The 56,423-nt window shown below is 70.3% G+C and carries 50 protein-coding genes, 1 tRNA gene and 2 pseudogenes (1 of these 53 running past the window's edge); 23 read left to right on the top strand and 30 right to left on the bottom strand.

All coding sequences use genetic code 11. The features are described 5' to 3' along the window. The 6 genes from ACFSCV_RS09955 to ACFSCV_RS09930 all read left to right on the top strand — a co-directional run. Positions 1 to 108 carry the 3' portion of an RNA polymerase sigma factor gene (locus ACFSCV_RS09955; RefSeq protein WP_378799430.1) on the top strand. Its footprint begins 411 nt before the window's first position, so 108 of the gene's 519 nt are visible here — the last part of the coding sequence; its start codon lies beyond the left edge, outside the window; its stop codon occupies positions 106 to 108. 115 nt (positions 109 to 223) lie between these two features. Then, positions 224 to 1,150 (top strand): FecR family protein, encoded by a 927-nt coding sequence (locus ACFSCV_RS09950; RefSeq protein ID WP_378799428.1) that lies wholly within the window; start codon positions 224 to 226, stop codon positions 1,148 to 1,150. A gap of 117 nt (positions 1,151 to 1,267) precedes the next feature. Then, entirely contained in the window at positions 1,268 to 3,916 is a 2,649-nt protein-coding gene (locus tag ACFSCV_RS09945; RefSeq protein ID WP_378799426.1) for a TonB-dependent receptor, read from the top strand. Positions 3,917 to 3,939: 23 nt separating this feature from the next. Next, the gene (locus ACFSCV_RS09940; protein ID WP_378799424.1) at positions 3,940 to 4,539 is read left to right on the top strand and encodes a biliverdin-producing heme oxygenase; all 600 of its coding nucleotides are present in this window, start codon (positions 3,940 to 3,942) and stop codon (positions 4,537 to 4,539) included. 3 nt (positions 4,540 to 4,542) lie between these two features. Continuing rightward, positions 4,543 to 5,397: an energy transducer TonB family protein gene (locus tag ACFSCV_RS09935; RefSeq protein ID WP_378799422.1), complete on the top strand. Its 855-nt coding sequence runs from the start codon at positions 4,543 to 4,545 to the stop codon at positions 5,395 to 5,397. Positions 5,398 to 5,703: 306 nt separating this feature from the next. Then, complete coding sequence (locus ACFSCV_RS09930; protein ID WP_378799421.1) at positions 5,704 to 8,256, top strand: HWE histidine kinase domain-containing protein; 2,553 nt, start codon at positions 5,704 to 5,706, stop codon at positions 8,254 to 8,256. A 31-nt stretch (positions 8,257 to 8,287) separates the two neighbouring features. Here the strand turns inward: ACFSCV_RS09930 and ACFSCV_RS09925 are convergent, their stop codons facing one another. The 3 genes from ACFSCV_RS09925 to ACFSCV_RS09915 all read right to left on the bottom strand — a co-directional run bounded on the left by ACFSCV_RS09925 (position 8,288) and on the right by ACFSCV_RS09915 (position 10,985). Continuing rightward, on the bottom strand, positions 8,288 to 8,932 hold the full coding sequence (locus ACFSCV_RS09925) for an alpha/beta hydrolase (protein ID WP_378799420.1): 645 nt from the start codon (positions 8,930 to 8,932) through the stop codon (positions 8,288 to 8,290). A 76-nt stretch (positions 8,933 to 9,008) separates the two neighbouring features. Next, positions 9,009 to 9,941: a ring-cleaving dioxygenase gene (locus ACFSCV_RS09920; RefSeq protein ID WP_378799418.1), complete on the bottom strand. Its 933-nt coding sequence runs from the start codon at positions 9,939 to 9,941 to the stop codon at positions 9,009 to 9,011. A gap of 99 nt (positions 9,942 to 10,040) precedes the next feature. Beyond that, on the bottom strand, positions 10,041 to 10,985 hold the full coding sequence (locus tag ACFSCV_RS09915; RefSeq protein WP_378799416.1) for a LysR family transcriptional regulator: 945 nt from the start codon (positions 10,983 to 10,985) through the stop codon (positions 10,041 to 10,043). A 101-nt stretch (positions 10,986 to 11,086) separates the two neighbouring features. Here ACFSCV_RS09915 and ACFSCV_RS09910 point away from each other — a divergent pair, with 101 nt between their 5' ends. The 3 genes from ACFSCV_RS09910 to ACFSCV_RS09900 all read left to right on the top strand — a co-directional run bounded on the left by ACFSCV_RS09910 (position 11,087) and on the right by ACFSCV_RS09900 (position 14,556). Next, a complete protein-coding gene (locus tag ACFSCV_RS09910) occupies positions 11,087 to 12,121 on the top strand; it encodes an aldo/keto reductase (protein ID WP_378799414.1) in 1,035 nt (344 codons plus the stop codon). 13 nt (positions 12,122 to 12,134) lie between these two features. Next, positions 12,135 to 13,313 carry an MFS transporter gene (locus ACFSCV_RS09905; RefSeq protein WP_378799412.1) on the top strand — a complete coding sequence of 393 codons (1,179 nt, stop codon included), beginning with the start codon at positions 12,135 to 12,137 and terminating at the stop codon, positions 13,311 to 13,313. A 100-nt stretch (positions 13,314 to 13,413) separates the two neighbouring features. Continuing rightward, the gene (locus tag ACFSCV_RS09900) at positions 13,414 to 14,556 is read left to right on the top strand and encodes a DNA cytosine methyltransferase (RefSeq protein WP_378799410.1); all 1,143 of its coding nucleotides are present in this window, start codon (positions 13,414 to 13,416) and stop codon (positions 14,554 to 14,556) included. Between the two features lie 16 nt (positions 14,557 to 14,572). On the opposite strand, the gene ACFSCV_RS09895 is transcribed toward ACFSCV_RS09900, so the two are convergent. The 9 genes from ACFSCV_RS09895 to ACFSCV_RS09855 form a co-directional block, all read right to left on the bottom strand. After that, positions 14,573 to 15,364, bottom strand: a complete 792-nt coding sequence (locus tag ACFSCV_RS09895) for an ABC transporter permease (RefSeq protein WP_378799408.1) — start codon at positions 15,362 to 15,364, stop codon at positions 14,573 to 14,575. Beyond that, positions 15,361 to 16,188, bottom strand: a complete 828-nt coding sequence (locus ACFSCV_RS09890; protein ID WP_378799406.1) for an ABC transporter ATP-binding protein — start codon at positions 16,186 to 16,188, stop codon at positions 15,361 to 15,363. Before ACFSCV_RS09890 ends, ACFSCV_RS09895 begins: the two co-directional genes overlap by 4 nt. Next, on the bottom strand, positions 16,185 to 17,216 hold the full coding sequence (locus ACFSCV_RS09885) for a taurine ABC transporter substrate-binding protein (protein ID WP_378799404.1): 1,032 nt from the start codon (positions 17,214 to 17,216) through the stop codon (positions 16,185 to 16,187). The genes ACFSCV_RS09890 and ACFSCV_RS09885 overlap by 4 nt, the downstream gene beginning before the upstream one ends. A 34-nt stretch (positions 17,217 to 17,250) precedes the next feature. Further along, positions 17,251 to 18,555, bottom strand: coding sequence for a M20 family metallopeptidase (locus ACFSCV_RS09880; RefSeq protein WP_378799402.1), 1,305 nt, complete (start codon positions 18,553 to 18,555; stop codon positions 17,251 to 17,253). Positions 18,556 to 18,808: 253 nt separating this feature from the next. Next, positions 18,809 to 19,558, bottom strand: coding sequence for a Crp/Fnr family transcriptional regulator (locus ACFSCV_RS09875; RefSeq protein WP_378799401.1), 750 nt, complete (start codon positions 19,556 to 19,558; stop codon positions 18,809 to 18,811). 23 nt (positions 19,559 to 19,581) lie between these two features. Then, on the bottom strand, positions 19,582 to 19,959 hold the full coding sequence (gene crcB / locus ACFSCV_RS09870; protein ID WP_378799399.1) for a fluoride efflux transporter CrcB: 378 nt from the start codon (positions 19,957 to 19,959) through the stop codon (positions 19,582 to 19,584). Between the two features lie 72 nt (positions 19,960 to 20,031). Continuing rightward, a complete protein-coding gene (gene fhuB / locus ACFSCV_RS09865) occupies positions 20,032 to 21,966 on the bottom strand; it encodes a Fe(3+)-hydroxamate ABC transporter permease FhuB (protein WP_378799397.1) in 1,935 nt (644 codons plus the stop codon). Next, entirely contained in the window at positions 21,959 to 22,876 is a 918-nt protein-coding gene (locus ACFSCV_RS09860; RefSeq protein WP_378799395.1) for an ABC transporter substrate-binding protein, read from the bottom strand. The genes fhuB and ACFSCV_RS09860 overlap by 8 nt, the downstream gene beginning before the upstream one ends. Beyond that, a complete protein-coding gene (locus tag ACFSCV_RS09855) occupies positions 22,870 to 25,158 on the bottom strand; it encodes a TonB-dependent siderophore receptor (RefSeq protein ID WP_378799393.1) in 2,289 nt (762 codons plus the stop codon). The genes ACFSCV_RS09860 and ACFSCV_RS09855 overlap by 7 nt, the downstream gene beginning before the upstream one ends. A gap of 226 nt (positions 25,159 to 25,384) precedes the next feature. Here ACFSCV_RS09855 and ACFSCV_RS09850 point away from each other — a divergent pair, with 226 nt between their 5' ends. Continuing rightward, positions 25,385 to 26,248 (top strand): helix-turn-helix domain-containing protein, encoded by an 864-nt coding sequence (locus ACFSCV_RS09850; RefSeq protein ID WP_378799391.1) that lies wholly within the window; start codon positions 25,385 to 25,387, stop codon positions 26,246 to 26,248. Between the two features lie 73 nt (positions 26,249 to 26,321). After that, positions 26,322 to 27,266, top strand: a complete 945-nt coding sequence (locus tag ACFSCV_RS09845; RefSeq protein ID WP_378799389.1) for a LysR family transcriptional regulator — start codon at positions 26,322 to 26,324, stop codon at positions 27,264 to 27,266. 10 nt (positions 27,267 to 27,276) lie between these two features. On the opposite strand, the gene ACFSCV_RS09840 is transcribed toward ACFSCV_RS09845, so the two are convergent. The 4 genes from ACFSCV_RS09840 to ACFSCV_RS09825 all read right to left on the bottom strand — a co-directional run bounded on the left by ACFSCV_RS09840 (position 27,277) and on the right by ACFSCV_RS09825 (position 29,955). Continuing rightward, on the bottom strand, positions 27,277 to 27,921 hold the full coding sequence (locus tag ACFSCV_RS09840; protein ID WP_378799387.1) for a nitrile hydratase subunit alpha: 645 nt from the start codon (positions 27,919 to 27,921) through the stop codon (positions 27,277 to 27,279). 83 nt (positions 27,922 to 28,004) lie between these two features. Further along, the gene (locus ACFSCV_RS09835) at positions 28,005 to 28,310 is read right to left on the bottom strand and encodes an SH3-like domain-containing protein (protein ID WP_378799385.1); all 306 of its coding nucleotides are present in this window, start codon (positions 28,308 to 28,310) and stop codon (positions 28,005 to 28,007) included. Beyond that, complete coding sequence (locus tag ACFSCV_RS09830) at positions 28,307 to 28,636, bottom strand: nitrile hydratase (RefSeq protein ID WP_378799383.1); 330 nt, start codon at positions 28,634 to 28,636, stop codon at positions 28,307 to 28,309. Before ACFSCV_RS09830 ends, ACFSCV_RS09835 begins: the two co-directional genes overlap by 4 nt. 11 nt (positions 28,637 to 28,647) lie before the next feature. After that, positions 28,648 to 29,955, bottom strand: coding sequence for a CmpA/NrtA family ABC transporter substrate-binding protein (locus tag ACFSCV_RS09825; protein ID WP_378799381.1), 1,308 nt, complete (start codon positions 29,953 to 29,955; stop codon positions 28,648 to 28,650). A gap of 324 nt (positions 29,956 to 30,279) precedes the next feature. On the opposite strand from ACFSCV_RS09825, the gene ACFSCV_RS09820 reads away from it, so the two are divergent. After that, entirely contained in the window at positions 30,280 to 31,296 is a 1,017-nt protein-coding gene (locus ACFSCV_RS09820) for a formamidase (protein WP_378799379.1), read from the top strand. A gap of 94 nt (positions 31,297 to 31,390) precedes the next feature. Here ACFSCV_RS09820 and ACFSCV_RS09815 read toward each other — a convergent pair. After that, positions 31,391 to 31,466: transfer RNA gene (locus ACFSCV_RS09815), tRNA-Ala, on the bottom strand. Positions 31,467 to 31,622: 156 nt separating this feature from the next. Here ACFSCV_RS09815 and ACFSCV_RS09810 point away from each other — a divergent pair. Next, entirely contained in the window at positions 31,623 to 31,913 is a 291-nt protein-coding gene (locus ACFSCV_RS09810; protein WP_378799377.1) for a YggT family protein, read from the top strand. 15 nt (positions 31,914 to 31,928) lie between these two features. Beyond that, positions 31,929 to 32,225, top strand: a pseudogene (locus ACFSCV_RS09805) (DUF167 family protein); the annotation flags it as partial. 43 nt (positions 32,226 to 32,268) lie between these two features. Here the strand turns inward: ACFSCV_RS09805 and ppa are convergent. After that, complete coding sequence (gene ppa / locus ACFSCV_RS09800) at positions 32,269 to 32,805, bottom strand: inorganic diphosphatase (protein WP_271202141.1); 537 nt, start codon at positions 32,803 to 32,805, stop codon at positions 32,269 to 32,271. Positions 32,806 to 32,931: 126 nt separating this feature from the next. Beyond that, complete coding sequence (locus ACFSCV_RS09795; RefSeq protein WP_378799374.1) at positions 32,932 to 33,438, bottom strand: GNAT family N-acetyltransferase; 507 nt, start codon at positions 33,436 to 33,438, stop codon at positions 32,932 to 32,934. A gap of 149 nt (positions 33,439 to 33,587) precedes the next feature. Between ACFSCV_RS09795 and trmD the strand changes: the two genes are divergently transcribed. Continuing rightward, on the top strand, positions 33,588 to 34,307 hold the full coding sequence (gene trmD, locus ACFSCV_RS09790) for a tRNA (guanosine(37)-N1)-methyltransferase TrmD (protein WP_378799372.1): 720 nt from the start codon (positions 33,588 to 33,590) through the stop codon (positions 34,305 to 34,307). Between the two features lie 76 nt (positions 34,308 to 34,383). Further along, a complete protein-coding gene (rplS, locus tag ACFSCV_RS09785) occupies positions 34,384 to 34,794 on the top strand; it encodes a 50S ribosomal protein L19 (protein ID WP_378799370.1) in 411 nt (136 codons plus the stop codon). A 70-nt stretch (positions 34,795 to 34,864) separates the two neighbouring features. On the opposite strand, the gene ACFSCV_RS09780 is transcribed toward rplS, so the two are convergent. The 5 genes from ACFSCV_RS09780 to ACFSCV_RS09760 form a co-directional block, all read right to left on the bottom strand. After that, positions 34,865 to 36,334 (bottom strand): M15 family metallopeptidase, encoded by a 1,470-nt coding sequence (locus ACFSCV_RS09780; RefSeq protein WP_378799368.1) that lies wholly within the window; start codon positions 36,332 to 36,334, stop codon positions 34,865 to 34,867. A 217-nt stretch (positions 36,335 to 36,551) separates the two neighbouring features. Next, positions 36,552 to 37,013: a hypothetical protein gene (locus tag ACFSCV_RS09775; protein ID WP_378799366.1), complete on the bottom strand. Its 462-nt coding sequence runs from the start codon at positions 37,011 to 37,013 to the stop codon at positions 36,552 to 36,554. Between the two features lie 44 nt (positions 37,014 to 37,057). Then, positions 37,058 to 38,281, bottom strand: coding sequence for a dual-specificity RNA methyltransferase RlmN (rlmN, locus tag ACFSCV_RS09770; protein ID WP_378799364.1), 1,224 nt, complete (start codon positions 38,279 to 38,281; stop codon positions 37,058 to 37,060). A 57-nt stretch (positions 38,282 to 38,338) separates the two neighbouring features. Next, positions 38,339 to 39,346 carry an AbrB family transcriptional regulator gene (locus tag ACFSCV_RS09765; RefSeq protein WP_378799362.1) on the bottom strand — a complete coding sequence of 336 codons (1,008 nt, stop codon included), beginning with the start codon at positions 39,344 to 39,346 and terminating at the stop codon, positions 38,339 to 38,341. Between the two features lie 77 nt (positions 39,347 to 39,423). Then, positions 39,424 to 40,065 (bottom strand): TetR/AcrR family transcriptional regulator, encoded by a 642-nt coding sequence (locus ACFSCV_RS09760; RefSeq protein WP_378799360.1) that lies wholly within the window; start codon positions 40,063 to 40,065, stop codon positions 39,424 to 39,426. Positions 40,066 to 40,793: 728 nt separating this feature from the next. Between ACFSCV_RS09760 and ACFSCV_RS09755 the strand changes: the two genes are divergently transcribed. Then, on the top strand, positions 40,794 to 42,023 hold the full coding sequence (locus ACFSCV_RS09755; protein ID WP_378799358.1) for an HlyD family secretion protein: 1,230 nt from the start codon (positions 40,794 to 40,796) through the stop codon (positions 42,021 to 42,023). 29 nt (positions 42,024 to 42,052) lie between these two features. Then, complete coding sequence (locus tag ACFSCV_RS09750) at positions 42,053 to 43,702, top strand: DHA2 family efflux MFS transporter permease subunit (RefSeq protein ID WP_378799356.1); 1,650 nt, start codon at positions 42,053 to 42,055, stop codon at positions 43,700 to 43,702. A 1-nt stretch (position 43,703) separates the two neighbouring features. Here the strand turns inward: ACFSCV_RS09750 and ACFSCV_RS09745 are convergent, their stop codons facing one another. The 3 genes from ACFSCV_RS09745 to ACFSCV_RS09735 form a co-directional block, all read right to left on the bottom strand. Then, positions 43,704 to 44,990: an NAD(P)/FAD-dependent oxidoreductase gene (locus tag ACFSCV_RS09745; RefSeq protein ID WP_378799354.1), complete on the bottom strand. Its 1,287-nt coding sequence runs from the start codon at positions 44,988 to 44,990 to the stop codon at positions 43,704 to 43,706. A gap of 6 nt (positions 44,991 to 44,996) precedes the next feature. Then, the gene (locus tag ACFSCV_RS09740; RefSeq protein ID WP_378799353.1) at positions 44,997 to 45,377 is read right to left on the bottom strand and encodes a hypothetical protein; all 381 of its coding nucleotides are present in this window, start codon (positions 45,375 to 45,377) and stop codon (positions 44,997 to 44,999) included. A gap of 131 nt (positions 45,378 to 45,508) precedes the next feature. Next, positions 45,509 to 46,909 (bottom strand): glutamine synthetase family protein, encoded by a 1,401-nt coding sequence (locus tag ACFSCV_RS09735; protein ID WP_378799351.1) that lies wholly within the window; start codon positions 46,907 to 46,909, stop codon positions 45,509 to 45,511. Positions 46,910 to 47,277: 368 nt separating this feature from the next. Between ACFSCV_RS09735 and ACFSCV_RS09730 the strand changes: the two genes are divergently transcribed. The 4 genes from ACFSCV_RS09730 to ACFSCV_RS09715 all read left to right on the top strand — a co-directional run bounded on the left by ACFSCV_RS09730 (position 47,278) and on the right by ACFSCV_RS09715 (position 51,417). After that, positions 47,278 to 48,384 (top strand): polyamine ABC transporter substrate-binding protein, encoded by a 1,107-nt coding sequence (locus ACFSCV_RS09730; RefSeq protein WP_378799349.1) that lies wholly within the window; start codon positions 47,278 to 47,280, stop codon positions 48,382 to 48,384. A 102-nt stretch (positions 48,385 to 48,486) separates the two neighbouring features. Beyond that, positions 48,487 to 49,656 carry an ABC transporter ATP-binding protein gene (locus ACFSCV_RS09725; protein ID WP_378799347.1) on the top strand — a complete coding sequence of 390 codons (1,170 nt, stop codon included), beginning with the start codon at positions 48,487 to 48,489 and terminating at the stop codon, positions 49,654 to 49,656. A 10-nt stretch (positions 49,657 to 49,666) separates the two neighbouring features. Further along, a complete protein-coding gene (locus ACFSCV_RS09720; protein ID WP_378799345.1) occupies positions 49,667 to 50,599 on the top strand; it encodes an ABC transporter permease subunit in 933 nt (310 codons plus the stop codon). After that, positions 50,596 to 51,417 carry an ABC transporter permease subunit gene (locus ACFSCV_RS09715; RefSeq protein ID WP_378799344.1) on the top strand — a complete coding sequence of 274 codons (822 nt, stop codon included), beginning with the start codon at positions 50,596 to 50,598 and terminating at the stop codon, positions 51,415 to 51,417. Before ACFSCV_RS09720 ends, ACFSCV_RS09715 begins: the two co-directional genes overlap by 4 nt. Positions 51,418 to 51,424: 7 nt before the next feature. Here ACFSCV_RS09715 and ACFSCV_RS09710 read toward each other — a convergent pair whose 3' ends face one another. Continuing rightward, positions 51,425 to 53,143, bottom strand: coding sequence for an AsmA family protein (locus tag ACFSCV_RS09710; RefSeq protein WP_378799342.1), 1,719 nt, complete (start codon positions 53,141 to 53,143; stop codon positions 51,425 to 51,427). A gap of 162 nt (positions 53,144 to 53,305) precedes the next feature. Here ACFSCV_RS09710 and ACFSCV_RS09705 point away from each other — a divergent pair, with 162 nt between their 5' ends. Continuing rightward, positions 53,306 to 55,267: an acetoacetate--CoA ligase gene (locus tag ACFSCV_RS09705; protein WP_378799340.1), complete on the top strand. Its 1,962-nt coding sequence runs from the start codon at positions 53,306 to 53,308 to the stop codon at positions 55,265 to 55,267. A gap of 3 nt (positions 55,268 to 55,270) precedes the next feature. Here the strand turns inward: ACFSCV_RS09705 and ACFSCV_RS09700 are convergent, their stop codons facing one another. Then, on the bottom strand, positions 55,271 to 55,996 hold the full coding sequence (locus ACFSCV_RS09700) for a GntR family transcriptional regulator (protein ID WP_378799338.1): 726 nt from the start codon (positions 55,994 to 55,996) through the stop codon (positions 55,271 to 55,273). Positions 55,997 to 56,257: 261 nt separating this feature from the next. Then, positions 56,258 to 56,423 (bottom strand): annotated as a pseudogene (locus ACFSCV_RS09695) (succinate--CoA ligase subunit alpha); the annotation flags it as partial.

Below are 56,423 nucleotides of genomic sequence, written 5' to 3'. Positions count from 1 at the left end.
AGCCTCGCCGAGGTCGGGCGCGAGCTCGGCCTCTCCACCTCCCGGGCCGGAGCGCTGGTGAAGGAGGCTTACGCCCGCCTTCGCGACAGGGCCTCCAACGGCGCGTGATCGCCGTCTTTCGACGCGTCGAAACGGGAAATACGCATTCTTCGCTCGTTCTCGTTAGTGTAAGTGACCGGGCGGCGCCGTGCGCGCCTGAGGCCTTGAGCGAGCCGGATCGAGGATGGCGGAGCGACCGCGGGACGACGACGGCCTTTGGAGCGAGGCGCTTGATCTGCTGCTCCGGCTTCAGGCCGATCCCGACAATCCTGTCGCGCGCGAGACCGCGGAGCGGTGGCTCGCGCGCAGCGGGGACCACCGCCGGGTCTGGGCCGAAGCGATCCGCCTGCACGAGCTCGGAGGCAAGGCGCTCGCCGCCCGCAGCGCGCCGCAGCCTCGCGCCCTGTCGCGCCGCCGCGTGCTTGCCGGCGGCGGAGCGGCGCTCGCGGCCGGGGCCATCGGGGCCGTCGTTCTCCCCGGCGCCATCGTCCGGGCGCGCGCCGACGTGACGACCGGCGTCGCGGAGCGCCGTCAGGTCACCCTGCCGGACGGATCGCCGGCGGAGCTCGGCCCCGAGACCGCGCTGCGCTACGGTTTCTCCGAGACCCGCCGGTCGGTCGAGCTGCTCCGCGGCATGGCCTATTTCGAGCCCGCCGCCGGCGCCCGGTCCTTCGTCGCCGCCGCGGCCGGGGTCAAGGCATCGACCGCGGGCGCGGCTTTCGAGATCCGGGAAGAGGCGGGCGTCGTCACCGTCGCCGTGGAGCGTGGGCTGGTCGAGGCGCCCGCCGCCCTCCGCCTCGGACCGGGAGAGTGGTGCGCGCTGGGCGCCGACGGCCGCGTGGAGCGGGGGCGGACGCCCGTCGACCGGATCGCCGCCTGGCGCCAGGGGCTGATCTTCGCGGACAGCGACACCCTGGCCTCCGTCGCCGCGCGTGTGGCGCGCTGGAGCGCCGCGCGCGTGGTCATCGCGGACACGACCCTCGGCGGCGAGCGGATCAGCGGCGTGTTCGACCCGGCCTCGCCGCTCGACGCGCTCGCCGCGGCGGTCGCGCCGCTCGGCGGATCGGCGCGCGCCGTCACCCCCTGGCTCGTTGTGCTGTCCCGCTTCTGAGCCGGCGGAGCTCATTCACGCAGGAAATTCCGAAGCGCCGTTCGTTCTCGAAAGCGGGGACGGATCGGACGCAGGCGCGCCGGTCCGTCGAGCGATCAGTCATCGGGGACGACGGGCGTGACATCGGGACATCGGAACGGACGGGACGTCGCTGCGCGCCTCGCGGCGAGCTTGCTGGCGGGGGCGGCGCTGGTGGCCCCCATGGACGCCAAGGCGCAGGGCGCGCCCGAACGTCCGTTCGCGATCCCGGCCGGCCGTCTCGGCGACGCGCTTGCTTCTTACGGGCGCCAGGCCGGTCTTCAGCTCGCCTACCGGCCCGATCTCGCCGCCGGCAAGACCACCGCCGGTCTGACCGGCGCCGCGACCCCGGACGCAGCCTTGCGCCGGCTGCTCGCCGGGACGGGGCTAACCTATCAGCTCACATCGGCCCGGACGGCCGTCATCACATCTTCGGCGGCCTCCGCGGACGACGCCCCCGACGCCGACGGCTCGCTGGTGCTCAATCCCATCCAGGTGACGGGCGCTGGAGGGGTCGCGCCGGCGGACGCGCCTTACGTGACGCCGGCGCCGACCGCGCACATTTCAGCCGAGACGATCGAGCGGTTCCGCGGCTCGAGCCCCGCCGACATCTTCCGCGGCACGCCCGGCGTGATGTCTGGCGAGGCCCGCAACGGCGCGGGGTCGATCGACGTGAACATCCGCGGCATGCAGGGCATGGGCCGCGTCGCGGTGACCGTGGACGGCGCGGAGAACGCGGTGACCGTCTATCAGGGATATCAGGGCGTCTCGAACCGCACCTTCGTGGATCCGGATCTGCTCGCGAGCGTCGACATCCTGAAGGGTGCGGACGTCGCGTCGTTCGGAACCGCCGGCACGGTCTCCATGCGGACGCTGGACGCCGGCGACATCGTCCAGGAAGGACGTGACTACGGCGTCCGGGTGAAGGGCGGCTTCGGGACCAACACCACCAAGCCGAACGCCGGCTCCGTCGCCGGCTACGGCTGGCCGAGACTGCCCGGCTCGACGGTCACGACGCCGTCGTCGGACGGCATGGATCGCCCTGCCTTCCTGGAGCCCGCCAGCGGCTCCGGCAGCGCGGTGGCGGCCGTCAAGCAGGAGAATTACGACCTTGTCGCCGGCTTCGCCTATCGCAAGCAGGGCAATTACTTCGCGGGCGAGAACGGTCCCGGCGCGAAGCCCGTCAACGTCGGGCCGCGCCGAATCTGCAACTCCGTCGGTTACTGCCAGGACTGGCCTGAGTATGTGGAGAACGGCGGCATCGCGAACTACCGCAAGGGCGAGGAGGTGCTGAACACCCAGCTCGAAACGATGTCCTGGATCGCGAAGGGCACGCTTCGCTTCGGCGACGGGCAGAGCCTGCAGCTCGGCTACACCGGCTTCCGCGGGGAAGCGGGCGACCGCATCGCCTCGCGCCTGACCGACGACCGCGGGCAGGCGGTCCAGCAGGCGCAGACCTCCGGCTCCGACCTCGACACCGGGACGCTGCGCTACCGCTGGAACCCTGACGACAACGACCTGATCAACCTCAAGGCGAACCTGTGGTGGAGCCGGCTTGATCTGCGCAATCCGCTGCGCACCGGGTTCCTGCCGCCGAAGAAGGGTGATTTCCGCGCCGGATCGAACACGGACATGTGGGGGTCGGAAGTGACCAACACCTCGGTTCTGCCGTTGTCGTCCTTCGGATCCGTGGACGTCACCTATGGGCTTTCCTACCGCGGCGAGGACACGCGGCCGAGCCCCGGGACGCGTGAGGCGGAGACTTGGCTCGACTACCGCGACGGGCGTCGGCACGAAGGCGCAGGCTTCGTGAAGTCCGCCTGGAAGCCGCTCGATTGGCTGACGTTCAACGGGGGCCTGCGCTACTCGCATTTCTGGTCGGAGGACCGGAACGACCCTTACCTCCCTCGAGACTACGACTATGACGCGAAGCTGAGCGACGGCGGCTTCAGCCCGTCGGTCGGCGTGACGGTGGAGCCGATCAAGGGCGCGCAGCTTTTCGTGAACTACTCGAGCGCGCTGCGCGCGCCGAGCATCATGGAATCGGTGTCGGCGTTCACCATGGGGGTCAATGCGGCAGTGAAGCCCGAGCGGTCCCGAAACTGGGAGGTCGGCGCCAACCTCGTCCGTGACGGCCTTTTCGCGGACGGCGACAAGGGCATGGTCAAGCTCAGCTACTTCAACTGGGACGTGAAGGATTACATCTCGCGCGAATGGCGTCAGGCCCCCGAAGGGTGGTGGGGCATGCAGATCCACAACATCGATCGTGCGCGATTCTCGGGCCTGGAGTTCTCCGGCAAGTATGAAGTGCACGATTTCACCGCGGAGCTCACCGCGAACTACTATCTGAACGTCGAGTTCTGTCGCACCGCCGGCGCATGCGGGGAGAAGTCGCTCTACGCCGACTACTCCACGAACCAAGTGCCGCCCGAGTATTCACTGTCGCTGACGGCGTCCCAGAAGTTCTGGGAGACGCTCACGGTCGGCGGCCGTCTGTCCCATGTCGGGCCGCGCGCCATCGGCCATGGCGACGCCACGGCCCAGGGTGCGAGCACGTTCATCGCGCTGGTGGACTGGAAAGCCTACACGCTCGTGGACGTTTTCGCGCAATACAAGATCAACAAGTATCTGACCGCGGATTTCCGCGTCGAGAACCTCACCGACAAATACTACGTCGACCCGTTAGGGCTCGTCCTGCAGCCGGGTCCCGGCCGGACCTTCTACGCGTCGATGACGGCGACGTTCTGACGTCGGCGCAAGGGAGATCAGAGATGACGGCAATAGATCTGTCGCGACCCGCGGAGGGTCTCTCGAAACGGCTGAAAGCGGACACCGCCGCGCAGCACGAGGAACTGGACGCCGCGATCATGGCGGGGCGGCCGTTCGTGAACCTCGACCTCTATGGCCGGTTCCTCGACGTGCAGCGCGCCTTCCACCGGGACATCGACGCGGTCTACGGCGACCTGGAACTGATCCGGCTCCTTCCGGGCCTGCCTGCGCTCCGGCGTCTGCCCCTGATCGTTCAGGACCTGGCCGATCTCGGTCTGCCGCCCCGGGAGGATGCCGACGCTCCCGCCTTCGTCCATGGCGAGAGCCGCGACATCGCCGAGGCGCTCGGCTGGCTCTACGTGGCGGAGGGCTCCAATCTGGGCGCGGCGTTCCTGCTCAAGCAGGCGGCGAGGCTTGGCCTGTCCGAAAGCTTCGGCGCGCGGCATCTGGCGCCCGCGGCCGAGGGGCGGGGCCTGAGCTGGCGCACATTCGCCGCAGCGCTCGACGCCGCCCCGCTCGACGCCTCCGGAACCGCGCGCGCCGTAAGCGGCGCGCAGGCCGCCTTCGCCCGCATCCGAGGCCGGGTGGCGAAAGCCTTCTGAGCCATGGGTCGGACGGCTTCGATCGGAGCCAGTGCGAGCGACCACGGCGTCCTGCGCTGGACGGGGGCCGCGCTCTGCGTCGTCGCCCTCCACGCCGGCGCCGCGTGGTGGGCCTTGAGCTCTCCGCCGATCGCCCTGCCTTCGGGTCCGCCGCCGGCGGTCATGATCGACCTTGCGCCCTTGCCCGAGGCGATCGCGACCGACGCCGAGCAGTCCGCGCCGGACGAAGTGTTCGCGGAGGCCGCCGAGGCGGCGACCGCCTCGCGGTCGGACGCGGTCCCCGACGCCGCGGAGACGGAGGAGCTCGAAGAGGTCGCGGAGGCGTCGGCCGAAGACGCTGTCGAGCCGGACCTGCTGGAGCTCGAGACGGTCGAGGTCCCGCTGCCCACGGGGCGGCCGGATATCCCCGTAACCGCCGAAGCGCCGGCGCCGCGCCCAAAGCCCAAAAGGCCGCGGGCGCAGCCGTCGGCTCCGAGCGCGCCGCGCCAGGCCTCCGCCGACCGGCAGCAGGCGAGCGCGCCGGTCGCGCTGTCGGACCGCACCGCCGCCTCCGCAAGCGCCTCAGGCGCCGCCGGCGAAAGCCCCGTGACATGGCAGGCGCGGCTGATGGCGCATCTGGAGCGGCGCAAGCTCTATCCCTCCGCCGCCCGCGCCCGCGGCGAGACGGGGACCGCCTATGTCCGGTTCCGCATCGACGGCGAGGGCAACGTGTTGTCGGTCTCGCTCGTGCGGTCGTCGGGTCATTCCGAGCTCGACCAGGCCGTGCTGGCGCTCGTCCGGCGCGCCTCGCCCGTGCCCTCGCCGCCGCCGCAGGCCCGACGGACGATCACGGCTCCCGTGCAGTTCAGCGTCCGTTGAGACGCGACCCCACCCGACGGCGCCACCAGCCGCAGAGGGCGATCCCAGGCCGCCCGTTCGGCGAGGACTTGGTCCGGGGCCTCTCCGTCGAGACCGTCCACAGCCCCCCTCCTTAGTGCTGGCCAGGAGCCGGCCGGCGCGGCCGGCGGCGGGGGTGCCGGCGTGATCCGCGATCATGACGTCCCGCGTATGGATGGCGCGGAGGCGGTTCGCCGGCCACAGAACGGCACTGGCCGAACGGACAAATCACTCCATCTTCCGCTGCTTCCGATTGTCCGATCGCCCCGGCCCCGTCTCGCAGGTTTCATGAACGCCCCTGACGTCGACCTCACGAACTGCGACCGCGAACCCATCCACCTGCTCGGCGCGATCCAGCCGATCGGCTTTCTGCTCGCGCTCACCCTCGACTGGATCATCGCCCGCGCTTCGGACAACGTCGCAGAGCTGCTCGGCGGCGACGACGGCGACCTCATCGGCCGGCCGCTCGACGAGATCTTTCTGCCCGAGGCCATCCACAGTCTTCGCAACCGGCTGACCACGCTTCGCGGGCCGAACGCGGTCGACAAGGTGTTCGACACCAGGCTCACCGACCGCGCCGGGCCGTTCGACGTCGGGATCCATCTGTCCGGCGGGCAGATCGTCATTGAGGCGCAGCCGGCGGCCGCAAGGCATGGCGACACCACAAGCCTCGTGCGCGCCATGATCGCGCGGCTCGAGATGGTCAACGACGCGTCGGCCTTCTACACCGAGGGCGCGCGTCAGATTCGGGCCCTCACCGGCTTCGACCGGGTCATGGTCTATCGGTTCGCGGAAAACGGCTCGGGCGAGGTGGTCGCCGAGACGTGCAAGCCGGGGATCGGATCGTTCAAGGGCCTGCACTACCCCGCGAGCGACATTCCCGCTCAGGCCCGCGAGCTCTACAAGCGCAACCTGCTGCGCGTCATCGCGGACGTGGACGCGACCCCGGTCGCCATCCAGCCCGCGCGCGACGAGAAGGGCCGGACGCTCGACCTCTCGCTGTCGATCCTGCGGTCGGTGTCGCCGATCCACATCGAGTATCTCAAGAACATGGGGGTGCGCGCCTCCATGTCGATCTCGATCCTCGTCGACGGCGAGCTCTGGGGGCTGTTCGCCTGCCATCACTATTCGCCGAAGTCGCCGAGCTTCGAGGTCCGGTCGGTCTGCGAGCTGTTCGTCCAGATGTACTCGATGCGGCTCGAGGGCCGCGAGCGCAAGGAGGTGATGGCTTACGAGCGGCAGGCGCGCGACGTCTCCGACCAGCTTCTCGGCGCGGTCGCGACGAACGAGATGCTGCTCAAGGACCCGGAATGGCTCGCCGGCGTGCTGACCCACGTCATTCCGGCCGAGGGCGTGGGCGTGTGGATCAACGGCGCCTACGCCTTTTCCGGCGTGACCCCTTCAACCGACGCGTTCACCCGCATCGTGCGGACGCTCAACACCACGGCCGCCGGCCGGGTGTTCGCCACCGACCACATCGCCTCGCTCGTTCCCGGCGCCGAGGAGTTCGCGGACAAGGCGGCGGGCATGCTCGCGATCCCGATATCCCGGTCGCCACGGGACTACGTCATCCTGTTCCGCGGCGAGATGGAGCGCTCCGTCCGCTGGGCCGGCGATCCCCACAAGCCGGTGACCTATGGCCCGAACGGGCCGCGCCTGACGCCCCGTGAGAGCTTCGCGGAGTGGATGCAGCTCGTGAAAGGACACAGTCGGCCCTTCACGCCCCCGGAAATCCGGGTGGCAGAGACCCTGCGAGCCACGCTGATCGAGGTCGTGCTCCGTCTCGCCGGCGAGGCCAGCGCCGAACGCGACCGGGCGGCCCGCAAGCAGGAGCTGCTGATCGCCGAGCTCAACCACCGCGTCCGCAACATTCTCGGCGTGATCCGCGGCCTGATCCGGCAGGCCAAACCGTCCTCGGACAGGATCGAGGACTTCGTCAGCCTTGTCGACGGCCGCATCCACGCGCTGGCGCGGGCGCACAACCAGATCACCGACGATCATTGGGGCCCGGCGCCCATCCGCGCCCTGATCGACGCGGAGGCGCAGGCGTTCCTGGACGCCGCCGACAACGGCGTGCACGTTTCGGGCGAGCCGGTGATGCTGAACCCGCAGGCCTATTCCACGATGGCGCTGGTCGTGCACGAGCTGATCACGAACTCGACCAAGTACGGCAGCCTGTCGGACGGCGGCCACGTCGACATCTCGTGGTCCCGCACCGAGGACGGCGGCCTCTCGTTCGAGTGGCGCGAGCGCGGCGGACCGCCGGTCGAGCCTCCGACCCGCAAGGGGTTCGGCACCACGATCATCGGGCGTTCGGTTCCGTACGACCTCGGCGGGCAGGCCGACGTCGACTATGCGAAGGACGGCCTGACGGCGCGGTTCCTGATCCCCGCGCGCCACGTCTCGGACAGGGCGGGCCCGCCTGCGCCCATCGCTATCCGGTATCCCCGTCATTCGCCGTCGCATCCGACGAACGCCCCGGCGGCGTTCCTCGCCGGCCACAACGCGCTGCTTGTGGAGGACAGCCTCATCATCGCGCTCGACGCCGAGGACATCCTTGGCCGGCTCGGCGCAGAGGTCGCAACGGCATCGACGGTGGAGGGCGCGCTCGATCTGATCGACGCCAAGCCCCCGACCGTCGCCGTGCTGGACATCAACCTCGGGGACCAGACCAGCTTCACCGTCGCCGATCGCCTCGACGAGCTCGATGTGCCGTTCCTGTTCGCGACGGGCTATGGCGAGCAGGCGATGCTGCCGGCGGAGCATCAGCATCGCACGGTGATCCAGAAGCCCTACACGATCGAGGGCGTCGCCCGGGTGCTGCAGGACCTGATCGTCTGAGGAACGGGCGGGCGCCCCCGCCCGCTCAGGATCATGCCCCCAGCGTTTCGGGCCGGCTCGCCTCGCGCGCGTACCAGTCCGTCGCGAACTGGACGTCAAGGTTGGTGACGCCGTGGCTGGTCGGCAGGACTCGATGCTCGACCGGGCCGCCGGCCTCCTCGAGCATCGCGGCGAGGCGGGCGGCGTTGGCGGCGGGAACGATCGGGTCGCGCTCGCCCGAGACCAGCAGCGCCGGCGTCGGGACGCGCGCCGCCGCGGCGGGCGTCTCGAGCGGAACCATCCCGCGCAGCATGATCGCGCCGGACAGGACGCCCGGATGCAGCAGCCGCACAGCGGCCGCAATGTTCGCGCCGTTCGAGAAGCCGAGAGCGACCGGCGCGCCGATCCCGTAGGCGGCCCGCGCCTCGCCCACGAAGCTGGCGAGGTCGCCGGCCCTGCGGCGGAGGTCAGCCTCGTCGAACACGCCTTCGGCCAGCCGCCGGAAGAAGCGCGGCATGCCGTTCTCGAGAACCTGGCCTCTGGGCGATAGCAGGGCCGCGCCCGGCGCGACCGCCGCCCCGAGCCCGATCAGGTCGGTCTCGTCACCGCCCGTGCCATGAAGAAGCAGCACGGGGGGCAGGCCTGCGACGGTCGCGGGACGGAACAGATGGACGAAGGACAGCTCACGCGCGGCCATGGCGAAGCTCCATGAAGTCTGGTCTGGGGTCTAAGGGGAGCCGCCTGCGTCCCGTCGGGGGCGCAGGCGGACATTCTCACCCGAGGGCGGGCAGCCGCTCTTCGATCCGCGGGCGCAGGGGCTCGAGGAACGGGGGCAGCTTCAGCGCCTCGCCGAGACGCTCGGCCGGCTCGTCCGCGGCGAAGCCGGGCTCGTCGGTCGCGATCTCGAACAGCACGCCGCCGGGCTCGCGGAAGTAGACGGACCGGAAGTAGTTGCGGTCCTTCTGCTCCGTCACGCCGAGCCCGTGCTCCTCTACGAGCTTGCGGACCATCTCGGCCTGGGCGGCGTCGTCGGCCGCCCGGAACGCGATGTGGTGCACGCTGCCGCCGCCCGGCCGCCCTCTCAGGAAGCCGCCGACCTCGCGCAGGTCGACGAAGCGGCCGTAGCCTTCCTCGCCGGCGCTGTAGCGGACGACGTTCCCCTCCCGCCCGACCTCGCGGTGGCCGAACACGCCCGTGAGCACTGCCGCCGTCGCCTCCGCCTTGTCGAGCAGCAGCGTCACGCCATGGAAGCCGCGGATGGCGTGCTCGGCCGGAACCGGACCTCCGTCCCAGGCCTCCTCGGCCTCCGCGCCCTCGACGCCGACCAGGGCCAGCGACAGGCCGTCCGGGTCCTTGAAGGCGAGCACGGTCTCGCCGAAGCGCACGACAGGGTTCTCGTGGGGGACCCCGGCCTCCACGAAGCGCTGGGCCCACCATCCGATCGAGCCGCGGGGCACGCGGAACGCGGTCTGCGAGGTCTCGCCGACGCCGACCCGCCCCGGGGCGACATGGTCCCACGGGAAGAAGGTCAGCACCGAACCCGGCCGCCCTGCGGCGTCGCCGTAGTAGAGATGGTAGGTGCCGGGATCGTCGAAGTTCACGGTCTTCTTGACGAGGCGCAGGCCCAGGACCCCTGTGTGGAAGCCGAGGTTCCGGCGTGCGGGCCCGCTGATCGCGGTGACGTGGTGAAGGGCTGCGCCGCTCATGGCGAGAACTCCGTTCGATGGGCCCCGACCTCGGGACGCCGATTTCGCTTGAACGAAAGTACGCGCCGCGCTGAGATATTAAACGGAAACAATCGAAAATCACTGTTTCGGAGAATGGTCCAGTGGCGACGCAGCGGCGCGTGACGTTCCGACGAGCCGCGCCGCCATGAAGTCGATGAACACGCGCACCCGCGCCGGCACGGTCGCCCCGCCGAGATAAAGCGCGTGGAACGGCTCGACGTCGCCGGGGTTGAAGTCCGCGAGCACCTCGACGAGGCGCCCCGCCGCGATGTCCTCCTCGGCGACGAAGCGGCCGACCCGCGCGAGGCCGACACCGTCGAGCGCGAGCTGCAGGACGGTGTCGCCGTTGTTGGCTTCGATCGCCGGCCGGATGGCGAGGTCGAAGGTCTCGCCATCACGCCGGAACGGCCAGTTGGGCTCCGCGCGCCGGAAGTTGAAGCCGATGCAGCGATGCCCCGCCAGATCCTCGGGGCGTCGCGGCTCGCCATGGCGGACGAGGTACGCCGGCGAGGCGACGATGACGCGCGGGCTTTCGCCGAGCCGCCGCGCCATCAGCGCGCTGTCGGGAAGCGGGCCGATGCGGATCGCGACGTCGGCGCGCTCCTCCACCAGATCGATCACCGCGTCCGTCACGCTGACGTCCACAAGGATGTCCGGATAACGGTCCAGAAACTCCCCCAGCAGCGGGACGATGTAGCGCCGTCCGAACGAGAGGGTCGCGCTCACCCGCAATCGCCCGCGCGGGGCGCCCTGATTGCAGATCGCGTGCTCGGCGTGCGCGAGGTCGTTCAGGATGCGGCGGGCGGCGCGGTGATAGGCCTCGCCTTCCGGCGTGACCGCGAGAGCGCGGGTCGTGCGGATGACGAGGCGGACGCCCAGCCGCCGCTCGACGCTCGCGACGATGCGGCTCACGGCCGAGGGCGACAGACCCAGCACCCGTCCCGCGGCCGAGAAGCCGCCGCGCTCGACGACGGCCGCGAACACCTCCATCTCGGCGGCGCGGTTGACCCTCTCACGGGCCATCTGTTCCTCCAGCGCAAAGGTGATTGACGCGGACACAGGCTAAACAGCGCGAACGCGGTCGTCCATTTGTGCGCAGGACAGGATATCAGGGAAATCTCGCCATGGAACGACGCCGCCTCGGACACTCCGGCCTCACCGTGCCGGCGCTCAGCTTCGGCGCCGGGACGTTCGGCGGCAAGGGACCGCTGTTCAGCGCCTGGGGCCGCAGCGACGCGAAGGAAGCCGCCCGGTTCGTCGACATATGCCTCGAGGCCGGCGTCGACCTGTTCGACACGGCGGACGTCTATTCGGATGGAGCCTCCGAAGAAATTCTCGGCGAAGCGATCAAAGGACGGCGCGACGCCGTGCTGATCTCGACCAAGACCGGCCTGCCGACCGGGGAGGGCCCGCGCGACTGGGGCGCCTCGCGGGAGCGGCTGCCGCGCGCGGTCGAAGGCGCGCTCCGGCGGCTCGGAACCGACCGCATCGACATCCTGCAGCTTCACGCCTTCGACGCCCATACGCCGGCCGAGGAGATCCTCGCGACGCTCGACCTGCTGGTGCGGCAGGGCAAGGTCCGCTACGCCGGCGTCTCGAACTATCCCGGCTGGGCGCTTGCGAAGGCGCAGGCGATCGCCGACCAGCGCGGCTGGCCGCGCTACGTCGCGCATCAGGTCTACTATTCGCTGGTCGGCCGCGCCTATGAGTGGGACCTGATGCCGCTCGGCCTCGACCAGGGCGTCGGCGCGCTGGTCTGGAGCCCGCTCGGCTGGGGGAGGCTGACGGGGAAGATCCGCCGCGGCGCTCCGCTTCCCGAAGGCAGCCGCCTGCACGAGACCGCGGCCTTCGCGCCGCCCGTCGCCGACGAACTGCTCTACCGGGTGGTCGACGCCCTCGACGCGGTCGCGGCGGAGACCGGGCGCAGCGCGCCGCAGATCGCGATCAACTGGCTGCTGCGGCGGCCGACCGTCGCCTCCGTCATCATCGGCGCCCGCAACGAGGCGCAACTTCGCGACAATCTTGGCGCAACGGGCTGGTCGCTGACGCCGGAGCAGGTCGCCCGGCTCGACGCCTCGAGCGACGTCGTCCCGCCTTACCCCCACACCCCCTACCGTCAGCAGGACGGCTTCGCGCGGCTCAACCCGCCGATCGTCTGAGGAGTCCCGTTCCATGAAGCTCAACCCGCCCCTGCTCGCGCTGTCGATCGGCGCCTTCGGCGTCGGCATCACCGAGTTCGCGCCGATGGGTCTGCTGCCGCACATGGCGGAGGGGCTCGGCGTCTCGATCCCGACCGCCGGCCTGCTGGTCTCGGCCTATGCGCTCGGCGTGCTGCTCGGCGCGCCGCTGATGACGCTCGCGACCGCCCGGATGGGACGGCGCTCGCTGCTAATCCTGCTGATGGCGATCTTCACGATCGGCAACGCGCTGTCGGCGCTCGCGGACGGCTACGCCACGCTGATGGCGGCGCGCGTGATCACCTCGCTCAACCACGGCGCCTTCTTCGGCGTCGGGTCGATCGTCGCGGCGAGCGTGGTCGCGCCCGACCGGCGCGCCGGCGCGGTGGCGGCGATGTTTATGGGACTGACGCTCGCCAACGTCGCCGGCGTGCCGCTCGCGCCATGGATCGGCGAGACGCTCGGCTGGCGCGCGGCGTTCTGGGGCATCGCGGCCTGGGGCGCGCTGACCATGGCGGCGCTCAGGTTCGCGCTCCCCGACCTTCCGGCGGACGCGGGCGGCGACTTCGCCTCCGAGCTCAAGGTGCTGAAGCGCAGGGACGTGCTGCTCGCGCTCGCGCTGACGGTGATCGGCTCGAGCGCGATGTTCACCGTCTTCACCTACATCGCCCCGATCCTCGCGCAGGAGACCGGAGCCGGCGTCGGCTTCACCACCGCCATGCTGGTGATCTTCGGCCTCGGCCTGACGCTCGGGAACTGGCTCGGCGGCGTGTTCGCGGACCGCTCGATCGACCGCACGCTGATCGTCACGCTCGCGGGCCTTGGGCTCCTGCTCGCGCTGTTCGCGCTGACGATGCGCTGGCCCGCTCCTGCGGCGCTGACGATCTTCGCGTGGGGCGTCGCGACCTTCGCGCTGGTGCCGCCGCTGCAGATGCGGGTGATGACCGCCGCCTCCGACGCGCCGAACCTCGCCTCCGCGGTGAACATCGGCGCGTTCAACCTCGGCAACGCCATCGGCGCCGCGGTCGGCGGCGGCGTGATCGGGCTCGGCTTCGGCTATCCTACCGTCTCGCTCACCGCCGCGGCGCTCGCGGCCGGCGGCTTGGCGCTTGCGGTCGCGACCCGCGCGCGGCCGGCCCCCGCCGCGGCGGCACGGGCCTGTCCGGCCGCCTGATTGCGGCGGCGGCGCCGAGGCGCCACCGTGGCCCTGGAAGGCGATTCGGCAGGCGCGGCCCGCGCCTGCCGGTCGCGGCGCGAGCGCACCCGGCGGGACCATGGCCACGTTCTACGAGTTCTTCGCCGGCGGCGGCATGGCGCGGTGCGGTCTGGGCGCGGACTGGACCTGCCTGTTCGCGAACGACTTCGATTTCAGGAAGGGCGCCATCTACCAGCGGAACCACGGCCTCGGCGCGTTTCGCGGCGGCGACATCCGCGACGTCGCGGCCGCGGACCTGCCGGGGGTCGCGGATCTGGTCTGGGGCTCGTTCCCCTGCCAGGACCTGTCGCTCGCCGGCGGCGGAGCGGGCCTCAAGGGCGAGCGCTCGGGCACGTTCTACCCGTTCTGGGACATCGTCCGCGCGCTGCGGGCGGACGGCCGCGCGCCGGCCGTCGTCGCGCTCGAGAACGTCTGCGGGACCCTGACCTCCCATGGCGGCCGCGACTTCGGCGCGATCTGCGACGCCTTCGCCTCCGCCGGCTACCGCCACGGCGCGCTCGTCATCAACGCCGACCTGTTCGTGCCGCAGTCGCGGCCGCGGCTGTTCCTGATCGGCGTCCGCGAGGACGTCGCGATCGATCCGGCGCTCGTCGCGCCCGGTCCGCTCGACCCGTTCCACACGCGCGGGCTTCGGCGGGCGGTCGAGGGCCTGTCGCCGGCGGCGCGCGAAGCCATGGTGTGGTGGAGCCTGCCGACGCCGGAACGCCGGTCGCGCACCTTCGCCCACGAGATCGAGGAGGCTCCCCAAGGCGTCGCGTGGCGCAGCGCGGAGGACACCGCCCGGCTGCTGGCGCTGATGTCCCCGCTCCACCTCGCCAAGGTCGAGGCGGCCAAGCGAGCCGGCCGCCGCATGGTCGGTTGCGTCTACCGGCGCACGCGGACGGACGAGTCCGGCCGCAAGCTCCAGCGCGCCGAGGTGCGGTTCGACGACGTCGCGGGCTGCCTGCGCACGCCGGCGGGCGGCTCGAGCCGGCAGACGATCCTCGTCGTCGACGGGCCGCTGGTGCGCTCCCGGCTGATCTCGGCGCGCGAGACCGCGCGGCTGATGGGGCTGCCGGACAGCTACCAGCTGCCGAAGAACTACAACGAGGCCTATCACCTCACGGGCGACGGCGTGGTCGCACCGGTCGTCCGGCACCTCGCCGCGCACATCTTCGATCCGCTGCTCGGCCGCCGCGGCGCCGTCGAGAAGGCCGCCTGAGCGCGTCCCGCTCCCGTCAGCGCCGGCCTTCCCAGTGCACGATGCGGCGGCCCGCCCAGGCGAGGCCGCGGTCGGTCGCGAGGCCGATCAGCCCGATCACCGCGACGCCGGCGAAGACATAGGTCGTACGGAAGAAGCTCGACGCGTCGAGGATCAAAAAGCCGAGGCCGCGATCGCCGCCGAGCAGCTCCGAGGCGACCAGAATGGTGAGCGCGGTCCCCATCGCGACGCGCAGGCCGGTCATGATCTGAGGCAGGGCGGACGGCAGCACCACGAAGCGGAACACCTGCCAGCGGTTCGCGCCCATGGACTGCGCGGCGCGCAGCGAATCGAGCGAGGCGGCGCGCACGCCGGCCTGCGCGTTCACCATCATGATCAGCAGCACGGACAGGAAGATCAGCAGCACCTTGGAGGTCTCGCCGACCCCGAACCACAGGATGAACAGCGGGATCAACCCGAGCGGCGGGATCGGCCGCAGCAGTTCGGACGGCGCGAGCAGCACCGCGTCGATCAGGGCCGAGCGGCCGCGCAGCAGGCCGAGCGCGACCCCAAGCGCCGCGCCGGCCACATAGGCGACCGAGACCCGCGCAAGGCTCGCCGCCACATGGATCCAGAGCGGTACGCCGGAATAGCCGTTCGCCGCCATGTCGAGGAAGCTCGTCCAGATCGCCGAAGGCGGCGGCAGGATGATCGGCGAGGCCAGGCCCCGCCAGGCGACGAAGGCCCAGAGCGCGAGGATCGCGAGCGGCGACAGCGTCGCGACGAGCACATAGCGCAGGCGGGCGCGGCGCGCCTCCGAGCGGGTCAATGCCGCATCCTCCGGTAGATCGTCTCGCGCAGCCGCAGGAAGGCCGGGTGCAGCCGGTTCTCGGGGTTTGGACGCGGCGTCGGCAGCGCGACGTCGTAGACGTCGTAGGCGCCGGACTTGAGGTCGTTGAGCAGAAAGATGCGGTCGCCGAGGAACGCGGCCTCGTCGATCGAGTGGGTGACGAACAGGATGGTGCAGCCGGTGCGGTCGCGGATGCGCAGCACCTCCTCCTGCAGCGTCTCGCGGGTCTGCACGTCGAGCGCGGAGAACGGCTCGTCCATCAGCATGACCTTGGGGCCCGCCGCGAGCACCCGCGCGAGGCCGACGCGCTGCCGCATGCCGCCGGAGAGCTGGTAGGGAAACGCGTCCTCGAAGCCGGAAAGGCCGACGAGCGCGGCCATCTCCTCGGCGACCGCCCGGCGCCGCGCCTTGCCGGCGCCGGCGCAGCGGAGCGAGAAGGCGATGTTCTCGGCCACCGTCATCCAGTCGAACAGCGCGGCCGCCTGAAACACCACGCCGCGGTCCGGGCCCGGACCGACGATCTCGCGCCCGTCCACCACCGCCACGCCCTCGGTCGGGCGCAGGAAGCCCGCCACCATGTTGAGGATCGTGGTCTTGCCGCAGCCGGACGGACCGAGCAGCGCGAGGATCTCGCCCGGCGCGACCGCGAACGAGACGTCGCGCATGATGGCGCGCCCGTCATAGGAGAAGCCGACCTTCTCGAACTTCAGCACCGGCGGCGCGCCCTCCGCCCCGGCCTCCCGCGAAGGCGGCGCGGCCTCTCCGACGACCGGCGGGTGGGACGGGCGCGCCGCGGCCGTCACTGCGAGGCGCTCGCGAGGTAGGCCTGGATCGGCTTGGTGTCGAACAGCCCGGCCCAGTCATTCGGCTCGGCCTGGATGCGCTTCTGCTCCAGCAGGAACGCGCCGATGCCCTGCAGGTGCTTCATCAGCCGCGAGTCGAGCTCATGGCCCGGCGCGCCGAGGAAGTCGGCGCTGAGCGTCTCCTGGAATGTCGGATGCGCGACGCTCTGGCCCTCGACCAGCTTGTCGAACTGCTCGGCGGTCATGCCGACGCGCTTGGCCTCGTAGGCGCGCACCTCGGCGGGGTTCGCCTTGTAGTCCTTCTGGGCCTGATCCCACGCCTTCAGGAAGCGCTTCATGGTCTCGGGCTCGCCGTCGAGGACGGCCCGGCGTCCGACCCAGACGCCGCCGGTGATCATGCCGAGGCTCTTGGTGTCGGCGATCGGCTTCGCGCCCTCGCGCTCCATGGCGCCGACGTTCGGCTCCCACACGAAGGCGGCGTCGATCTGGCCGGCGACATAGGCCGGCGGCATGTTGGCGGGGGTGAGGTTGACGAGGGTGACGTCCGCGGACGTCAGTCCCGCCTTCGCGAGCGCGCGCAGCGTGTGATAGTGGCTGGTGGAGCCGATCGCGACGCCGAGACGCTTGCCCTTCAGGTCTTCCAGCTTCTCGATCCCCGCCTTCGGGTTGACGACGAGGCGGACGTTGGTGGCGTCGATGCGCTCCATGAACAGGATCGCGATCGGCAGCCCGTTGGAGTAGCCGGTGACGGACGGGAACTCGCCCATCCAGGCGAGGTCGATCTCGCTTCCGGCGAGCGCCGGCAGCATCGCGGGACCGGCCGGGAACGGCGTGGTCGCGACGTCGAGGCCCTCCTTCTTGAACAGGCCGGAGCCGAGCGCGTAGCTCAGCAGCACGTTGATCTCGCCGGTCTGGAAGCCGATGCGGATCGGCTTCAGGTCCTGCGCCGCGGCGGGCGCTGCGAGACCGAGCGCGAGGCCCGCCATGAGGACGAAGCGGCGGCTGACGCCGAAGGCTGCGCGTATCATCGATGCGTCTCCGCGTGGGACGTTGCGGGGGCGGTCATTCCGCGGCCCCGAGGATGTCGAGCATGGCGAGCGCGAGCACCTTGGTGGCCGCGACCGCCTTGCCGATGTGGATGCTTTCGTTGATCGGAGCCCAGCCGTCGTCGCCGGGGCCGAAGGTGACGGCCGCCTTGCCGCGCTCGGCGAAGCGGATCGTGTCGTTGAAGGCGTTCTTGCGGTAGAGCTTCGGCTCGCTCCCGAGCGTGCGGACATAGGCCCGCCTGAGCGCCGCAGTCGGCTCGGCGTCGCCGTCCTGCTCGAGCGTGCCGTCGACGAACAGCGCTTCGGGGTAAGGCCGCGCCGAGGCGTCGAGCTCCGGGTCGTCCCGCATGGCGTTCGCGATCACCGCCTCGATGTCGGCCATGACGCTGTCCGCGGTCATCCCCGGCAGCACGCCGACGACGCCCAGCACGACGCGGCAGACGTCCGGCGTGAACTGCATCTCGCGCGGAACGCCGCCGGCGATGCGCAGGATGGTGGTCCGCGGAGGCGTCCCTCCGGCCAGCTTCGCCGGCGTGTGGACGAAGGTCATCGTCTCGAGCGCCGGCAGCAGCCGGGCCATCTTCGCGACCGCGTTGACGCCGGTGTCGGGACGCCAGAGGTGGGTCTTGGTCCCGCGCGTCTCGACCTCGACCAGGAAGTTGCCGCCGTTCGCCACCGCGACGCCGAGGCCCCAGCTTCCGTCCTCGGCCGTCCAGCCGGTCGGCTCGCAGACGATGACGCAGTCCGCGTCGAGGCCCTTCTCGTCGAGCAGGAAGATCGAGCCGTCCGGGCCGTTCTTCTCTTCGTCGGCGGTGTAGACGCAGGAGAGGTCGCCCTTGAGCCGAACGCCGGCCGCGAGGATCGCGCGGGTCGCGAGCAAGGTGCAGGCGAGGTTGCCGCGCGTGTCGGACGTGCCGCGGGCGTAGAGCCGGTCGCCGTGGCGCGTCGGCCGGAACGGGTGGCCGCCGGTCATGGTCCAGGCCGCCCAGTCGCCGGCGGGGTAGGTGTCGAGATGGTCGTTCAGGATCAGCGACGCGCCGCCGCCCGCGCCCGGCAGCGAGGCCACCACGTTCGGCCGGCCCTCGCGCTTGGTCGGCAGCTCGACCGCGAAGCCCATGTCCTTCAGCAGGTCGGCGATGAACAGCGCCGCGCCCTCTTCGCGCCCCGCCGGCTGATCGGGATCGAGAGGGTTCTCGGCGTCGGGCTGCCCCGCGGGGATGAGCGCGCAGGCGAGATCGAGCCAGGCCTCCTCGGTGACGCCGGCGAGCACGCGGCGTTCGAGGTCGGACAGGGCGGCGGGAGAGGCAAGATCGACGGTCATGCGGCGGATTTACCAGAGTTTTTCGATAAACTTTGTTGATTTATTTCCTCCGGCGACGGAGCGCGCCGGCCTCGTTCGACAGACGATCCGCAAGCGTCGTGCCAACGCGAGGAAGCGCCGCGCGCATGCCGTCCGGCGCTTCCTCAGCGTTCGAGAATCAAGGGTTTGCGCGCGCCGCAGCCACGACTGTCAGAAAATTTCTTCACGCGGGGCGCATGGTCCGGCCATAGGCGCCGGGCGGGCGCGGCGCGGGCTAGCCGGAGGCGTCGGGCCCCAACGCCAGCGCCCGGATCGCGTCCGGCTTCAGGATGCGCAGCACGCCGCGGCGCTGGCTGAGCGCGCCCTGCGCCTGCAGCCGGTTGAGGCTGATCGTGACCCACTGCCGGGTGGAGCCGATCAGCGCCGCGATCTCGGCGTGGGTGAAGGACGCGGCGATCGCGATCCCGCGCGCCGGGTCGTCGTCCGGCGCCCCGTGGATCTGGGCCATGTGGAGCAGCACATGCGCCAGCCGCTCGCTCAGCGAACGGGTGCCGAGCATCTGCGCCAGCGAGGAGTAGCAGCGCGCCTTGTAGGCGAGCGCGTCGATGATGCCGAGCGCGAGATCGGGAACCTCGCGCGCGAGCGCCCGGAGGCCCGCGCCCGGCAGATGGAGCGCCTCGGTCGGCCGCGCGGCCTCGGCCGCCCAGATGTGGCGGCCCCCGCCGAACACGTCGGGTCCGCCGACGAAGGCCCCCGGCCGCCAATAGGCGAGCGTGATCTCCCGGCCGCGCGGCGCGGCGTAGAAGCTGCGGACCAGTCCGCGCTGGATGACCATGACGCCGTCGTGGCTGTCGCCCTGCCGGAAGACGGCGTCGCCCCTTCGAAAGGACCGCGGCCGGCCGTGCGCCGCGATCCGGGCGCGGTCCTCCGGACCGAGCGCCGCGAGGATGTCCGGCGCCGGTCCGGCCGGCGCGACGTCCTCGGACAGCAGCATGTCGCCGGAGGAGGACGCGGGATCGCTCATGGCGCGGACCCTCCGTCCACCGTTCAGGCCCCGCCCGCGCGCACGACCGCGAGGCCCGCGGCGACGCCCGCGAGCGACAGGACGACGGAGGCGATCACATAGGCTAAGGCCGCGCCGGCCTCGCCGCGTTCGTAGAGCGCCGCGGTCTCGAGCGAGAAGGCGGAGAAGGTGGTGAACCCGCCGAGCACGCCGGTCGTCAGAAACAGCCGCCACTCCTGCGGCAGCTCGCTCCTGAGCGCGAACAGCGCCGCGACCGCGCCGATCGCGAACGAGCCGAGGACGTTGATCGCCAGCGTTCCGACGGGGAAGCCGGCCCCGGTCCAGCGTAGCGCGGCGAGGTTGACGCCGTGGCGCAGCGCGCCGCCGAGGCCGGCGCCGAGGAAGACGATGAGGAAGCCCAAGGTTCGGTCCGCGCTCCGTGAGGGAGGCCCAACCGTCCGCCGCGGCGCCGCGTCCGTCAATCGCCTCCGGGCTCAGCGCCGGCCGAGGGCGACGACGAGATAGGCGCCGCCGATCAGCGACGCGAACAGGCCGAGCGGCAGCTGGTAGGGGAAGATCACCGTCCGCGCGAACAGATCGGCGATCGTCATCAGGCCGGCACCGACCGCGACGGCGCCGATGAGATGCGGTCCGGCGCGCGAGACGCCGGCGGCGCGCACCGCATGGGGCGCGACGAGGCCGACGAAGCTCAGCGGTCCCGCGACCAGCGCCGCGGCCCCCGTCAGCAGCGCCGCGAGCACGGTGAGCGCGAGCCGCGTGGCGGCGACGTCGAGCCCGAGCGAACGGGCGGTGGCGTCGCCGAGCGGCAGCGTCTCGAGCCAGCGCAGCATGGCGGCGAGCGGCGCCGTCAGGACGAGCGCCGCGGCGCAGGCCGCGGCCGCCTGCGGCAGGCTGACGGCGTCGGTCGCGCCGGTCATCCAGGCAAGCAGCGCGAAGGCGCTGGGGGAGCCGGTCGCGATCACCGCGTTGAGGCCGGCGAGGCAGAGCGCCGAAATCCCTGCGCCCGCGAGCAGCATGCGCTCCGGCCCGAGACGGCCGCGGCCGGAGACCAGAAGCATGACGCCGAGCGCGGCCAGCGCCCCGAGCGCGGCGCCGGCCATCTGCAGCGGCAGGCCCGCGCCGCCGAAGGCGAGCAGGATCGCGGCGAGGCCGACGCCCGCGCCCGCGCCGACGCCGAGCACCTCCGGACCCGCGAGCGGATTGCCGGTCACCCGCTGCAGCACCACGCCCGCCGCGCCGAACATCGCGCCAGCCGCGGCCGCGGCCAGCACGCGCGGCGCGCGGAACGGCCAAAGCTCCGCGAAGGCGTCGCCGGTCGCGATCGCCCAGCCGCCCTCGCCGCGGCCGAGAACGAGCCCCGCGAGAAGCGCCAGCGCCGCGAAGACGACGAGGGCGATCAGCAGCGGACCGACGTTCAGCAGCCGCGGCGCCCGCGTCTCCGCCGGCCGGTCGGCGAGGACCAGCCGCGGAAGCAGCCACAGCAGCAGCGGCGCGCCGAGAAAGGCGGTCGCGGCGCCGGTCGGGACGGTCTCGCCGGACCCGACATGGCGCACGACGCCGTCGGTCAGCAGGAGCAGGACGGCGCCGACGACGGGCGCCGCCAGAAGCGTCCGGTCGGCGGAACGGGCGCCGGAGAGGCGCGCGAGCGTGGGCGCGGCGAGGCCGACGAAAGCGATCAGGCCCACCTCCGCCGCGACCGTGGTCGCGAGCGCGACGCCGATCCCGAGCGCCGCGATGCGGATGACCGGCGCCGGAGCGCCGAGGCTGCGCGCGCTCGCTTCGCCCGCGGCCAGCACGCCGAGCGGACGCCGGAGCGCGAACGCCGCGGCGCCGCCCGCAAGCAGGACGGTCGCGATCGCGCCGCTGGCGCGCCAGCCGTCCTGCGTCAGCGAGCCGCCGCCCCAGATCAGCAGCGCGAACAGGTAGTCGCCGCGCGCGAGAATGAGGGCCGCCGTCAGCGAACTCGCGACCATCGCCACCACCATGCCGCAGAGCGCCACGGTGACCGGGTCGAGCTTGCGCCGCCAGCCGAGCGCCAGCACCAGCGCCGCCGCGCTCGCGCCGCCGCCGAAGGCCGCCGCCTCCCGTCCCAGCGGCCCGAGCGCGGGCGCGGCGAGCGCCGCGACGCCGAGCGCGAGCTGCGCGCCGGCGAACACGCCGAGCGTCGAGGGCTCCGCGAGCGGATTGTCGAGCGCGCGCTGCATCAAGGCGCCGGACAGGCCGAGCGCGGCCCCCGCGAGCGCCGCCACCGCGATCCGGGGCAAGGCGCCATAGAGCAGCAGCGCGTGGTCGACCGCGTCGGCTCCGGGACCGAGGCGCGCCGTGACGCCGTCCAGCGACAGGAGGACGCCAAGCCCCGCGAGAACGCTCCAGACGATCCAGGGCGCGACGCCCCGCCGTTCAGCCACGAGCGAACGCCGCGAGGCCCGCCGCGGCGAGGCGGGCGAAGCGCCGCGCCGCCGGCAGGGCGCCATAGGGATTGACGGGGTCGAGCGCGACGAAGCGCCCAGCCGCGATCGGCGGCATGGCGCTCCAGAGCGCGCTGGCGCGCATGCCCGCGAGCACCGCCGGCGGGGTCGGGCCGACATTGACGACGAAGGCGTCGTCCATGCCGGCGAGCGCCTCGACGCCGACCGTCGGATAGGCGCCGAAACGCGTCGGCTCGGCCCAGGCCGACACGAGCCCGATGCGGGCGAGCACGTCGCCGAACATGCTGTCATGGCCGAAGGCGCGGAAATGGCGGGGATCGCCGAGGTTCATCACCAGCGCCGGCCGACCCGCCAGCGGCGCGAGCGCCGCGCGCGCCGCGGCGAGCTCCGCCTCGGTCTCCGCGACGGCGCGTTCGGCGGCCTCGCTCCGGCCGAGACGCCGGCCGAGCGCGCGCGTCGCCGCGACGGCGGCCTCGTAGGGTGAGCCGAGCCCGTAGATCGCGAGGCTTTCGACCGGCGCCACCCGTTCCAGCGGCGCGCGGCGGTTCTCGTACCAGGGCGAGATCAGCACGAGGTCGGGCCGCGTCGCCAGCAGCCGCTCATAGCTGATGGAGCCGCGCAGACCGAGATCGGCGACGCCTTCCGGCACGGCGGGCTCGACGGCCGCGGACCGGAACAGCACCAGCTCGGCCGCCGCCACCGGCGTGAGCCCGAGCGCGAGCGTCGTCTCCAGCATCGCCCAGTCGACCGCGGCGACGCGCGCCGGCGCGGCTTGCGCCGAAGCGGCCCCTGAAACGCAGATCGCCGCGGCGCCCATGAGGACGCCGCGGCGGGAAAACGGCAAGGGGCGGACGGGCGAGCCGCCCGCCGCCCCGAAGCCTGTCACCACGTATAGCTCGCCTTCAGCAGCGCCCTGCGGCCCTCGCCGTAGGAGCAAACGTTGATGCCCTGACAGCCGGAAACATAGCGCTTGTCGAACAGGTTGGTCACGTTGAGGCTGACCTTGTAGGCGTCCCACTCGTAGCGCGCGGCGACGTCGAACAGGGTCGCGTCCGGCACCTTGACGGTGTTTGGCTGCGTCGCCTCGGACTTTCCAAGATAGCGCACGCCGCCGCCGAGGCTCAGGCCCTTCGCCGCGCCGGTGGTGAAGGTGTAGTCGAGGAAGGCGGAGCCGATGATCTCGGGGACGAGGAACGGCTGCTCGCCCTTGAGCGAGACTCCCGTGTCGGACGTGCCCTTCAGAATTTTGAGCTCGTAGGCCGTGAACGAACCGATGAACTTCCAGTTCTCGGTGATGTTCGCTTGCGCCTCGAACTCGAAGCCGCGCGAGCGGACCTCGCCAAGCTGGGTCTGGGCCCGGAATGGTCCGGAAACGTAGTTTTCCTTGGTCAGGTCGAAGATCGCGGCGCTGAACAGGCCCGAGAACCAGGTTGGGGCGTATTTCACGCCTACTTCGTATTGAATGCCGGTCTCAGGCCTGAACGGGATACGGCGCACGCCGCCGGGAACGCTGACCACATTCGACCCGATGAGCGGGTTGAAGGTGCTCGCGACGCTGACATAGGGCACGACGCCGTTTGCGAATTCGTAGCCGAGTCCCGCCCGGCCGCTGAACCGGCCCTTGTTCAGGCTTGCGTCCTCGCCGGTGTCGTTGAGGCCGCCGAAGGCGTCGGGCAGACGCTTGTAGTCGGCGTCGAGCCACATGCGATCATAGCGGCCGTTTAGGGTCGCGATGAAGCCGCCGCCGAAGCGGATCTGATCCTGAATATAGACGCCAGCCTGATGCAGGTTGGTGTTTTCGTCCAGATAGGGAAGCGTGCCAGGCTGAGGCTGATTGAGGTCAGGATTGTGGATGTCGACCGGCGTGGCGAAGGAGTTTGACGCCTGGACCTCGTCGATGCGGTAGAATTTGTAGTCGACGCCGAACAGCAAGGTGTGGTCAAGGCCCCCCGTCGCGAACTTGCCCGTGACGCTGTTGTCGGCCGTGAGGTTGAACACTTCGGTGTCGTGGTCAAACCGGATGCGGGCCAACTGGGTGTTGCCCGCGCTCGGCCTCTCCGCAAAGCCGTAGCCGAACGGATAGAGCTGGGCCTCCTCGATATGGCCGTAGGCGAAGCGCGCCTTCGAGTTGACGGTCCAGGTCTCGTTCAGGTCGTGCCGTAGGTCATAACCAACCATGGCCTGGCGGCGGTCGAACCGGTCGATGTCCGGGTCCGAATAATTCTCCTTGCGGTTGATGCGGCCGAGATCGATCGAACCGTCCAGGGATCGCGCCCGTTTCACCGTCCCGTAATAGGGAAGGAAGTCGCCGCCGCCGTGGTTCTGATCCATGTGCTGGTAGTTGGCGTAGAACGTGAAGTCGGTGCCGGCGTCAGGCGAATAGGTCGCTGCGCCTTGGATGACGCCGCGAACGCCGTCCTCGTGCTTCGAATACCCGTCGCCGCCCTCGAGCTTGCCGGTGAAGCGGTACTTCCAGACCGGCGGCAGAGGGTTCAGCTTGCTCTCGACGCCGCTTGGCACGACCCTGTTGATGTCGAACGCGCCGTAGCCGGTCGGGTAGTTGTCGATCCCGACCTCGATCTCACCGAAGTCGTGGTCGAGCGGGCGCTTGCTGACATAGTTGATGATGCCGCCGATGTTGCCGCCGCCATAGAGCGACGATGACGCGCCACGCAGCACCTCCACACGCTCCAACAGATATGAGTCAGTGTAGAAGTTGCCGAATGCGAAATTGAACAGCTGCATGCCGTCGCGGTAGACGCCGGTCTGTGTGGCGTCGAAGCCGCGGATGTAGAACCAGTTGTTGTCGCTGTCCTCGCCGAAGGGCTGCGTGAACACGCCAGCGGAGTAGCGTACCGCCTCGTCGGCCTTTTGCGCGCCGAGGTCGTCCATCTGCTGGCGGCCGACCACGCCGATCGACTGCGGGATGAGCTGGACGGGCGTGTCCGTCTTCGAGCCCGTGGTCGTGGCGGCCGGCACGTAGCCGTTCACCGGCGCGACGCCGGAGCCGGCGGGCAGGGTCACGCCCGCGCGCGTCCCCTGACCTTCGACGTCGATCTGCTCCAGCGCGATGGCGCCGCCGTCCTGCGCCGTGGCGTTTGGCGCATAAGCCGTCACGGCCAGCGCAACGCTCGCCAGAAGCCCCGCATTCAACTTCGATAGGTAGATCACCTTGCGTCCCCGACGGCTCGACACTCTGTATAATGCCAAGAGTTCGGCCCAGATTAGAATAACTATAAATCCAATCTGAGGCCTGAATCTTACGGCTGTTGCCGGCGTCACTAACAAGTTGAAACGCTGACGGGGTCTTGTATATTTTTGGCTTCGCAATATTCAGCACGTCGACTGTGTCGCGCACATCACGAAGGGACCGGGAGTGGCGGCGTTCCGGCCGAGGATGGACGCGCGGCGGGACGGCATCACAGTCCTCGGAGGCCCGCGCGCGCACGCCTCCGAGGCCGGGCTGGTGGAGGTGTGGCGCGCCCGCTGCGAGGCCGGCGCGCGCGGCGACTACGTCTCGCTCGATCCGCGGCTGTTCATCGTGCTGGAGCCGCTCGCGGCGGACATCGCGCTCGACGCCGGCGCCGGCCGCGTCGCCTCGCGGGCGGTCTCGGCGAGCTATGTGCCGGCCGGCGCTCCGGTGCGGCTGAGCGTCGACTTCGCGACCGACGTGCGGCACCTCGACGTCCATTTCGATCCGCGCCGCATCGGGCCGTTCGACGGGCCATCGTCCGGGCGGGCGCAGGAGCCGCGTCTGATGTTCGCGGACGGGCGCGTCCAGCGCTTCGCCCGGCTGCTCGACGCAGCAAGCCGGAACCCCGCCGCGCTCAGCAGCCTCTATGGCGACGGGCTGGTGGCGGCGCTGGTCGCGGCGGCCCTATCGCCGGCCGGGGATCTCAGCCGCCGCAGCGCGCTGTCCGACCGGCAGCTCAAGCTCGCGATCGACTACATCGAGGAGCTCTGCGCCGAGCCGATCCGGCTCCAGGACCTCGCGCAGCTCACCGGCCTGTCGGAGACCTATTTCAGCCACGCCTTCAAGGCCGCCACCGGCATGCCGCCGCACCGCTGGCAGCTCGAGGCGCGGGTGCGGAGAGCCAAGGCGCTGCTCGCGGAGGACGACATGTCGCTGATCGACGTCGCGATCACGACCGGTTTCTCCGACCAGCCGCACTTCACGCGGGTGTTCAAGCGGTTCACCGGCCTGACGCCGCTAGCCTGGCGCGCCGAGCGCCGAAACGGCGCGCGGGGGACGTCGGACTGACCGGACCGGCTGGCGCCGGACTTGCGTCCTGGCGGACGGAACCGCGCCGCGGACTCCGAACGGGACGAACGCCATGAGCCTTTACGTCCGGCAGCTTCACTATCTCGTCGCGCTGGCGCGCCATCGGCATTTCGGGCGCGCCGCCGCCGAATGCCAGATCAGTCAGCCCGCGTTGTCACAGGCGCTGCGCCAGCTCGAGAACGCGTTCGGCGTGCCGATCGTCGATCGCCACAATCACGGTTTCGAGGGCTTCACCCCGCAGGGCGCGCTGGTGCTCGACTTCGCGCGCCGCACGCTCGACGGCTACGAGCATCTCGTGCAGGAGATCGTCTCCGGCGCCGACGACCTCACCGGCCACATCCGCGTCGGCGTCATCCCGGTGGCGATGCCCGGCATCTCGATCATCACCACCGCGTTCAACCAGCTCCACCCGAACGTCAGCGTGTCGGTGACGTCGCTGAACTTCACCGACCTCAAGAAGGGCCTGGAGAACTTCGACCTCGACATCGGCATCAACTATCTCGACCACGGCGCCTCGACCGGGCTGCGGCCCTACTTCCTCTATGACGAATCCTATTTCCTGATCGCGCCCGCGGACCACGGCGTCGCGCGCCACGACACGGTGACCTGGACCGAGGCGGGACGGCTGCCGCTCTGCATGCTGACGCCGGACATGCAGAACCGGCGCATCCTCGACCGCGTCTTCGCGAGCGTGGGCGCGTCGCCGCGCACGGTGATCGAGACCAACTGCGCGCTGGCGCTGTGCTCGCACGTCCGTCCGGGCCACTGGTTCGCGGTGGTGCCCAACACCTTCTTCATGATGGTCGGCAACTGGAGCCAGACCCGCGCCGTCCGCCTGATCGAGCCGACCATCACCAACACGATCGGCATGATGGTGCTGGAGCGCGAGCCGCAGCCGCCCGCGGTGCGCGCCTTCATCGAGGTGGCCGAGGAGATCGCCATGGCGGAGGAGCTGATGCGCTACGCCCCCGCCCACCTGCAGGCCGCGGCCCCTTGAGGGCCCGCGATCACGCGACGGCCGGCGCGACCGCCACGCCGATCATGCAGTCGCGCGTCACGAGCCCCGCGAGTTCCGCTTCCGACATGCCCTCGCTGCCGGCCGGCCGCTCCGGCAGCACGAGGTAGCGCATGTCGGCGTTGCTGTCGTGGACCAGCAGGCGCACGTCGTCGGGCACCGTCAGGCCGAACTCGGCGAGCACGGCGCGCGGCTCGCGCACCGCGCGGGCGCGGTAGGCCTTGCTGATGTACCAGGCCGGCGGCTGCCCCAGGATGGAGCGCGGGTAGCACGAGCACAGCGTGCAGCAGACGAGGTTGTGCGTGCCGGCGTCGTTCGCGACGACGATCAGCTGCGCCTCGCCGACGCCGACGCCGAGCTCCGCCGCCGCCGACTTGCCGTCCGCCAGGAGGCGCGCCCTGTAGGCCTCGTCGACCCAGGCGCGCGCCACCAGTTTCGCGCCGAGATGGACGCCCGGGGATTCGATCCGCTCGATCTCGCGCCGCACCTCGCCGGGGAAGACCAGCCCGCGCTCGACGAGCAGGCTCTGGATCGCGTCGACCAGGATCTGGCCCTCGATGTTGCCGGCCTCATCCTCCACGACCAGCGGCTCGTGGTCATGATCGTGCTCGTGGTGGTGGTCGTCGTGCGCGCTCATGCGCCCTCCGATGCTTGCGCGCGCCGCAAGGGGCGCGCCGGAACAAGGCGTGACATGCGCCGCCGCGTGGACAGCGGCGCATGTCACATCGCGACGGCGGAGGGTGCCGCCGGCGCGAGCCAGTGGTCGTAGATCTCGATGCAGAGCATGTCGGCGGCGGGGCCGCGGTAGTCGGGCCAGAGCTCGACCATCGGGAATCCGACGCGATAGAGCGGCACGACCGGGCCGCCCACATTGCCGATCGAGAGATCCTCCGGGTTCAGGAAGGCCCCGCAGCGGTGCAGGACGATCCCGGTCCGGCCGCGGATGTAGAACGGGGTGCGGATGTGGCCGGGCTTGCCGAGATCGAGAACCAGCACCCGGTCGCCCGCATCGAAGCGAGGCGTCATGTCGGGCAAGCCGCGGGCGGCTCCCAGCGGGCGCGCGCTTCTGCGACGGCCGCCTCCAGCTCCTCGCGGGTGAAAACCTCCTTCTCGACGAGGATGTCGATCATCGCCTCCAGCCTGCGACGGTAGAACGACAGCGCCTTGTACTTGTCCTCGCCGAAGGATTCGAAGCCGCGGCGCAGCTCGTCGAGCGACATCATGCGGCGCGTGCCGTCGCCGAGCAGGTTGCGGATCGCCTCGACCTGCTTCTCCCATTGCAGCCAGGGCAGCTCGACGATCGGGATCGCGCCGGCGGGATCGCCGCCGATGTCGTGATAGCCTCGGGTCATCGCGATCTCCCTCACGCGCGCCGGATCGCGAAGCCGTCGACATAGGCCTGCGGCGCGGCGGGATCGAACTCCTTGCCCAGCACCATGTGCTTGATCGAGGTCGCGGGCGGCGGCTCGAGGCCCATGTCCTTCATGCGCTTCGCGGCGTCGGTCGCGAGGAACACCTGCTTCGCCATCGCCTGATAGTCGACGTCCTTCGGAATCATGTCCCAGCGCCGGAGCTGGGTCAGCAGCCAGACCGCGGTCGACTCATAGGGGAAGGCCTTGAAGCCGATGCGGTTCGGCTCGCTGACCACGCCGCCGAGGCCGTCGGCGTAGCGGCCCATCAGCACCTGCTCGAGCACGGTCTTCGGCTGGTTGAGATAGGCCGCCGGCGCGAGCAGCTCCGCCACCTGCTTGCGGTTCTCGGCCTTGTCCGCGAACTCCGTCGCCCGCACCACGGCGCGGAACATCGCGCCGTAGCTGTTGGGCGCCTCCTTCGCGAACTTGTCCGTGACGGAGAGCGTGCAGCACGGGTGATCCGGGAAGATGTCGCGCGTCAGCAGGTGCAGGAAGCCGACGCCTTCAAAGACGGCGCGCTGGCCCCAGGGCTCGGCGAACAGCATGCCGTCGAGATTGCCCGCCGCCATGTTGGCGACCGAATCCGGCGGCGGGAACACCCGCAGTTCGACGTCCTTGTCCGGGTCGAGCCCGTTCTCGGCGAGGTAGTAGCGCAGCAGCATCGCGTGCATCGAATGCTGGTGCGGGATGCCGAACTTGAAGCCCTTCCAGTCCTTCGGATCGCGGCGGTCCTTGTGCTTGACGTGCAGCGTGATCGCGTTGCCGTTCACGTTCTGGATCGTCGAGACATAGGTGTTCAGCGCAGGCCCGCCGACGCCCATCGTCATGGTCATCGGCATGGCGAGCACGAGATGGGTGGCGTCGAACTCGGCGCTCAGCAGCTTGTCGCGCACGATCGCCCAGCCGGGGGTGCGCGCCAGATTGACCTCCAGCCCCTCCTTTCCGTACTCGCCCATGGCGTGGGCCAGCAGCAGCGGCACGGCGCAGGTGATCGGCACGTAGCCGATGTTGAGCTTCGCCTTCTCCGGCTTCATCGCGTCCTGGGCGAGGGCCTTCGCCGCCCCGAGCGGAAAGACCTGCGCGATCGCCGCCAGCGCCGTCGCGGCGCCGACCGCCTGCAGGAAAGCGCGCCGGGCGACGGGATCGGGCGCGATCGCGTTCAGCACGGTGGTCTCGACGATGCGGTCGACATAGTTCTCGACGCCGGAATAGCCGCCGGCCGGCGTCGCCTCCCCCAGCATCCGCTTATGAAGACGCATCGACCCTTCGCAGCCGCAGGCGCAACCGGGCGGCAGGCGGAACGGCGAATCCGGGCTCGTCATGGTCGATCGCTCCGTGGCCGATCGTTGAAACCGCAAGCCGGATAGCAACGGTCGTGCCAGCCATGGGCTCGGGATCGGCGGGCGCACAGGACGCAGGGCTCATAAGCGCCGCTTATGACGAGATCAACGCCGGCCGCCTGCGGTCGCGGCGTCCGGCGGACCAGATTTTAGACTGTCCTCATGCGCCGTTTCCCCGCATCCTCGGCGGCGCATGAGGGGTTTCCCGAAACCTCCCCGCGGTCGCAGGAGCGGAGATTCGCGATGAACGGACTTGGCGGTCTGAACAAGTCGGAGCACGGCGTGGTGCTCGGGCTGGTGCAGCTACAGCTTCCCGTGGTGGCGACGCCGGCGGACCTCGCGGCGCAGACGCAGGTGATCGTCGGCATGGTCGCCAAGGCCCGGCGCAACCTCGGCACGATGGACCTCGTGGTGTTCCCCGAATACGCCCTTCACGGCCTGTCGATGGACATCAATCCGGAGATCATGTGCCGGATCGACGGGCCGGAGGTCGCGGCGTTCAAACAGGCCTGCGTCGACAACCGGATCTGGGGCTGCTTCTCCATCATGGAGCTGAACCCCGGCGGCATGCCCTACAACACCGGCCTCATCATCGACGACCAGGGCGAAATCCGGCTGAACTACCGCAAGATGCACCCCTGGGTGCCGGTGGAGCCGTGGGAGCCGGGCGACTTCGGCGTGCCCGTGATCGAGGGGCCGAAGGGCGCGAAGATCGCGCTCATCATCTGCCATGACGGCATGTTCCCGGAGATGGCGCGGGAATGCGCCTACAAGGGCGCTGAGATCATGATCCGCACCGCCGGCTACACCGCGCCGATCCGCCAGAGCTGGCGCTTCACCAATCAGGCCAACGCGTTCCAGAACCTGATGGTGACGGCGAACGTCTGCATGTGCGGCTCGGACGGGTCGTTCGACAGCATGGGCGAGGGCATGATCGTCAACTTCGACGGAACCGTCATCGCCCATGGCGAGACCGGCCGGCCGAACGAGATCATCACCGCGGAGGTGCGCCCCGACCTCGTGCGCGAGGCGCGCATCGGCTGGGGGGTCGAGAACAACATCTACCAGCTCGGCCACCGCGCCTATGTCGCGGTGAAGGGCGGCGCGCAGGATTGCCCCTACACCTTCATGCAGGACATGGTGGCCGGAAAATACCGCCTGCCGTGGGAGGACGAGGTCAAGGTGACGGACGGCGCGTCCTGCGGCTTCCCCGCGCCGACCCGCCGCTACGGCGAGCGCCTGAAAGACGCCGCGGAATAGCCCGCCCGCTCCTCCGGCCCTTCAGCGCCAAAAGAGGACGCGGCCTCGAGCGGACCAGCCCATGCGCAGGATCGCCTGCGGGGGATCGGGAGGCTGGTGGAGCCGAGGGGATTCGAACCCCTGACCTCTGCAGTGCGATTGCAGCGCTCTCCCAACTGAGCTACGGCCCCGCATCCCGGATGGCGCGCATTTAGGTGGCGGGCGCCGGGGCTGTCAAGCGATCCCGCGCGCCGCGGCGCATGGCCGACGCCCGCGCTTGCCGGGCCGGGACGCGGCGGCTACATCTCGGCTCATTCCCCGAACCAGACTGAGGGACCTTCGGCCGGATGCGCGCTCTGCTCGACGTCGTCATGCTCGCCCTGCAGCTCTACGTGTGGCTGCTGATCGCCTCCGCCATCCTGTCCTGGCTGATCGCGTTCAACGTGGTCAACACGCGGAACTCCTTCATCGCGGCGATCTGGGACTTCCTCTACCGCGTGACCGAGCCGGCGCTGCGCCCCATACGAAACATGCTGCCGAACCTCGGCGGCATCGACATCTCGCCGGTGATCCTGCTGCTGATCATCTTCTTCATCCAGCAGGTGATCGTCCGCTACGTCTATCCCAACGTGTTTTGAGCGGCCGGTCGCCGCTTGTCGCGACCGCCGGACGGCGTCCGGCTGCGCGTGCGCCTCACGCCGCGCGGCGGCCGTGACGCGATCGACGGCGTCGAGGTGCGCGCCGACGGCGAGCCAGTGCTGGCGGCCCGCGTCCGAGCCGCGCCGGAGAAGGGCCGCGCCAACGAGGCGCTGAGGGACCTGCTCGCCGACGCCTGCGGGGTGGCGCGCTCGGCGGTCCGGCTGGCCGCAGGCGCCGCCGGCCGGCTCAAGACGATCGAGATCGCAGGCGACGCCGGAGAGATCGCCGCCCGGCTGGCGCGGGCGGCGGGAGAGGCCGGCGCGCGAGGCGCGCCGGATCAGGCGGCGGGGACGCTCAGTCCTTCGCGGCCTTCGCGCGCTCGATCGCCTCGATGATCATCTTGTGCGCTTCGGCGGCGTCGCCCCAGCCGAGCGCCTTCACCCACTTGTCGCCCTCAAGATCCTTGTAGTGCTCGAAGAAGTGGGCGATCTGGCTGAGCGTGATGTCCGGCAGGTCGGTGTAGTTCTTCACGTTCTCGTAGCGCCGGGTCAGCTTCGGCGTCGGCACGGCGATGATCTTCTCGTCCTGCCCCTTCTCGTCCTCCATCTTGAAGACGCCGACTGGGCGGCAGCTGATCACCGCGCCCGGCACGATGGCGCGCGTGTTCGCGACCAGAACGTCGATCGGGTCGCCGTCGTCGGACAGCGTGTGCGGGATGAAGCCGTAATTCCCGGGATAGCGCATCGAGGTGTAGAGGAAGCGGTCGACGACCAGCGTGCCGGACGCCTTGTCGAGCTCGTACTTGATCGGCTCGCCGCCGATCGGCACTTCGATGACGACGTTGACTTCGTGGGGAGGGTTGTTGCCGAGGGGGATCGCGTCGATGCGCATGGGCGCGAGGTATCCTTTTTCGCGGACAGGCCGCTTCTGTAGCGGAGGGGCGCGCGCAGAGGCAAGGGGCTCAACGGTTTGCGCGCCGCGACACGACCCTTTTGCCGTGCGTATCGGTAAACGCGCTCAGCGCCAGACGAAGGCGAACTTCTCCAGCGTGACGTCGCCGAAATGCTCGACGCCGCGGGCGCTCAGCTTGCCGCCGAGCCGCGCGTAGAACGCGCAGGCCGCGTCGTTGCCCGCGAGCGACCAGGCGGACGCGCCGCTGAGGCCCCGCGAGGCCAGGTCCCCGCGCGCGGCGGAGAACAGGCGGCGGCCGAGACCGAGGCCCTGATATTCCGGCTTGAGATAGAGCTCGTAGACCTCGCCGCCGACCGCGAGCATCGAGGCGCGGTTGCGGCCCGAACTGGCGTAGCCGACGATCTCGCCGCCGAACACCAGCAGGCTGACCCGGCTGCCCCGCTTGAGCGCGCCAAACCACCACGACGGGCCGCGGCGCTCCACCATGCGTTCGAGTTCGCGTCCGGGAATCAGGCCGCGATAGGCGTTGCGCCAGGCGAGGTCGTGAACGTGGGCGATCGCCGCCGCGTCGGCCCCCTGCGCAGGTCGGATCTCGATCGCGACTGTGCTCACGCGACGAGAGTAAGCCTGCCCTGCGCGCGTCGACAAGCGCCGAAATGCGCGCCCGTCGGTCGCGGCGGGGCCTGCCCTGTGGACGCGGCGGCGCGTCCGGGCGATACGGCGGGGACGGAGCCACAGCCCCCGCTTCCGGAGACCGCACGATGTGGCGCGCCAGCGTCCTCACCCTCTATCCCGCCATGTTCCCCGGCCCGCTCGGCCATGCGCTGTCCGGCCGGGCGCTCGGGCAAGCGTGGTCGCTCGAGGCGCGCGACATCCGCGACCACGCCCATGACCGGCATCGCTCGGTGGACGACACGCCCGCGGGCGGAGGACCAGGCATGGTGCTGCGCGCCGACGTGGTGGCGGAGGCGCTCGCCGCGGTCGGCAAGGACGCCCGGCCGCGCGTCCTGCTGACGCCGCGCGGCCGGCCGCTCACCCAGAAGCGGGTGCGCGCGCTCGCGGCCGGGCCCGGGGTCGTGCTGTTGTGCGGACGGTTCGAAGGCGTCGACCAGCGCGTCATCGAGCGGCGCGGGCTCGAGGAGATCGCCGTCGGCGACGTAGTGCTCTCCGGCGGCGAGCCGGCGGCGCTGCTGCTGCTCGACGCCTGCGTGCGGCTCTTGCCCGGCGTGATGGGCGACGCGGCCTCGGGCGACGAGGAAAGCTTCGAGGGCGATCTGCTGGAGCATCCCCACTACACGCGTCCGCGCGACTTCGAGGGCGCGGGCGTGCCGGAGGCGCTGGTTTCTGGCGACCATGCGCGGGCCGCGCGCTGGCGTAGGGCCCGCGCCATGGCGGACACGCGCGCCCGCCGGCCGGACCTCTGGGCGAAATATGTCGCACGCGCGACAAGAGGCGTCGACAAAGCGGGAGAAGTCGAGTAGGACACCCGCCACTCACGAGATTCCCGAAACTTCTCGTGCGCCTCGCGGCCGAAGCGAGAGACGCGGAGACGAAGCTATGAACATCATCGAACAGCTCGACAAAGAGCAGATGGCCGCGGTGACCGCCGTGCGCGACATCCCGGACTTCGCTCCCGGCGACACCGTCACGGTCAACGTGAAGGTCAAGGAAGGCGAGCGCGTCCGCGTTCAGGCCTATGAGGGCGTGGTCATCGCCCGCGCCGGCGGCGGCCTGAACCAGAACTTCACCGTCCGCAAGATTTCCTACGGCGAGGGCGTGGAGCGCGTGTTCCCGCTGTTCTCGCCGCTGATCGACAGCGTGAAGGTGGTCCGCCGCGGCAAGGTGCGCCGCGCGAAGCTGTATTACCTGCGCGATCGCCGCGGCAAGTCGGCCCGCATCGCCGAGAAGCAGGACCGCAGCCAGAAGGCCGCCCCGAAGGGCAAGGCGGCGGTCGTCGCCGCCGAGTGATCCTTCGGCCTTCGGGCGAAGCTGGAAATCTAGCAACGGCGCGACCGTCCACGGTCGCGCCGTTCGTCGTTCAGGCGGGCAAGGCTGCGAGCCCCTTCACATAGGCGTCCTTGAAGCGCTCGAAGCCGTGCGAGCCGCCGTTGACGAGCTTGCGGGCCAGCTTGAGGTCGTTTCGCGCCAGCGCCGTGCGGATGGCCTGCTGCTGGTTGCGCAGGAACTGCGCGAGGATGAGGCCCGCGAGTTCGGGCTCGCAGGCCCGGTCGGGGTCGCTCAGCAGCGACACGCCAAGCTGCTCGCCGATCCGCCCGTAATTGTCCCGTCCCGTAAGCTGCACGTAGCCGCGGCCCTTGAAGCGGGCGCCGTCGCCGGCCCGCGTGTTTCCGAGCCGCCGACCGGGGCCGGTCCCGGGATCGTACTTGTCGAACGGGACCGACGCTGTGTTGAAACGGCTCCGCCCTTCGGGGATCGGCACGAACCCCTCGGTCTCCGCCCGGATCGTCGCGAGCGCCATCAGGACCATCGGACGGTCGGCCACGCCCCGCGCGCGCAGGCCGGACAGCACGAAGCCGAGATTGGCGGCGATGGCCCCCGCGACGCTCGGCGGAAACATCTTCCGGACGTGGTCGGGCGTGATCCGGCCGGTGATGTCGCCGGCGCCTGAAGGAACGACCGGCGTTGCGAGCAGCGGCTGCGCCGCAGGCGGCGCAGAGGCCGCGGGCGTCAGAAAGCCCGAGGCCGCGAAGCCGTCGACGAGCCCGTCGCCCTGCAGGTCGATCTTCGCCCAGTCGCCCTGCCGGCCCGCGACGAACACTTCCGTGCCGAGCGGCAGGTTCTTCAGGATTTCGAAGGTGGTGGCGGGGCCGCCGCGCAGGTTGAGGCCGCTGCGCGCGATCACGCGGTAAAGGTCGCCGCGCGGCGCGCCGACGACGCCAGGCGCTTCGGGCTCCGCCTCGACCAGCCCCGTGAGATCGTCGGTTTCGTCGTCGTCCGGCTCGGCGTCGCCGGCCACCGACGCCGGATTGATCCCGGCCGCGAGGTCGTCGGGCGACAGCGCGATCTGGAAATGCATCGCGTCCTTCAGCGAGCTCCAGGACCCGCCCCACTCGAACACGCGCTTGCCCGCGGTGGTCGTGATAGCGTTGACGTCGTCGATCATCGCCGCCGTCATGTCGGTGTCGGCCGACCCGAGCCGCACGTCCTCGGCGCGCTCGGACTGCGTGGCCTTGCTCGAGTAGCGCACCGCCCGCTTGCCGGCATGATCCCGGTAGGGGTTGGTCCGCCAGTTCACGTCGAGCGCGATGCCGAAGGCGTGCAGGCTGCGGCCCGATCCGTCCTTGATGGCGCGGCAGTTGTAGCTGTCGGTGTCGTCCTCGCGGATGAGGTAGCCGTGCCGCTTGAGCACCGCAGCGAGCGCCTGCCACGCCTCTCCCGTCGGCGGCGCCACGCGGATGCTGTCCGGCCCGAACCGGACGACCTCCATCTTTTCGGGCTTGCATTCGTAATCCGCCCACAGGCGGCGCAGTTCGGCCGTGGTGGCCATGGCGTCCCCTCCCCAGCGCGGTCATCGGGCGCGCGCCGACGGACCGAGCCAACGCCCAGCCGCCGACGCGGCCGCCGCCCGCGCGAGCGGCGGTCCTTGCCCTTCGGTTCTCGAACAATGCCGCGACCAGGCGCCCGGCCCGGGCGCGGCCTGAGTTTAGGAAAACGATCTTATTATTTTGGCACGGTCCAAAACGGCTGTCGAGCCGTAATCCGTGTCACGCCGATGGCGGACGGTCCGCAGGCGCATTGGCGCCGGCGTCGAGACCCGCCCCGCGGCCGGCCACCAGCCAGTGCACGAGGCCTCCGACGAAGCCGCAGGCGAGGATGTCGGCCGCCGTGAACAGCGCCCCGTCGACGCCGGACGGCAGGAGCGCCCACGGCGCGAAGGCGGTCGCCGCCCCGGCGATGGCGTAATAGGCCCAGCTTCGGATCGCGAACATTTCGCCGATCAGGACGGCGACGATGGCCGGGGCGGCGACCAGCGGCCCGAGCACGAGGATCACCGTCCAGGCGCCGATCGTCATGTCGACGCCCAGCAGCACGATCTCGTCGGGAAACAGCGACACGTCGCCGAAGTGGTTCGCCGAAATGATCGCCAGCGCCAGCACGCCCGCCAGCAGCCCGAGCGTGAATCCGAGCGGGGCGACGATCAGCCGGGCGGCGATCCGGGCGAGCATAGGGCGTCAGCGCCCTGCGCTTGGTCGTCCGCACGCCGCGCGGGTCACTCCGCCGCCTCGAGCGCCATGCGCTCCTTGGCGCGCATCCGCTTGGTCTCGGATTTGAGCTGGCCGCAGGCGGCATAGATGTCGCGGCCGCGGGGCGTGCGCACGGGGCTGGCGTAGCCGGCGCGGAACACGATCTCGGAGAACCGCTCGATCGTGTCCCAGTCGGAGCATTCGTACGGGCTGCCCGGCCACGGGTTGAACGGGATCAGGTTGATCTTGGCCGGCAGGCCCGCCAGCAGCCGCACCAGCTCGCGCGCTTCGGCGGGGCTGTCGTTGATCCCCTTCAGCATCACATATTCGAAGGTGATGCGCCGCGCGTTGGACGCGCCCGGATAGGTACGGCACGCCTCCATCAGCTCGGCGATCGGGTGCTTCTTGTTGATCGGCACCAGAACGTCGCGCAGGTCGTCGCGCACGGCGTGGAGCGAGATCGCGAGCTGGGCGCCGGTCTCCTCGCCGAGGCGGCGCATCTCGGGCACCACGCCGGAGGTCGAGACCGTGATCTTGCGGCGGCCGAGGCCGAGCCCCTCCCCATCCGCGATCACCTCGATCGCGTCGCGCACGCCGTCGAGATTGTAGAGCGGCTCGCCCATGCCCATGAACACAATGTTGGTCACGAAGCGGCCGCCGTCGCTCGGCACGGCGGCTCCGTCGGGCGCGGCGCCGGTCCAGTCGCCGAGCCGGTCGCGCGCCACGATGAGCTGCGCGACGATCTCGGCGGCCGTCAGGTTGCGCACCATGCGCTGGGTGCCGGTGTGGCAGAACGAACAGGTGAGCGTGCAGCCGACCTGGCTCGACACACACAGCGTGCCGCGTCCCTCTTCAGGGATGTACACCGTCTCGATCTCGGCGCCGGAGTCGTGGCGCCCGGTCGAGGGCATGCGCAGCAGCCACTTGCGGGTGCCGTCGACGGAGATCTGCTCCGACACGATCTCGGGCCGCGCCAGGGTAAAGGCCTGCGCCAGCGCGGCGCGCAGATCCTTCGACACGTTGGTCATCGCGCCGAAGTCGGACGCGCCGCGGTTGTGCAGCCAGTGATTGAGCTGCGCCGCGCGCATCTTGAGCTGACGCTCCGGGACCCCGATCGAGGCGAGCGCAGCCGACAGCCCGGCGCGCGTCAGGCCGACCAGCGACGGCGCCGCGGGCGCAGCCGCCGGGGCGGTCGCAGCCGGGATCCGCGCGGCGTTGGGGTTGCGTCGGGTGAGGTCGAGCGTGGTCATCGATGGAAAGCGGGGGTCGGGAGCCTGGGGACGCAAGCCCTTAGCACGAAACGGAGGTCATTGCGAACCGTCCGGCCGGTCGGCTTCGGGCGCCGCCAGCCGCGCGAACAGCGGAACCGCGAAGCTGATCGCGACGAAGCGGGCGACGTGATGCGCGCCCACGTAAGCGGGATCGAGCCCGAGCAGATAGGCCATCAGCATCATGGCCTCGAGCCCGCCCGGCGCGAAGGCGACGAACACCTGCGCGATCGGCAGGTCGAGCCACCAGCCGACGCCGAGCGAGAACCCGAGCGCGAGCGCGGACGCGACAAGGAACGAAGCGACCGAGGGCTTCAGCAGGCCGAGCACGATGCGGGGCGTCAGGCCGGCGAAGCGCGTTCCGACGATCGCGCCGAGAGCGACGAAGCACGGCAGCGCGACCGCCTGCGGAAGCGCCGCCGCCGTGACGCCCGTCGCGTGCAGCGTGGCGCTGACGGCGAAGGCGCCGATCATGAGGCCGCCCGGCAGCCGGAAGAGATGCGCGGCGAGCCCGCCCGCGGCGCCCGCGGCGATCAGCGCCAGAAGCGTTCCCGGCGAGCCGGTGGGCGTCGCGGGCGCGGCCCCCAGCGGCGCGCCGCCGAGCGCCGCGAGCACCGGGACCACGGCGACCAGCACGAACACGCGGAACACCTGCACCACAGCGACCTTGCTCATGTCGGCCGAGCTGTCGCTCGCGATCGCGAGCGTGGCGGTGAGCGCGCCGGGCGGCGAGGCGTAGAAGGCGCTCGGCCGGTCCCAGCCGAAGCCCCGCCGCAAGACCCAGTAGGAGGCGGCCACCATGGCCGCGACCGCCACGCCGAGCGCCGCCATGCTGCCGGGCCACATCAGGACGCCCGCCACCGTCGTCGGCGTCACCGCCGAGCCGAGCGAAACGCCAAGGAGGATCAGCACCGCGTTCCGGACGCGCGGCGGCACGGGGCGTATCCAGCCCGCGAGCGAGGCCGCGCCGGTCAGCACCACCGACCCCACGAGCCAGGGCGCCGGCAGGCCGGCGGCGAAGAAGGCGAGCGCCCCGGCGGTCGCCACGGCGCTGGTCAGCGCAAGGTCGGCGACGGCGCGCCAGAAAGCCGCGGAGGTCCTTCGCGGCTCCGGCCCGGACGCGCTCAGGGCTTCACGCCATAGGCGGCGAGAAACATTGCGACCGCCCGGTCGATCACATAGACGAGGCGCTCCCGCGGCGGCGGCGCCTCGCCGCCGAGCAGCACCGGCAGCATCACCGAGCCGTTCAGCATCGTCAGGAACTGCTGGGCGGCGATGTCCACGTCCTCGATGACGAGCTCGCCGTGCTCGACCTTCGCCCGCAGCCATGCGGCGAGCCGCGCCCAGCCCGCGCGCGGACCGGACGCCAGGAACAGCCGCCCGATTTCGGGTTGCCGGTCGGCCGCGCCGATGACCATGCGAACCGTCGAGACGTGGGACGGCTCCAGCATCGCCTCGAGAAAGCTGAGGCCGAGCCGGCGCAGCGCGTCGGCGACGTCATGGTTGTCGGCGTCGAGCGTGAACAGCCGCTCCGCGGTCAGCCGGCACTGGTTGCGGACGAGGCTCTCGAACAAATCGTGCTTGCTGGCGAAATAGACGTAGAGCGTGCCCTTCGACACGCCGGCCGCCCGGGCGATCTCGCCCATGGAGGCCGCGTCGAACCCGTGCGCCAGGAACACCAGCCGCGCGCCGTCGAGGATCTGGCGGCGCTTGGCGTTGTCGAGGTCGTCGTCCGCCATCGGCTGAGCGAGAATGTCCTGCTCCACGTGTCGTCCGGTCCTCTGTCGCCTTGTCCAGGGCGGCCGCGCCTTGCTGCCCGCAGGCCGCGGCGCGCGAACGCGCTGGCCGGGCGCAGGCCATGTCGCGCCCCTCGAAACACCGATCGTGAGATAACAGCGACCACTCAGACCGTCCAGTGACCGAACCGTTCGGTCAGCCATGCGCGCGGCGGCAGGCCTCGTTCCGAGCCTGCGCCACGGCGTGCGCACTGTGGCGGTCTCAGTCAGGGAAGGCGTCCGCCGAGGAGCTATGCCCGACCGCCCGCGGTCGCCGGGGCCCGCCGCGCCTCCCGTGTACGCAGACACGCTCCTTTCCCGCTGAGGGCGACGGGCGCAGCGTTTCACCCGGCGCGCCCGCCCGTGCGGGCGCGCCCCGAATAAAGCCGGCCGCGCCCAGCTCTGGAACACGACGCCCTACTTCCGCGACAACGAAGAAACGCGATTCTTCCGGGATTGCCGAAAAGAAGTCGTAACGCCTCACAAGTACACAACCCGATGGATCGAAAGGCTCCCTCGGGGCCGCGTGCCGGCGTCTCCTCGATTCCTGCATGAACGCCATGCGCGCCTGCAATGACCGAACGGTTCGGTCATTCTTGTCGAACCGTCGTCGCAGCGCTAGTAATTGACCGAACGGTTCAGTCACCCTGCCCCCGCCACAGCTCGGCGACGCGGCAGATGGCGCTTTCAGGACGTCCGCTATGGCTTCGGGCTCGACGATGCGACGTGAACCTGCCTCCGACCGAGACCTTCCGGAGACGCAGCCGACCGCCTTTCCGCGCGAGGTCGCCGGGCGCGGACCGACCGCGCGCCGCGGCGGCGAGGAGGAGCCCGCCGCCGACGCGACGGCCGCGGCCGGAACGGGCGCGCAGACGCCCGCCCGGCGCTCGCCGAAGCGCCTCATTCTCGGAGCGGTCGCCGTGGCGGCGCTCGCCGCCGGCCTCTATTACGGCCATTCCTGGTGGACGGTCGGCCGGTTCATGGTCGAGACCGACGACGCCTATGTCGGCGCCGACATGGCGGTGATGGCCCCCAAGATCTCCGGCTATGTCGCGTCCGTGCCGGCCGAGCAGAACGCGCTCGTGAAGGCGGGCGACCCGCTCGTGCTGCTCGACGACGGCGACGCCCGGCTCGCGGTCGAGGCCGCCGACGCCAAGATCGCGACCCAGCAGGCCGGCGTCGCCCGTTTCGACCGCCAGATCGCCGCCGCCGACGCCCAGACCCTGCAGGCGAAGGCCCAGGTCGACTCCGCGGCCGCCGACCGCGACCGCGCCGCCGCCGACTACGGCCGCGCCCAGCAGCTCGCCAACTCCACCTATGGCAGCCGGCAGAACCTCGACCAGGCGCGCGCCGACCGCGACCGGACGGTCGCGGCGTTCGAGGCCGCCCGCGCCGGCGTCGTCGCCGCGGAAGCGAACCGCGACGTGCTCGTCGCCCAGAAGGGCGAGGCGGAGCGCACGCTGGCGGAGCTCGTGACGGCGCGGGCCCAGCGCCAGCGCGACCTCGACGCCGCCGTGATCCGGGCGCCGTTCGACGGCGTGGTCGGCAACAAGAGCGTGCAGGCCGGCGACTACGTCACGCCCGGCAAGCGGCTGCTCGCGGTCGTGCCGCTCGACAAGGTCTACGTCGACGCGAACTTCAAGGAGACGCAGCTCGGCGACATCGTTCCCGGCCAGACGGTGCGGCTCGCGGTCGACGCCTATCCCGAGCACGACGTGACCGGCGTGGTGGACAGCCTCGCCCCGGCCTCGGGCGCGGTGTTCAGCCTGCTGCCGCCGGAGAACGCCACCGGCAATTTCACCAAGATCGTGCAGCGCGTGCCGGTGCGGGTGCGCGTCGCGCCCGAGGACGTGGCGAAAGGGCGGCTCCGGCCCGGCCTGTCCGTCATCGCCTCGGTCGACATCCGCACCACGCCTAAGGATTCCGGCGCTCCTTCCGGGGAGCGCTGAACCGAGACCCCGTGTCCGGGGCTTGAGCCATGAGCGACGACGCCTTCCCCCCAGGCGACGGCCGGCCCGCCGATCCGATCCGCGTCCCCCGCGCGTCGGCGGCCTCCGCTCCTCAAGCCCCGGGCGCGGGACCCTCCGAGCCGGTCGTGACGCCGCGCCGCCTGATCGGCTTCCTCGCCCTCGTCTTCGGCATGTTCATGGCGATCCTGGACATCCAGATCGTCTCGTCGTCGCTGTCGGAAATCCAGGCCGGCCTCGCCGCGAGCCCGGACGAGATCTCCTGGGTCCAGACCAGCTACCTGATCGCCGAAGTCATCATGATCCCGCTGTCCGGCTATCTCGGCCGGGCGCTGTCGACGCGGGTGCTGTTCACGATCTCGGCCGCCGGCTTCACGCTGGCGAGCGCGCTCTGCGCCACGGCGACGACGCTGCCGGAGATGATCGTCTACCGCGCGCTGCAGGGCTTCATCGGCGGCGGCATGATCCCGACCGCCTTCGCCGCCGCCTACACCATCTTCCCGAAGCGGCACCAGCCCGCGATCATGGCGCTGGTCGGCCTGACCGTGACGCTGGCGCCCACCGTCGGGCCCACCGTCGGCGGCTATCTCACGCAGCTGTTCTCCTGGCACTGGCTGTTCCTGGTGAACATCATCCCCGGCGCGATCGCGACCCTGCTCGCCTGGACCCTCGTCGATTTCGACGAGCCCGACCTCAGCCTGCTCGGCAAGCTCGACTATCTTGCGCTGATCGCGCTCGCCGTCTTCCTCGGCAGCCTCGAATACGTGCTGGAGGAAGGCGCCAAGGACGACTGGTTCCAGGACGAGACCATCCGCGTCCTGTCGGTCGCGACCGTCGTGGGCGGGATCGCCTTCTTCTGGCGCTGCTTCGTCGCGGAAGAGCCGCTGGTGGACCTCAGGGCCTATCGCGACCGCAACTTCGCCTTCGGTTCGTTGCTCACCTTCATGCTGGGCGTCGGGCTCTACGGCCTGACCTATCTCTACCCCGTGTTCCTCGGCCGGGTGCGCGGCTACGACAGCCTGCAGATCGGCGAGACGGTGTTCGTCACCGGCATGTTCATGTTCATGACCGCGCCGGTCGTGGGCGTGCTGTCGCGCAGGGTCGATCCGCGCTGGCTGATCGGGACGGGCTTCGTCGGCCTCGGCCTGTCCTGCCTCGACGTGACGGCGCTGACCCGTGACTGGGCCTTCGGCGAGCTGTTCCTGCCGCAGGCCCTGCGCGGGGTGTCGCTGATGCTCGCCATGGTGCCGATCAACGTGGTCTCGCTCGCGACGCTGCCGCCCGACAAGCTGAAGAACGCAAGCGCCCTGTTCAACCTGAAGCGCAATCTCGGCGGCGCCTTCGGTCTCGCGTTCATCAACACGTTCCTGAACGAGCGGCAGGACCTGCACATGCTGCGCCTGCGCGAGAGCGTGACATGGGGCCGGCAGGTGGCGGAGGAACGCGTGGCGGGACTCGCGCAGAGCCTGTCGGCGACGCTCGGATCGGACGCGGACCTCGCCGCGATCAAGCAGCTCAGCCTCAGCGTACGCCAGCAGGGTCTGGTGCTGGCTTTCGCCGACGTCTTCCTCGTGCTCGGGATCCTGTTCCTCGCCCTGGTCGTGCTGGTCCCGCTCGTGAAGCGTCCGGACGCGGGCGCCGGAGCGGCCCCCGCGCACTGAGCTACAGCCGGTCCCGCAGGGCGAAGTAGCTCATGGCGGCGACGAGGATCGGCTTGCGCAGCCAGGTTCCGCCGGGGAAGGCGGGCACGGGCAGCCGCGCCAGCAGGTCAAAGCCCTCGAGCCGTCCGGCGACCGCGTCGCCGAGGATTTTTCCGAACATCGGCCCCAGCAGCACGCCCTGGCCCGAATAGCCCGCCGCGGTCAGGACGCCGGGCGCGATCTCGCGCACGAAGGGCAGACGCGTCGGCGTGACGCCGAGGACGCCGCCCCAGGCGTGCTCCAGCGCGACGTCGCGAAGCTGCGGGAACACCTTCGTCAGATGCCGCCGCACGATCGGCGCGACGTCCTTCGGCAGCGTGGTGGAGTAGGTCTCGCCGCCGCCGAACAGCAGCCGCCCGTCAGGCGTCGGGCGGTAGTAGTAGACCACGAAACGGCTGTCGGAGACGGCCGCGCGCGTCGTGAGCACGTCCTTCAGCCGCTCGCCGAGCGGCGCGGTGACGGCGATGTGGTTCGCGATCGGCATGACGTGGGATTCGACCGCAGGCTCCACCCCCTCCAGCAGGCCGTCGGTGCAGACGAGGACGGTGTCCGCGAGCGCGGCGGCGCCTTCTCCGTCCTCCAGCCGGTGCGGCCTGCCCCGGACGAGGCGCCGGGCCCGAAAACCCTCGAAGATCATCGCCCCCGCCGATTCGGCCGCGCGGGCGAGGCCATAGGCCAGCGCCAACGGATCGAGATGGCCGCCGCCATGATCGATCGAGCCGCCGTAATAGGCGTCGGTCTTCACCAGCGCGCGAAGCCGCTCGCGGTCCAGCGGCTCCACATGGGGGTAGTCGTAGTCGCGGGCGAGCTTCTCGGCGTAGGCGCGGCTCTCCTCGACGAAATGCGGCTTGTGGTCCGCGTGGATCAGGCCGGGCTCATAGGCGCAGTCGACGCCGTGGTCGGCTATCAGCGCCCGGAGCAGGCCCTTCGCCTCCTCCGCCATGTTCCAGAGCTTGCGCGCGTCGGCCGGCCCCATCAGCCGCTCGAGCTCGTCCTGTCCGAGCCGCTGGCCGGTGTGGACCTGCCCGCCGTTGCGGCCCGACGCGCCCCAGCCGACGCGCGCCTGCTCCAGCACGGCGACCGAGACGCCGCGCCCGGCGAGATGCAGCGCGGCGGACAGTCCCGTGTAGCCGGCGCCGATGATCGCGACGTCGAAGCGCCGCACGCCGTCGAGCCGGGGACGTGGGGCCGGCGCCGGGTTCACGGCCGCGTAGTAGGAAGAAGCTGTTGGGAAGAGATCGCTGCTCAAAGTCAGTTATCTCTTCGACTGGTCGTAGATGTATCCTCGGGGCGAGATGCTAAGCTTCTTCGTCTCCGATCGAAAAGCGACGATGTCGCTTTGCGCATCCCACTCGTCGGTGAGGTCGACGTCGAGGCAGAGATCCGACGCGAATTCGAACCTGGCGACCACGACGCTCGGAAAGTGGACCTGTTTGAACGGCCTCTCCTTCAACGCCGCGATGATCGAAGGCGTCGCTTCATCCGACATGGTCTCGCTGCAGATCCATGGCGCTCCAGCCCGCCGAAACGTCCAACGCACGTCATAGATCGAGATCGTGGCGCGCGGATCCTCGACGATCCGCTTGCGGCGTTTGTCGATGGTCTGCGCTGATCCCCCGAAATCCAGATAGAGCATCGAACCCAGATACTTACCGAACCGGAAGCAGTGGCGTCCGCCGATAGCCTCGGCAACGTCGCGAGAAAACGTGTTCCTCGCTATCCGCCGGGGCCTTGCTTCCGTCACGGGCGTCGCTTGCCGGGCGTTCGTCACACGTTCAGCAGCAGGTACTCGCGCTCCCACGGGCTGATCACGCGCATGAAGGTCTCGAACTCCGCGCGCTTGATCGCGCCGTAGGTGTCGATGAAGGAGCGGCCGAACACGTCTTGAAGCGGCGTGCAGTCCTCAAAGGCCGCGACCGCCTCGAGCAGGCCGCGCGGCAGCGCGTAGTCGAGGCCGTGGGCGGAGCCCTCGATCGGCTCCGTCGGCTGCAGCCCCTCGATCATGCCGAGATAGCCGCAGGCGAGCGACGCGGCGATCGCGAGATAGGGGTTGGCGTCGGACGACGGCACCCGGTTCTCGACCCGGCGGGCGGACGGCCCCGACGGCGGCACGCGGATGCCGGTGGTGCGGTTGTCGTAGCCCCACTGCACGTTGATGGGGGCGGACGACTGGCGCGTCAGCCGGCGGTAGGAGTTCACGTAAGGCGCCAGCACGCACATCACCGCCGGCAGGTACTTCTGCGTGCCCGCGAGGAAGGCGAAGAACTCGGAGGACGGCTTGCCCTGCGGGTCCGAGAACAGGTTGCTCCCGTCGGCGTTCAGCACCGACTGGTGGATGTGCATGGCGGAGCCGGGCTCGTTCGCGATCGGCTTCGCCATGAAGGTGGCGTAGATGTTGTGCTTGAGCGCCGCCTCGCGGATCGTGCGCTTGAACATGAAGACCTGATCGGCGAGCGCGAGCGGGTGCCCGTGCCGCAGGTTGATCTCCATCTGCGCGGCGCCCTCCTCGTGAATCAGGGTGTCGATCTCAAGCCCCTGCGCTTCCGAGAGGTCGTAGATGTCCTCGAACAGCTCGTCGAACTCGTTCACCGCGGAGATGGAGTACGACTGCCGGCCCGTCTCCGGGCGGCCGGAACGGCCGATCGGCGGCTCCAGCGGATAGTCGGGATCGGTGTTGGGCTTGACGAGATAGAACTCGATCTCCGGCGCGATCACCGGCGTCCAGCCCTTCTTGTCGTAAAGGTCGACCACCCGCTTCAGGAGCTGGCGCGGCGAGACCTCGACCGGCCGGCCGTCGCGATGGAACGCGTCATGGATGATCTGCGCGGTCGGGTCGGACGCCCAGGGCACGACGGCGAGGGTCGCGAAGTCGGGCTCCAGCACCACGTCGCTGTCGGCGGGATCGCCGCCGCCCACCACGTCGTCGTCCGCGTAGCCGCCGGCGATGGTCTGGTGGAAGATCGAGGACGGCATGTTCATCGTCGGCGAGGCGAAGAACTTGGCGGCCGGCATGATCTTGCCGCGCGCGACGCCGGCCTGGTCGGCCACGACGCATTCGAGCTCCTCGACGCCCCGCTCGAGAACCCAGGCGCGCGCCTCCTCGAGAGAGGCCGCGCCGCGCCGGTCGGCGATCGCCTCCTTGAGACTGCTGCGCTTCTTCTTGCTCATCATGCACCTTGCGCGCGAGGCCGCCGCAGCCCGGACGGGCCCGCGGATGCGGCGGCTCGACCCGAGCCGTATCATCGAACCTGCGGCGGGCGTCCCGCCCGTCGCGTCGCGCGGCCCGCTCCCGGATCGGGTCTGGAGGGGGAATCTCGAAACGGTCGCGCCAGACGGTGGAGAGCCGTCCGGACGCCGGCTGGCGGCGTCGCTCCAGCGTGCCCGAGGCCGTGAATCAAATCAATCCGCCGCGCCGCAGCATGATTTGAAGGCATGGCGCGCTAGCGGGCAGGGAATGTGTTGTGCCTGTTATCCGGCGAGGCTAGCCTTGCCTTCGCGCCCTCCTCGGCGGGCGATCGCGACAGGAGAGACGGCGCATGACGTCGAAACGATTGCTGCGCACGCTGGCGGCGGCGTGCGGTCTGGCTGTGGGCCTCGCGGGACAGGCTTTCGCCCAGAGCAAGGAAGTCCGCGTCTACAACTGGTCCGACTACATTGACGAGCAGGTCCTCAAGGATTTCGAGGCCGAAACCGGCATCAAGGTCGTCTACGACGTCTTCGATTCCAACGAGATCCTCGAAACCAAGCTTCTAACCGGCAAGACCGGCTACGACGTGGTGGTTCCGAGCGCGACATTCCTGTCGCGCCAGATCAAGGCCGGCGTGTTCCAGAAGCTCGACAAGTCGAAGCTGCCGAACCTCGCCAACGCCTGGCCGGAGATCTACCAGCGGATCGCCAAGTACGATCCCGACAACGCCTATTCCATCAACTACATGTGGGGCACGACCGGCATCGGCTACAATGTCGACAAGGTCAAGAAGGCGTTCCCCGACGCTCCGCTCGACAGCTGGGCGCTGGTCTACGATCCCGCCAACCTCAAGAAGCTGAAGAGCTGCGGCGTGATGCTGCTCGACAGCCCCGAGGATCTTCTTCCGTCCGTCATGACCTATCTCGGGCTCGAGCCGGACCTGACGAACGTCAAGAACGTGGAGAAGGCCGCCGAGCATCTCGGCAAGCTCAAGCCCTACATCACCAAGTTCCACTCGTCGGAATACATCAACGCGCTGGCGAACGGGAACATCTGCGTCACCGTCGGCTATTCCGGCGACGTCTTCCAGGCCAAGAGCCGCGCCGAGGAAGCCGACAAGGGCGTGAACGTCGAATACGTGATCCCGAAGGAGGGCGCGCAGCTCTGGTTCGACGAGATGGCGATCCCGGCCGACGCGCCGAACGTCGAGAACGCCCACATCTTCCTGAATTACATCCTGAAGCCGGAGGTCGCCGCCAAGGCGTCGAACTACGTCTCCTACGCCAACGGCAACCTGAAGTCCCAGGACCTGCTCGACGAAGCGGTGAAGAGCAACCCGGCGATCTACCCGACGCCGGAGGTGTTCCAGCGCCTCTACACCGTCCCGACAGTCGAGGATTCGAAGGTCCAGCGCGCGCTCACCCGCGCATGGACCAAGGCCAAGAGCGGGCGCTGACCGGCGCCGAGAACTGAGAGGTCCCCGGTCGGCGCGCCTGGCCGGGGACCGTCCCTTTTCAGACTTCCCGACGTCCAATTCTCCTCCCCGCTGGACCCGCACATGGCGCTCAAGCCGGCACAGAAAGCCCTCGGCCCGATCCGGCGTTCGTTCGCGCCGTGGCTCGATCCCTCCGCGGTCCCGCTGATCCGCTTCGAGAACGTCGTGAAGCGCTTCGGCGACTTCACCGCCGTCGACGACGTCTCGATCGACATCCACCAGCGCGAGTTCTTCGCCCTGCTTGGCCCTTCCGGCTGCGGCAAGACGACGCTGATGCGCATGCTCGCCGGCTTCGAGGAGCCGACGTCGGGACGCATCACACTCGCCGGCCAGGACCTGTCCGGCGTGCCGCCCTACCGGCGGCCCGTGAACATGATGTTCCAGTCCTACGCCCTGTTCCCGCACATGAGCGTGGAGCAGAACGTCGGCTTCGGCCTGAAGCAGGACAAACTGCCCAAGGCCGAGATCGAGGCGCGGGTGAAGGAGATGCTCAAGCTCGTGAAGCTCGAGCCCTTCGCGAGCCGGAAGCCGCACCAGCTCTCCGGCGGCCAGCGCCAGCGCGTCGCGCTGGCGCGCTCGCTCGCCAAGCGGCCCAAGGTGCTGCTGCTCGACGAACCTCTCGGCGCGCTCGACAAGAAGCTGCGCGAGGAGACCCAGTTCGAGCTGATGGACCTCCAGATGGAGCTTGGGCTCACCTTCCTGATCGTCACGCACGACCAGGAGGAGGCGATGACCGTCGCCGACCGCATCGCGGTCATGAACCACGGCAAACTGGTCCAGGTGGCGACCCCCGGCGACATCTACGAGCAGCCGAACTGCCGCTACGTCGCCGACTTCATCGGCGACATCAACATCCTGGAAGCCAAGGTGGCGAGCGCCGCCGGAGGCATGGCGCGCCTCGCCGTGGCGGAGCCCGCCGTCGAGATCGCGGCCGCCGCCCCCGATCCCGCGCCGGCGCAGGGAGCCGAGGTCGCCTTCGCCCTGCGCCCGGAGAAGGTGCGCATCTCGATCGAGCCGCCTCCGCCCGACGCGACCAACGTGCTGAGAGGCGAGGTCTGGGACATCGCCTATTTCGGCGACTGGACCAAGTTTCTGGTCAAGCTCGACGGCTCCGAGAAGATCATGCGCGTCAGCCGCGCCAACGCCACCCGCACCGAAACCGCGCCGATCGCCTGGGACGACAAGGTCCATGTCTGGTTCGCGCCGGACGCCGGCGTGCTGCTGACGTCGTGAGGGCCCGGCCATGACGGACGCCGTCGCGACCAAGCGGGCGGGATCGAGCGGCCTCGGCCGCCGCATCCTGATCGCGATCCCCTACGTCTGGCTGCTGATCTTCTTCCTCGCGCCGTTCGTGATCGTGCTGAAGATTTCGCTCTCCGACGCGACGATCGCGCAGCCGCCCTACACGCCGCTTCTCGACCTTTCGGCCGGCTGGCAGGGCGTGGTCGAGTGGTGGAACGGCCTCGACTTCGAGAACTACACGCTCCTGACCGAGGACGAGCTCTACTGGGTCTCGTATCTGTCGAGCCTGCGCATCGCGGTCATCTCGACGCTGCTGATGCTGCTGATCGGCTATCCCATGGCCTACGCCATGGCGCGCGCGCCGAAGTCGATACGGCCGGCGCTCGTCATGGCGGTGATCCTGCCGTTCTGGACCTCGCTGCTGATCCGCGTCTACGCCTGGATCGGCATCCTGAGCCCCGAGGGTCTGCTGAACGCCTTCCTGCTCTGGACCGGGATCATCTCCGAGCCGCTCTACATCATGAACACCGAGACGGCCGTGTTCATCGGCATTGTCTACTCCTACCTGCCGTTCATGGTGCTGCCGCTCTACGCCAGCCTCGAAAAGCTCGACGAGTCGCTGCTGGAGGCGGCGGCCGACCTTGGATCGCCGCCCTGGAAGGCGTTCTGGCAGATCACCGTGCCGCTCTCGATCCCGGGCGTGATCGCCGGCTGCTTCCTGGTGTTCATTCCGGCGGTCGGCGAGTTCGTCATCCCCGACCTGCTCGGCGGCTCCGAGACGCTGATGATCGGCAAGACGCTCTACAACGAGTTCTTCCTCAACCGCGACTGGCCGGTGTCGTCCGCGATCGCGGTGCTGCTCCTGCTGGTGCTGGTGGTGCCGATCGCGGTCTACCAGAACGTCCAGGCCCGCCAGCTGGAGGGCAAGGCGTGACCAAGGGCCTTTCCGCCGTCAACGTCACCGCGCTCGTGCTGGGCTTCTCGTTCCTGTACCTGCCGATCCTGATCCTGGTGCTGTACTCCTTCAACGACAGCCAGCTCGTCACGGTCTGGGGCGGGTTCTCGACCCGCTGGTACGTCTCCCTGCTGCACAACGACCAGCTGCTCGAGGCCGCCTGGGTGACGATCCGCCTGGGCCTCGTTTCGGCGACGCTCGCGACCGTGCTCGGCACGCTCGCGGCGGTGACGCTGACCCGCCTCGGCCGCTTCCGGGGCCGCACGCTGTTCTCCGGGATGATCTACGCGCCGCTCGTCATGCCCGAGGTCATCACCGGCCTTTCCATGCTGCTGCTGTTCGTGGCGATCAATCTCGAGCGCGGCTTCCTCACGCTCACGATCGCGCACGTCACCTTCGCGATGTGCTTCGTCGCCGTGGTGGTGCAGTCCCGGCTTGTCACGTTCGACAGGAGCCTCGAAGAGGCCGCCCTCGACCTCGGCTGCCCGCCGTTCAAGACATTCTTCGTGGTCACGCTGCCGATCATCCTGCCAGCCGTGGTCTCCGGCTGGATGCTCGCCTTCACGCTCTCGATCGACGATCTGGTGATCTCGCAGTTCACGACCGGGCCCGGCGCGACGACCCTGCCGATGCGGATCTACTCGTCGGTGCGCCTTGGCGTGAAGCCCGAGATCAACGCAGTATGCTCGATCCTGATCGCCATCGTCACGACCGGCGTGATCATCGCCTCGATCGCGACCAAGCGCGCCGAGAACGAGCGGCTGAAGGCCGAACGCGCCGCAGCCGCGGGCCGCTGAACTGGCGTCAGGGCGCGACGGCGGCTTCGGTCGCCCCGGCGTCCCCACCGCGGCCGAACGACGACCGGCTGTCGAGCCTCAGGCGCGGATCGTCGAACGGGCCGTCGATCCGCACTGGAGCCGACGCGCCGTTCCCGGCCGCCAGCCTGCCCCCGAGGTCGAAGCGGCGCGTGCGGAGGTCCGCCTCCCCCGCGACGTCGACGCGCGCCGCCGGACCGACGAGCGCGAGCTCCCGGAGCCTGGCCACCCCGCCCGCCATAGTCATGGCGCCGTCGATCGACCTGATCTCCAGACGCCCGCCAAGGCCAAGCAGAACGAGCGCCTTGGCGCGGAAGCCGCCCATGACCCCGTCCTGCAGCCGCGCCGCGCCTTCGCCGGACAGGCTCGACACGATCTCCTCCATCGATCCGCCGGATCCCGTAAGGGAGGCCTCGACCGAGAACGCGCCGGACAGGGCCGCCTCGCCGCGCGCCGCGGTCAGCAGGTCCTCGAGATCGACGCCTCTGGCCTGCAGGTCGAGCCACACGTGATTGGCGCGGCCGTCCGGGCGGATGCGCGCCCTCCCAGCGACGACGCCGCCATAGACCTGCGCCTCGCCGACGCCGACGTCGAGCGCGCCGTCCGCGACGGTGACGGTGGCGGCGGTCGGACCAAGACGCAGACCGCCCGCGCGGACCGAGCGCGCGGACAGCCGCAGGTCGAGGTCCACCGCCTGGAACGGCTGCACGTCGAACCGGACGCCGCTCCACGAACCGTCCGCGCCGAACGCCGGCGCAAGACCGTCGAGATAGGGCGTGACGTCCAGCGTCCTGGCGTCGAGCGTGGCCTCGATCTGGGGCCGGCCGGCGTCCGACAGGGCGAAGCGCGCCGCGCCCACGTAGTTCGCGCCGTCGACCGCGATCTCCGCCTGGTCGACGGCGACGCCGGCGCGCGACACGGCGGCGGCGCCGGACAGCGTCGCGCCGCTCAGCTCGGGGCCGACGGCCGGAAGAGGAGCGCCGAACCAGCGCGCGACGTCACGGATCGAATCCGCCCGCGCGGCGATGCGGCCGTCTATGCGGGCGGATGCGCCGTCCGTCGTCGTGTGGCCGTCATAAGCGAGACGCACGCCGCCGCCCTCGAACCGGGCGCGCACCGCGCCGCTCCGGCCGAGGGCGACCGCGGTCGGGTCGTCGAGGGTCGCCGTCGCCTCCACCGGGCGGCCGCGGAACCGGCCGGCGGCCGTCAGCCCGAGCGCGCCGCCGCGGGGCCAGGCGAGCCCCAAATCGATCCCGCGGATGCGCGCGTGGCCCCAGACCAGTTCGCCGTCTGTCACCCGCAGCGTAGGAGGCCGCGCCCCCACGAGAATCCACCCGCGCAAGGCGTCGGCGAAAGCGTCGAGATCGGCGTCCGTGACGGTGGCCACGACACCGTCCAGCGCGACCGTCTCCAGCTCCACACGTCCGAACAGCAGTGGAGCGAGGCGGGGGGTGGCCGTCAGCGACCGCGCGCGGGCGAGTTCGGCGCCGTCCGGAGCCCGGACCGTCACGTCTGTGAGACGCAGACGCGGCGCAGGCAGAAGTCCGACCGCCGTTCCGCGCGCGTCCAGCCGAAGGCCGGCTCCGGTGTGAAGCCGCTCGAGGACGGCGCGTTCGAACCCGCTTTCGGAGCCGCGCGCCAGAAGCGCCGCGAAGGCGACGCCAAGCGCAAGCGCCGCGGCGACGAGGCCGAGAACGATACGACGCATTCGATCGGATCTCTCTTGCGGAACGGGGCCCCGCGCGCGAAGCGTACCGGCTTATAGCGCCCCCGCCCGCGAAGCGCCAAGACCGGCTTCCGGCCGCTTCAGGCTGCGCTTATAAGTTTAGCGACGCCAGCTTTCCCCACGCCGCCAGCCGGAGCCTCCCGCATGACGACCGCCGCCGCGCCGCTCTGGTCGCCCTCGGACGAGCGCATCGGGAGCAGCGCCATCGCGCGCTTCTCCGCGCAGGCGGAAAAGCGCGCCGGCCGTCCGCTCGACGGGTTCCGCGCCCTGCACGCTTGGTCCATCGAAGACCGCCCGGCCTTCTGGGACCTCGTCTGGGACTTCTGCCGCGTCATCGGCGACAAGGGCGAACGCGCGCTCGAGAACGGCGACGCCATGCCGGGCGCGCGGTTCTTTCCCGACGCGCGGCTGAACTTCGCCGAGAACCTGCTGCGGGGCTCCGGCGACGGCGACGCCATCGTGTTTCGCGGCGAGGACAAGGCCGAAGCCAAGCTCTCGTTCGACGCGCTGCGCGCGCTGGTGTCGCGCATCCAGCAGGCCCTCGTCGTCGCCGGCGTCGGCGAAGGCGACCGGGTGGCGGCTATGATGCCGAACCGCCCGGAAACCGTCGCCTTCATGCTGGCGACGGCCTCGATCGGCGCGATCTGGTCGTCCTGTTCGCCCGATTTTGGCGAGCGCGGCGTGCTCGACCGGTTCGGCCAGATCGAGCCCAAGGTCTTCGTCACCGTTGACGGCTACTGGTACGCCGGCAAGCGCATCGAGATCGCGCCGAAGCTGAAGCCGATCGTCGACGGCCTGCCGACCGCCCGGCGCACCGTGGTCGTGCCCTATCTCGGCGGCGCGAGCGAGGTGGCGTCGGGCCTGCGCGACGCGGTCCCGCTTGACGGCTTCCTCGAAGGTTTCGAGCCGAAGCCGCTGGCCTTCAAACGCCTTCCCTTCGCCCATCCGCTCTACGTGCTGTTCTCCTCCGGCACCACCGGCGTGCCGAAGTGCATCGTGCATTCCGCCGGCGGCGTGCTGCTGCAGCACCTGAAGGAGCATGTGCTGCACTCCGACATCCGGCCGGGCGACCGCGTGTTCTACTTCACCACCTGCGGCTGGATGATGTGGAACTGGCTGGTGTCGGCGCTGGCGGCGGAGGCCACGCTGCTGCTCTACGACGGCTCGCCGTTCCACCCGACGCCCGCCGTGCTGTTCGACTTCGCGGACGCCGAGGGCATGACGTTCCTCGGGACCTCCGCGAAATGGATCGACGGGGTGAAGAAGCAGGGCCTTCGCCCCCGCGACAGCCACGATCTTTCGACCGTCCGAGCCATCGCCTCCACCGGCTCTCCGCTCGCCGATTCGAGCTTCGACTGGGTCTACGAGGCGGTTAAGAGCGACGTGCAGCTCGCCTCGATCTCGGGGGGCACCGACATCGTCTCCTGCTTCGTGCTCGGCAACCCGCTCGATCCGGTCTGGCGCGGCGAGATTCAGGGGCCGGGCCTCGGCCTCGCGATCGCGGTGCTCGACGACGACGGCCGGCCGATGACGTCCGGCAAGGGCGAGCTGTCCTGCGTGAAGGCCTTCCCCGCGATGCCGATCGGCTTCTGGAACGACCCCGACGGCGCCAAGTACCGCGCGGCCTATTTCGAGCGCTTCGACAACGTCTGGGTGCACGGCGACTTCGCGGAGTGGACCGAGCACGGCGGGCTGATCATCCACGGCCGCTCGGACGCGACGCTCAATCCCGGCGGCGTGCGCATCGGCACCGCGGAGATCTACGCGCAGGTCGAGAAGATGCCGGAGATCACGGAAGCGCTGTGCATCGGCCAGGATTACGACGACGACGTGCGCGTGGTGCTGTTCGTGCGTCTGGCGGAAGGCGTGGAGCTCGACGAGGACCTGACGAAGCGGGTCAAGGCGCGCATCCGCGAGGGCGCGTCGCCGCGGCACGTGCCGGCCAAGGTGGTGGCCGTCGCCGACATCCCGCGCACCAAGTCCGGCAAGATCGTGGAGCTCGCGGTGCGCGAGGTGGTGCACGGACGGCCGGTGAAGAACAAGGAGGCGCTGGCGAACCCCGAGGCGCTCGAGCTCTACGCCGGCCTCGAGGCGCTGAGGAGCTGAGCCTCAGTCGAAGATGTCGCCGTGCTCCTCGACATAGGTGGCGAGGCCGAGCGTGTGGTCGCGGGAATGGCGCTCGGCCAAGTCGGCGTCGCGCGTCTCCAGCGCCTCGATGATCGCGAGATGCTCGACGATCGACCGGCTGGCGCGGTCGTCGCGGCCGATGGTGATCTGGCGCAGGCCGCGCACGTGCACCAAAAGGTTCGCGGTCATCTCGGCGAGGGTCTGCGAACCGCTCAGCCGGATCAGGGTCTGGTGGAACTGGATGTTGGCGGCGGAGTATTCGCCGACGAAGTCCGACGGCTTGTGGCCCTCGTCGAACTTCTCGAACAGCACGCGCAGCTTCCGGATGTCGGCGTCGCTCGCCTGCTCCACGACGAGGCGCGCGGCCATGCTTTCGAGCGCGGCCCAGGCCTGGATCATTTCCACGACCTCGCGCTTGGTCTTCTTGAGCACCATGATGCCGCGGCGGGGCATCGACTTGACGAAGCCTTCCTGCTCCAGCATCGCCACCGCCTCGCGCACGGGCGTGCGGCTGACGCCGAGCCGCTCGGAGAGCTGGCGCTCGTCGATCCACGTCGGTTCCGGCGTGGAGTAGATGTCCATGTTGAGGATCGCCTGCTTGAGCGCGGCGTAGACCTTGGTCTTGAAGGTCTGCTCGGGCGCGAAGCGCTCCAGCACGAGTTCGGACGCCGGCTCTTCAGCGGCAGGCCAGCGCAACGGGACTTTCACGAGCGCGGAATCTCCTGATCCGAGGCGATTGCGCCGGTTATCAGACGTCTGGGCTCTGGCGCACCACGCCTTTCGGATAAGGCGCCAACGCCCGACGCGGCTGTTCTAGCGATTCACGTCGCCAAGAGCATATCGGCGCTTCGATAGGTCGCAACCCGAAACCGCCCCCGGACGGGCGACTGCGTCCGTCCGGGGTGAACTCGCGGTTCATTTCAGGGTTAACCGGGCGTCACGTCCGGTTAACCCTCGGCTGCAACGACGTCAGAGCGCGGCGCCGGCGACGCGGGCCGGACGCTCGTCGACGCCCCTGAGCATATCGACGAGAGTTTTTCCGAGCCGTGCGGGGGATGGGGAGACTCGGATTCCGGCCTCCTCCATGGCGGCGATCTTGTCCTCGGCTCCGCCCTTGCCGCCGGAGATGATCGCG

The organism is Methylopila henanensis (genome assembly GCF_042681025.1).
GTDB classification, from domain to species: domain Bacteria; phylum Pseudomonadota; class Alphaproteobacteria; order Rhizobiales; family Methylopilaceae; genus Methylopila; species Methylopila henanensis.
This window is presented reverse-complemented; position numbering and strand designations above follow the sequence as displayed.

Coding starts and splice junctions, on each gene's coding strand:
- ACFSCV_RS09880 (WP_378799402.1), bottom strand. CDS start 18,555: ATGACCGTCGATCTTGCCTCTCCCGCCGCCCTGTCCGACCTCGAACGC.
- ACFSCV_RS09810 (WP_378799377.1), top strand. CDS start 31,623: ATGCGCGCTCTGCTCGACGTCGTCATGCTCGCCCTGCAGCTCTACGTG.
- ACFSCV_RS09720 (WP_378799345.1), top strand. CDS start 49,667: ATGACGGACGCCGTCGCGACCAAGCGGGCGGGATCGAGCGGCCTCGGC.
- ACFSCV_RS09740 (WP_378799353.1), bottom strand. CDS start 45,377: ATGCTCTATCTGGATTTCGGGGGATCAGCGCAGACCATCGACAAACGC.
- trmD (WP_378799372.1), top strand. CDS start 33,588: ATGTGGCGCGCCAGCGTCCTCACCCTCTATCCCGCCATGTTCCCCGGC.
- ACFSCV_RS09830 (WP_378799383.1), bottom strand. CDS start 28,636: ATGACCCGAGGCTATCACGACATCGGCGGCGATCCCGCCGGCGCGATC.
- ACFSCV_RS09730 (WP_378799349.1), top strand. CDS start 47,278: ATGACGTCGAAACGATTGCTGCGCACGCTGGCGGCGGCGTGCGGTCTG.
- ACFSCV_RS09750 (WP_378799356.1), top strand. CDS start 42,053: ATGAGCGACGACGCCTTCCCCCCAGGCGACGGCCGGCCCGCCGATCCG.
- ACFSCV_RS09710 (WP_378799342.1), bottom strand. CDS start 53,143: ATGCGTCGTATCGTTCTCGGCCTCGTCGCCGCGGCGCTTGCGCTTGGC.
- ACFSCV_RS09840 (WP_378799387.1), bottom strand. CDS start 27,921: ATGAGCGCGCACGACGACCACCACCACGAGCACGATCATGACCACGAG.
- ACFSCV_RS09705 (WP_378799340.1), top strand. CDS start 53,306: ATGACGACCGCCGCCGCGCCGCTCTGGTCGCCCTCGGACGAGCGCATC.
- ACFSCV_RS09775 (WP_378799366.1), bottom strand. CDS start 37,013: ATGCTCGCCCGGATCGCCGCCCGGCTGATCGTCGCCCCGCTCGGATTC.
- ACFSCV_RS09930 (WP_378799421.1), top strand. CDS start 5,704: ATGAACGCCCCTGACGTCGACCTCACGAACTGCGACCGCGAACCCATC.
- ACFSCV_RS09755 (WP_378799358.1), top strand. CDS start 40,794: ATGCGACGTGAACCTGCCTCCGACCGAGACCTTCCGGAGACGCAGCCG.
- ACFSCV_RS09925 (WP_378799420.1), bottom strand. CDS start 8,932: ATGGCCGCGCGTGAGCTGTCCTTCGTCCATCTGTTCCGTCCCGCGACC.
- ppa (WP_271202141.1), bottom strand. CDS start 32,805: ATGCGCATCGACGCGATCCCCCTCGGCAACAACCCTCCCCACGAAGTC.
- ACFSCV_RS09885 (WP_378799404.1), bottom strand. CDS start 17,216: ATGATACGCGCAGCCTTCGGCGTCAGCCGCCGCTTCGTCCTCATGGCG.
- ACFSCV_RS09910 (WP_378799414.1), top strand. CDS start 11,087: ATGGAACGACGCCGCCTCGGACACTCCGGCCTCACCGTGCCGGCGCTC.
- ACFSCV_RS09920 (WP_378799418.1), bottom strand. CDS start 9,941: ATGAGCGGCGCAGCCCTTCACCACGTCACCGCGATCAGCGGGCCCGCA.
- ACFSCV_RS09915 (WP_378799416.1), bottom strand. CDS start 10,985: ATGGCCCGTGAGAGGGTCAACCGCGCCGCCGAGATGGAGGTGTTCGCG.
- ACFSCV_RS09940 (WP_378799424.1), top strand. CDS start 3,940: ATGACGGCAATAGATCTGTCGCGACCCGCGGAGGGTCTCTCGAAACGG.
- ACFSCV_RS09845 (WP_378799389.1), top strand. CDS start 26,322: ATGAGCCTTTACGTCCGGCAGCTTCACTATCTCGTCGCGCTGGCGCGC.
- ACFSCV_RS09935 (WP_378799422.1), top strand. CDS start 4,543: ATGGGTCGGACGGCTTCGATCGGAGCCAGTGCGAGCGACCACGGCGTC.
- ACFSCV_RS09835 (WP_378799385.1), bottom strand. CDS start 28,310: ATGACGCCTCGCTTCGATGCGGGCGACCGGGTGCTGGTTCTCGATCTC.
- rlmN (WP_378799364.1), bottom strand. CDS start 38,281: ATGACCACGCTCGACCTCACCCGACGCAACCCCAACGCCGCGCGGATC.
- ACFSCV_RS09900 (WP_378799410.1), top strand. CDS start 13,414: ATGGCCACGTTCTACGAGTTCTTCGCCGGCGGCGGCATGGCGCGGTGC.
- ACFSCV_RS09780 (WP_378799368.1), bottom strand. CDS start 36,334: ATGGCCACCACGGCCGAACTGCGCCGCCTGTGGGCGGATTACGAATGC.
- ACFSCV_RS09825 (WP_378799381.1), bottom strand. CDS start 29,955: ATGCGTCTTCATAAGCGGATGCTGGGGGAGGCGACGCCGGCCGGCGGC.
- ACFSCV_RS09875 (WP_378799401.1), bottom strand. CDS start 19,558: ATGAGCGATCCCGCGTCCTCCTCCGGCGACATGCTGCTGTCCGAGGAC.
- ACFSCV_RS09950 (WP_378799428.1), top strand. CDS start 224: ATGGCGGAGCGACCGCGGGACGACGACGGCCTTTGGAGCGAGGCGCTT.
- ACFSCV_RS09820 (WP_378799379.1), top strand. CDS start 30,280: ATGAACGGACTTGGCGGTCTGAACAAGTCGGAGCACGGCGTGGTGCTC.
- ACFSCV_RS09850 (WP_378799391.1), top strand. CDS start 25,385: ATGGACGCGCGGCGGGACGGCATCACAGTCCTCGGAGGCCCGCGCGCG.
- ACFSCV_RS09735 (WP_378799351.1), bottom strand. CDS start 46,909: ATGAGCAAGAAGAAGCGCAGCAGTCTCAAGGAGGCGATCGCCGACCGG.
- ACFSCV_RS09905 (WP_378799412.1), top strand. CDS start 12,135: ATGAAGCTCAACCCGCCCCTGCTCGCGCTGTCGATCGGCGCCTTCGGC.
- rplS (WP_378799370.1), top strand. CDS start 34,384: ATGAACATCATCGAACAGCTCGACAAAGAGCAGATGGCCGCGGTGACC.
- ACFSCV_RS09725 (WP_378799347.1), top strand. CDS start 48,487: ATGGCGCTCAAGCCGGCACAGAAAGCCCTCGGCCCGATCCGGCGTTCG.